We start from the raw sequence: 55,343 nt of genomic DNA on the forward strand, positions 1-55,343 counted from the left end.
GGTCGGGCAGGATGCCGGTATAGACCACCGGCAGGCGGGCATCGCCGTCGTCCACCGCGAAGTGCGCTTCCATCGAACCGGGCGCGCGCTGGAACGAGCCGGCCGCCACCATCCCGCCGAGCCGGAAGGTGGCGCGGCCGTCGCGCACCTCGCGCCCGGCGCTGCCGTCCAGCACTTCGTGCGGGGTGTAGAGGTAGGCGACGTTGCGCTGCAGGGCCAGCGCGATCAGGGTGGTGGCGAGGCCGGCGGCGGCGACCAGTGCCAGCACCAGCCACAGGCGGCGTTTGCGGGTGGGGTTCATCGTTGCAGCTCGGTAGGGGCGGGGCGCGCGTCTTGGCGTGCCAGCCGCCGGCGCACGGCGCGCAGCGCGGCGCGCACCTGCAGGGCCGGGGCCAGCGCGTCCCACAGCAGGAACACGGCGAACACCGCGTAGGCGGCGATGACGTACTCGCGGTAGCTCATCCGGCCCGTCCCGTGGTGGCGAGCCTGGCCACCCAGTCCTTGCCGGCCTCGCGGCGCAGGTTATCGGCGCGCGCCCGCGCCAGCAGCGAACCCAGGAACCACAATTTGGTGCCGACGAGCATCCACACCAGCGGCGGCAGCATGCTCGCATCCATGCTGGAGGGGCCGAACAGGCGGATGGTCTGGCCCTGGTGCAGCGAGTTCCACCACACCACCGACCAGCGGATGACCGGCAGCAGGGCGACGCCGACGATGGCCAGCAGCCCGGCGGCGCGCGCGGCGTTGCGGCGGTCGTCGATCGCGGCGTACAGGCCGATCACGCCCAGGTACAGGAACAGCAGGATCAGCTCAGTGGTCAGGCGCGGGTCCCAGTCCCACCAGGTGCCCCACATCGGCTTGCCCCAGATCGCGCCGGTGAGCAGGGTCACTGCAGTGAAGCCGGCGCCGGCCGGTGCGCAGGCCATCGCCAGGATCTCGCACAGCTTGATCCGCCAGATGAGCGCGATCGCGGAATAGAGGGCCATCAGCGCGAACACCGCCATGCTCATCCAGGCCGCCGGCACGTGGATGTAGAGGATGCGGAAGCTGTCGCCCTGCTGGTAGTCGGCCGGCACCTGGTACAGCGCGCCGTAGGCGCCGACCAGGATGGCCAGCAGCCCCAGCCCGTAGCCCCACGGCGCCCAGCGCGCGGCGAAGCGGTCGAAGTAGGGGGGCGAGCCGAGGAGGTGGAACCAGCGGATCAGCGGGTGCATCGTGGCCTGTGCGGAAGCGGCGCGCATCGGGCCGCGGACGATCCGGGCAAGGATACCAGTCCGCGGCAAGACGGGCCGGAGAGGGAGTGGGGTCTGGCCGGCATGCGCATATTGTCCGCCCAGCGCCTGCGGGCCTGCCTTGATCCAGCGCAAGCCCGGCCGCGAGTTCAGGAATGCGCGATGCGCAGCGCGGCGGCCGCGGTCGCGGGCGCCAGCGCCAGCGCCAGCACCAGCCCGGCGCCCAGCAGCAGCAGCGCGCCCACCGCATCCAGCCCCTGCGCCTGCGCCGCCACCGCGCCGGCCCCGAATACCAGCACCGGCACGTACAGCGGCAGCGCCAGCAGCGCCAGCAGGATGCCGGCGCGGCGCATGCCCACGGTCAGCGCCGCGACCACCGCGCCCAGCAGGCTGAGGATGGGCGTGCCCAGCAGCAGCGAGGCCAGCAGCACCGGCAGCTGCGCGTGCGGCAGGTGCAGCAGCTCGCCCAGCAGCGGCACCGCCACGATCACCGGCAGCGCGGTGGTGGCCCAGTGCATCAGGGTGCGTACCAGCACCAGCCACCACAGCGGCACCGGCGCCAGCATCCACTGTTCCAGCGAGCCGTCCTCGGCATCGCCGCGGAACAGGGTGTCCAGCGCCAGCAGCCCGGCCAGCAGCACCGCCAGCCACAGTACCGCCGCGGCCACCGGCGCCAGCGCGCGCGCCTCGCCGCCGAGGCCGAGCGCGAACAGCACCACCGTCAGCAGCGCGAACAGCGCCGGCTGCAGGGCGTCGCCGCGGCGCGCCCACAAAAGGCGCAGGTCGCGCAGCATCAGCGCGCGCGCGGCCTGCCACATCATGCCGGCACTCCCGCCGGCAGCGGCTTGCCCAGCTCGAGCAGGCGCGTGCGCACCGGGGGCGCGGCATAGGCGCCGTGGGTGGTGATCAGCGCCGCGCCGCCTGCGCGCAGATGGGCTTCCACCATGCGGTTCACCAGCTGGATGCCTTCCAGATCGAGATTGGCATACGGCTCATCCAGCAGCCACAGCGGCGCCGGCGACAGCCACAGCCGCGCCAGGCCCAGGCGCTTCTTCTGCCCGGCCGACAGTGTGCGTAGCGGGGCGTCCTCGAAACCGGCCAGGCCGACGATCGCCAGCGCCTGCTCCAGTCCGAGACCGGGACGCTGCCCGTGCAGGCCGCACAGGGAGTCGAGGTTGTGCAGGGCCGACAGATCGGCCTTCAGGCCGGGCAGGTGGCCGAGGTAGGCCATGTGCCGCGCGCGCGCCCGCGGCTGCGCCGGGATGCCCGCGATCTCCACCGCGCCGGAGTCCGCGCGCAGCAGCCCGGCCAGCACCCGCAGCAGGGTGGTCTTGCCGACGCCATTGCCACCCTGCACCAGCAGCGCTTCGCCGGCGTCCACCGCGAAATCCAGTGGCCCGAACACCGGCAGCTCGTCGCGCGAGAACGCCAGCGCGCGCACGGCAAGCAGGGGGCTGGCGGGAAGGGCGGCGGGCATGGGCCGCCAATTCTACGGGAGAAGCTTGCGGGGCACGCCCGGCCTGGGTGGCCCGCGCATCCGGCCGCGGGCGGATTCCGTACACTGGAATGCCCGCTTGAATGGCTTTACGCATGCATCTCGACAGCAAACTGCCGCAGGTCGGCACCACCATCTTCACCGTGATGTCGCAGCTGGCGGCCGAGCACGGTGCGGTCAACCTCGGCCAGGGCTTCCCCGATTTCCCGGTGCCGTCGCGCCTGGTGGACGCGCTCAGCCATGCCATGCAGGCCGGCCACAACCAGTACGCGCCGATGACCGGCATCCCCGCGCTGCGCCAGGCCATCGCCGCCAAGACCGAACGCTGCTACGGCTGGCGCCCTGATGCCGATGCCGAGATCACCGTGACCAGCGGCGCCACCGAGGCGATCTTCAACGCCATCCACGCGGTGGTGCGCGCCGGCGAGGAAGTGATCGTCCTCGACCCCTGCTACGACTGCTACGAGCCGGCCATCGACCTCGCCGGCGCCAGGGCCGTGCACGTGCCGCTGGACCCGGCCAGCTTTGCCCCCGACTGGGACGCGGTGCGCGCCGCCATCACCCCACGCACGCGCCTGCTGATCATCAACAGCCCGCACAACCCGTCGGGCGCGATGTTCACCGCCGCCGACATGCAGGCCCTGCAGGACCTTCTGCATGGCACCGACATCCTGCTGCTCAGCGACGAGGTATACGAGCACATCGTGTTCGACGGCGCCCGCCACGAATCCGTGCTGCGGTATCCGCAGCTGCGCGCGCGCGCGTTCGTCATCTCCAGCTTCGGCAAGACCTACCACTGCACCGGCTGGAAGCTGGGCTACTGCATCGCGCCGCCGGCGCTGTCCGCGGAGTTCCGCAAGGTGCACCAGTACAACGTGTTCTGCAGCTTCAACCCGGCGCAGCACGCGTTTGCCGAGATGATCGCGGCCGAGCCGGAGCACTACGAAACGCTGGGCGCGTTCTACCAGGCCAAGCGCGACCGCTTCCGCGCGCAGCTGGCGAGCACCCGGCTCAAGCCGCTGCCGGTGCCGGGCGGCTATTTCCAGCTGGTGGATTACTCGGCAGTCAGCGACCTGCCGGACGTGGAGTTCGCGCGCTGGCTGACGCTGGAGCACGGCGTCACCGGTATCCCGCTGTCGCCCTTCTACGCCGCGCCGCCCGCAGGCCAACGCCTGCTGCGGCTGTGCTTCGCCAAGAACGACGACACCATGAACCTTGCGATGCAGCGCTTGTCCAAGCTGTGAAGACCGGGCGAGCCGCAGCTGCGGCGGCCTGCCCATTCCCATGCCGGAGGTTGCCATGACGATCGAAAAGACCATCGCGATGCTGCTGGCCCTGATGCTGGGCGGCGCGCTGGCGGCATTCGGTTGGCGGGCGCTGCAGGCGCGCCCGGCGACTTCCCCGGCATCCACGGCACCCACGATCGGAGGCACCCCGATGGACGGTACGCATCTGCAAGACATCTATTTCGGCATGGGCTGCTTCTGGGGCGCGGAGAAGCGCCTGCGCGCCGTGCCCGGCGTGGTCGCGGTGGAGGTGGGCTATGCCGGCGGCGATGCCCAGAAAGTCGGCTACGAGGACGTGCTGCGCGAGGAACGCCTGATCCGCATGGGGCGCAGCCATGCCCGCAACCATGCCGAGGTGGTGCGGGTGCGCTACGACCCGCGCCGGCTCGACCTGATGAAGCTGCTCGCCGCGTTCTGGGAGAACCACGACCCCACCCAGGTGGGCGGGCAGGGCAACGACATCGGCAGCAACTACCGCAGCGCGATCTATTACACCAGCGAGGCGCAGAAGGTGGTGGCCGAGCAGAGCCGCGACATCTACCAGAAGAACCTGGCCCGCGCCGGCTTCGGGCCGATCACCACCGAGATCCTGCCGGTGCGCCACTACAACCGTGCCGAGGACTACCATCAGGACTACCTGGTCAAGAATCCGGATGGCTACTGCGGGCTGGGCGGCACCGGGGTGAAGTTCGGGCTGGATGCCGAGGTGGGCGCCACTCCGCCGCCGGACGGCGCGGCCCTGCACGCCGACCGCCAGCTGGTGGTGTACGAGGCCGAGGACTGTCCGTACTGCGAGAAATTCGAGGCCGACGTGCTCTCCACCTGGAAGGCCGACGTGCCGTTCGTGCGTACCCGCGCGCAGAAGGCCCCGACCGGCTGGACCCTGGCTGGCCCGCTGCTGGGCACGCCCACCATCGTATTGTTTACGCACGGCAAGGAGACCGCGCGCTTCACTGGCTACGCCGGCGACCCGAAGAAGTTCTGGCAGTGGCTGGGGTTCTACCTGCTGAGCCCGGAGCAGCAGCGGATCGCGTTCGAGAACGGCACCGAGCGGCCCGGCACCGGCGCACATCTGTACGAGTCGCGCCCCGGCACGTATTACGACCCGGTGAGCGGGGCGGCGCTGTTCCGCAGCGATGCCAAGTTCGACAGCAGCTGCGGTTGGCCAAGCTTCTTCGAGCCGATGCCGGGCGCACTGCAGTTCCTGGCCGACGACAGCCACGGCATGCACCGCATCGAGGTCCGTAGCGCCAGCTCCGGCATCCACCTCGGGCACGTGTTCGACGACGGCCCGCCGCCCACCGGCAAGCGCTACTGCATCAATGGCAACGTGCTGAGGTTCGTACCGGATCCACCCAAGGCCTGAGCGCGGATTCCCTCCCGATTTCCTTCCGCGCGCGCAGGTGGAACAATCCTGCGCTGAGGATTTTCCCGGAGCGCATCCTGATGCCTGCCACACTGCCCGACCTGCGCGTCTCCCTCGTTCAGGGCGATACCCGCTGGCACGACCCGCAGGGCAACCGCGACTATTACGGGGAATTGATCGCCCCGCTGCACGGGCTGACCGACCTGGTGGTGCTGCCGGAGACCTTCACCAGCGGTTTCTCGAACGAGGCGATCGCGCGCGCCGAAGGCATGGACGGCCCGACCGTGGCCTGGCTGCGCCAGCAGGCGCAGGCGCTGGGCGCGGCCATTGCTGGCAGCGTGCAGATCCGCACCGAGGCAGGCGTCTTCAACCGCATGCTCTTCGCCACCCCGGACGGCGCGCTGGTGCATTACGACAAGCGCCACCTGTTCACCTTCGCCCGCGAACACGAGCGCTACGCGCCCGGGCGCGAACGCGTGGTGGTGGAGTGGAAGGGCTGGCGGATCCTGCTGCAGGTCTGCTACGACCTACGCTTCCCGGTGTTCTCGCGCAACCGCTTCGACCCGACGCGCGCCGGCCAGGCCGACTACGACCTGGCGCTGTACGTCGCCAACTGGCCGTCGGCGCGCGCCTATCCGTGGAAGACCCTGCTGCGCGCGCGTGCAATCGAGAACCTGTGCTTTGTCGTCGGCGTGAACCGGGTCGGCAGCGACGGCAACGGCCTGCACTACAGCGGCGACAGCGCGGTGATCGACTTCCTCGGGCATCCGGTCAGCGAATGCATGGACGAGCCGGTGGTGGTCACCACCACCTTGCAGGCCGCCGAACTGCTGGCCCATCGCCAGCGCTTCCCGGCGCTGCAGGACGCCGACGGGTTCGAGCTGCGCGATTGAGTTGCTCGCGCTGCATCCGCGCGGGCATCCCTGCACGTAGCGGAAACCCGGATGCCGTCAGCATGCCGCTGCCGTTTCCGAGCCTTGCCTCCGCGGCTGTGCGCGCGGAAGCGTCCTTTCCATTCCTCCCCAACCCCCAGGAGTCCCGCATGTCCAGCGTCACCCTCAAAGGCAACCCGGTCCGCGTCGGCGGCCAGCTCCCGGCCGTCGGCAGCAAGGCCCCGGCGTTCTCGCTGGTCGGCACCGACCTGGCCGATCGCTCGCTGGCGGACTTCGCCGGCAAGCGCAAGCTGCTCAACATCTTCCCCAGCGTCGATACCGGCGTGTGTGCCGCGTCGGTGCGGCATTTCAACCAGGACGCCGCCAAGCTGGCCGATACCGTGGTGCTGTGCATCTCCGCCGACCTGCCGTTCGCGCAGGCGCGCTTCTGCGGCGCGGAGGGCATCGACAACGTGGTGATGCTGTCCACCCTGCGCGGTAGCGCGTTCCTGCGCGACTACGGCGTGGCGCTGGAGGATGGGCCGCTGGCCGGGCTGGCGGCACGCGCGGTCATCGTGCTGGATGCCGACGACACGGTCCGCCACGTGCAGCTGGTGCCGGAAATCACCCAGGAACCGGACTACGCCGCCGCGTTGGCCGCGCTGGGCTGACGCCGGGGCGGGGCTTCCCCGTTTGCGGTGGGCCGATCCATTCGTCGTTTGCCTGCGATGCCTGGTCCACCCTGAGGCCCCTCGCCTGCGATGGCCCGTCCACCCGTTCGTCCTGAGCCTGTCGAAGGATGAGCGGGGCGGCGGGCCCAACCGCGGTTCGACAGGCTCACCGCGAACGGGCTTGGGCACCAGCACCAACGGGAGCCGCAACCCGCGCGGCCGTGGAGCGTCAGGAGGCGAGGATGCCGAAGCGGCCGCTGTTGAAGTCGGCGATGGCCTGCAGGATTTCCTGCTGGCTGTTCATCACGAACGGGCCGTAGCCGACCACCGGCTCGTCGATCGGCTCGCCGGCGAGCAGCAGCAGCTTGGCCTCGCTGTGGGTCTCGATCGTGACGCCGGTGCCCGCGGTGGACAGCGTGGCCATCTGCGCCGGGCGCAGCACCTGCGCGCCGTTCAGCTGGATGGTGCCGTCCAGCACCACCAGCAGCGTGGTCCAGCCCTCTGGCTGCGGCAGTTCCACCGTCTTGCCGGCGGCCAGGCGCAAGTCCCACACGTTCATCGGGGTAAAGGTGCGCGCGGGGCCGCGCTGGCCTGCGTATTCGCCGGCGATGATGCGCGCGGTGCCGGCGCCATCCGCCAGTGCGACCGCCGGGATCTGCGCGGCGAGGATGCCCTGGTAGCCGGCCGGGCCGAGCTTGTCCTTGGCCGGCAGGTTCACCCACAGCTGCACCATCTCGAACGGCCCGCCCTTCGCGGCGTACGCGGTGGAGTGGAACTCCTCGTGCAGGATGCCGCCGGCGGCGGTCATCCACTGCACGTCGCCCGGGCCGATCACGCCGCCGTTGCCGGCGGAGTCGCGGTGCTCCACTTCGCCCGCGTACACGATGGTCACGGTCTCGAACCCGCGGTGCGGGTGCTGGCCGACGCCGCGGCGCTCGCGGGTGGGCGAAAAATGGGTGGGGGCCGCGTAGTCCAGCATCAGGAACGGACTGCGCTGGGCCACGCCGGGGCCGCTGTAGCCGAACATCCCGTGCACGGGGAACCCGTTGCCGACCCAGTGGCGGCCGGGGGCGCTGGTGATGTCGAGGATCTGCTTGCGCATGGCGAGGCTCCTGTTGCGGCGCGGGGCCGACGGGTAGGCCATGCAGGATGGGGCGGGCGGCGCAGGCGTTCAATTCCATCGCGCGGCGACGGATCGTTGCATCCGTGGCGCCATGCCCGCGCGGGGCGCCCCGGCGCTATTTGGTGAAGCTGATGTCCAGCGCGGTGTGGAACGGCGCCTTCGGCGGCACGAATACGGTCTTGTCGCGCACGTAGCGCTGCAGGCAGATCGCCAGCGGCGAACTGCCTTGGCGCCAGGTCTGCTGCACCCGGCCCTCGGCATCCAGGCGCATGACGATGGTGAACGCGCTGAAGTCGGTCTGCGGCCGGCCCAGCGCACATTCGAGCACGCCGGCATCCAGCAGCCGCTTCTGCGCTTCCAGCATCGCCGCATGCGCCGTGCCGGTCACGCTGGCCTCGTTGGTATCGGCGAGGCGCTTGGCGTCGATGTAGTCGAGATCGGCCGGGGCCGCCGCTTGCGCGGCAGCCAGCCACAGCCCGAGCAGGACCGCAGGCATGGCCTCAGCGGTTCCCGCCGCGCGGGCCACGGTGGCCGCCGCCGGGCTTGCCACCGGCCGGACGCGGGCCGCCCGGCCGGCCGCCGCCGGGCTTGCCGCCGCGGGGCCGCTGCGACGTGGCCCCGTAGGGGTTGAAGCCGCCGTGGGCGTGGTCGGACGGGAAATGCGGGGCGTTGCCCGGATGGCCGTAGGGCTTGGGCGCGCGCTGCGGACGCGCTTCGCCCGCGCCGCCGAAGCCGCTGCCTTGCGCCCGCGGCTTGCCGCCGAACTTCTTCGGGCCGCGCTGGCCGGGGTTGCGGTGGCCGGCCGGGCCGGTGTCCACGCCGTCCGGCACGTACCAGGTGCGCATCGCCGCCGGGTTCTCGCCGCGCTGTTCGCCGGGCTTCATGCGCTGGCCGGGCTGGCGCGGGCCCTTCACCTTCAGGCGCTTGTCGCGCTGCTGCGCGGCCATCTCGCCGGTGACGGTCAGGCCGCCGGCCTTGCGCGGCGCACCGCGGCGGCCGCGCTCCTCGCGGAAGGCGTCGAAGCGGCGCAGTTCGCGGCCTTCATCGGCGGTGGTGTGGCCGCCCACGTAGCCGTGGCCGCGCGCGTTGCCCGCGACCACGGTCTTGCCCGCCTTGCGCTGGCCCAGCACCGGCATCAGGGTGAGCGCGGAGGGCGCGCCGTCCTCCAGCCCCACCGCCTTGCGCAGCGCCTCGACCTCGGCCTGCGGCAGCTCCTGCGATTGCCCGCGCAGCAGCGGCTGCGGCAGGCGCACCTGGCCGTAGCGGATGCGCTTGAGGCGGCTGACCTGGCAGCCCTGCGATTCCCACAGCCGGCGCACCTCGCGGTTGCGGCCTTCCTTCAGCAGCACCCGGAACCAGTCGTGGCTGCTTTCGCCGGCGCCCTGGCCGCTGATGCGCTCGATCTCGTCGAACTTGGCCGGGCCATCCTCCAGCGCCACGCCGCGGGCCAGGCGGTCCGCGATCTTGTCGGATACGGTCTCTTCGCCCTCCGGCGCGCGCACGCGGCAGACGTATTCGCGCTCGATTTCGTGCGAGGGGTGCATCATCGCGTTGGCCAGCTCGCCGTCGGTGGTGAGCAGCAGCAGGCCGGTGGTATTGATGTCGAGGCGGCCGATCGCGATCCAGCGCGCGCCCTTGAGCGCAGGCAGGGAGTCGAAGATGGTCGGGCGGCCTTCGGGATCCTCGCGGGTGGTGACCTCGCCTTCCGGCTTGTTGTACATCAGCACCCGCGGCGGGTCGGTCAGCGCGGTGGCCACGAAGGTGCGGCCGTCGATCTCGATCTTGTCGCCGCCGGTGATGCTCATGCCGGTCTGCGCGACCTCGCCGTTGACCTTGACCAGGCCGTCGGCGATGCGCTGCTCCAGCGCGCGGCGCGAGCCGAGGCCGGCCTGCGCCAGTACCTTGTGCAGGCGCTCGCTGATGCGCGGCGCCTCGGCGTCGGGAGTGGCGCTGCGCTTGAGGCTCAGCGGGCGGCGTGCGTGTTCCTTATTGCTCATCTTGGTGCTCCGACGATGCCGTCTCGGCGTCGTCTCTATGGGGATCGTGGGTGGGGATGGAGTCGGACGGCATCGCCTCTCCATTCGTGTCTTGGGGGGCATGGCGTTCGGCGGAAACAGGCTCCGATCCCGGATCCGTTTCCGCTTCCGCGTCCGCCTGCGGCATGTGTGAGCCTGCCTCTGCCGCGCTGGCCGGGATCGCCGGCGCGAACGGCAGCTGCGGTTCGAGTTCGCCGATGTCGCGCAGTTCCGACAGTGGCGGCAGTTCATCCAGCCGCTTCAGGCCGAAGTAGTCGAGGAAGGTCTTGGTGGTGGCCAGCAGTTCGGGTTTTCCGGGCACGTCGCGGTGGCCGACCACGCGGATCCAGTCGCGCTCCTCGAGCGCCTTGATGATGCTGCTGTTGACGGCGACGCCGCGGATCTGCTCGATCTCGCCGCGGGTGATCGGCTGGCGGTAGGCGATCAGCGCCAGTGTCTCCAGGGTGGCGCGGGTGTACTTGGTCTGGCGCTCGGTCCACAGCCGCGCCACCCACGGGTGGACGTCGGCCTTGACCTGGAAGCGCCAGCCGCTGGCCACTTCCACCAGTTCCACCCCGCGTCCTTCGCAGTCGGCGCGCAGCTGCTCCAGCGCGGCTTCCACGCTGCCCTCCGGTGCCGGTTCGTCGAGCGGGAACAGGCCCTTGAGCTGGACCAGCGTCAGCGGCTGGCTGGAGGCCAGCAGCGCGGCTTCGACGATGCGGTTGACGAGGGTCTGGTCGATCTCGGTCATGCGTTCGGCTCGGTTGCGTCCTCGAATTCATCCGGCAGCTCGGAGACCGCCGGCGCGCCTTCGCCGGTGGCGAGCGACTTCACGTAGATCGGCGCCAGCGGCCCTTCCTGCACGATGTCCAACAGCTGCTCCTTGGCCAGGGTCAGCAGGCCGAGGAAGGTCACCACCACGCCCAGCCGCCCTTCCTCCGGCGAGAACAGGGCCTCGAAGCGGTGGAACGCGCCGTCGGCCAGCCGCTCCAGCAGCTCGCCCATGCGCTGGCGCACGCTCAGGGTCTCGCGCCTGATCGCGTGCTTGCCCTGCAGTTCGGCGCGCTTGAGCACGTCGTGCAGGGCCAGCAGCAGCTCGCGCAGGTCCACCGGCGGCGGCAGGCGCACGGCCGTGCGCTCGGGCACGTGGGCGCAGGCCACGCTGGTGTCGCGCTCCAGCCGCGGCAGGGCGTCCAGGTCCTCGGCCGCCTTCTTGTAGCGCTCGTATTCCTGCAGCCGGCGCACCAGGTCCGCGCGCGGGTCTTCCTCCACGCCCTCCTCGCTGGGCGGGCGCGGCAGCAGCATGCGCGACTTGATCTCGGCCAGGATCGCGGCCATGACCAGGTACTCGGCGGCCAGTTCGAAGCGCATCTCGTGCATGGCCTGGATGTAGTCCACGTACTGCCGGGTGATCTCGGCGACCGGGATGTCCAGGATGTCCAGGTTCTGGCGGCGGATCAGGTACAGCAGCAGGTCCAGCGGGCCTTCGAAGGCGTCGAGGATGACCTCCAGCGCGTCCGGCGGGATGTACAGATCCTTGGGGATCTCCAGCACCGGCTGGCCGAGCACCGTCGCCAGCGGCATTTCCTGCTGCTGGGGGTGCGGGCTCGGGTTTTGCGCGGGGGCGCCGGCCACGGTGGCGACGCGGGATTCGGCTGTCATCGGGTTTGCGGCCCCCTCCGGGCCACAGCATGGATCTTCAGGATCGGACCATCGGAAGCTTCACAGCCCGGGGTGCGGGCGGGAATGTCGCGCTTGCTGCAATCCGCCATGCCTGCACGCCTGCGGCCCGCGGAGGGCGGCATCGGAGCGGGTGGCGGGAAGGCCGGATCGGCGGGCGCGGGGCGGCGTGGGGAGCCGGCTGGCCGCGCGGGCCGCAGGATCGGGCCGAACACGATGCACGAAGGGTACGGGCTGCCGGCGCGGCTGTCCACTGGCCACCACTACAATGCCGGTTCCGGTTCATGGAGGCAGCGGCATGTGGTACGTGATCGAGGGCTACGACGGGCAGGACGTGCTGGCGCAGCGGCTGGCCGCGCGCCCGGCGCATCTGGCGCGGCTGCACGCGCTGCGCGACGCCGGCCGGCTGCTGCTGGCCGGTCCGTGCCCGGCGATCGATGCCGAGGACCCCGGCCCGGCCGGGTTCTCCGGCAGCCTGGTGGTGGCGGAGTTCCCCTCGCTGGAGGACGCCCGCACCTGGGCCGACGCCGATCCCTACGTCGCCGCCGGTGTGTACGCGCGGGTCGAGGTGCGGCCGTTCCGCAAGGTGCTGCCGTGAGCACGGGCTGGAGCGAGGCCGACATCCCGCGGCTCAACCCGGCGCGGGTGGAGCGCATCCGCGCGCTGCTCACCGAGGCGCTGGCGCCGCTGGTGCTGGAGGTGCACGACGACAGCCACCGCCACGCCGGGCATGCCGGGGCGCGCGGCGGGCAGGGGCACTTCCGGGTCGAGATCGTCAGCGCGGCGTTCGCCGGCAAGCCGCCGCTGGCCCGCCACCGCCTGGTGTATGCCGCGCTGGGCACGATGATGCAGACCGACATCCATGCCCTGGCGATCCACGCGCGCGCGCCCGACGAAGCGCGCTAGCCCCGCTATACTCGCCGTTCGGCACCCGCGTGCCGCACGGTTTCCCCTAGATAAAACAAGCGTTTAGGGGGTCGATCCAGTCCAATTTCTGCAAGCGGCGCGCTAACGGCGCCGCCGGGGTTCGTCGACGCGCATGCGCCTGTCCACCATCAAGCTGTCCGGCTTCAAGTCCTTCGTCGATCCGACCACGCTGCACCTGCCGACCAACCTCACGGGCATCGTCGGGCCGAACGGGTGCGGCAAGTCCAACATCATCGACGCCATCCGCTGGGTGATGGGCGAGAACGCGGCCAGTCGCCTGCGCGGCGACTCCCTGGCGGACGTGATCTTCTCCGGCAGCGCGGGCCGCAAGCCGGTGTCGCAGGCCAGCGTCGAGCTGATCTTCGACAACAGCGACCACACCATCGCCGGCGAATACGCCGCGTTCAATGAGATCTCGGTCAAGCGCACGGTGAGCCGCGACGGCCAGAGCGCCTATTACCTCAACGGCGCCAAGTGCCGCCGGCGCGACATCACCGACCTGTTCCTCGGCACCGGCCTGGGGCCGCGCAGCTACTCGATCATCGAGCAGGGCATGATCACCCAGGTGATCGACGCCAAGCCGGAGGAGCTGCGCGTCTATCTCGAGGAAGCGGCCGGCATCTCCAAGTACAAGGAGCGCCGCAAGGAAACCGAGACCCGCATCCGCCACACCCGCGAGAACCTCGACCGCCTCAACGACCTGCGCGAGGAAGTCGGCAAGCAATTGCAGCATCTGGGACGGCAGGCGCGGCAGGCCGAGCAGTACACCGCGATCCAGGCCGAGCGCAAGGTCAAGGACGCGCAGTGGCGGGCGCTGGAGTTCCGCGCGCTGGACGGCCAACTGCAGGCCCTGCGCGAGCAGCTGGCGCGCGAGGAGACCCGGCTGGAGCAGCTGGTCGCCGAGCAGCGGCACGCCGAAAGCGAGCTGGAAGCGGGGCGCGAGCGGCGTGAATCCGCCAGCGAGGCGCTGAACGCGGCGCAGGCCGAGGTCTACAAGGTCGGCGGCGTGCTGGCCCGGGTCGAGCAGCAGATCGCCCACCAGCGCGAGCTGGGGTTGCGCCTGCAGCGCGCGCGCGACGAGGCGCAGGCGGCGCTGGCGGAGCTGGGCGGCCACATCCGTGGCGATGAGCAGAAGCTGGAAGCCCTGCGCGCCGCGGTGGACGAGGCACAGCCGCGGCTGGAAGCCCTGCAGGAGGAGGACATCCAGCGCCAGGACGCGCTGCGCGAGGTGGAGGCGCGGCTGGCCGAGTGGCAGCAGCGCTGGGATGCCTACAGCCGCGACCAGGCCGACGCGGCGCGCGCCAGCGAGGTCGAGCGCATCCGCATCGAGCAGCTCGACCGCCAGATCCTGGACGCCGACCGCCGCCGCCAGCAGCTGCGCGAGGAACGCGCCGGTCTCGACCTCGACGCACTGGCGGATACCTTCGAGCAGCTGCAGCTGCAGCACGAGACCCAGAAGGAATCGCTGGAGACGCTGACCGCCGAAGTCGAAACGCGCAAGCAGGCCAGCGCCGACGTGCAGGAGCGCCAGCGCCAGGTCCAGGCCGAGCTGGCCGAACTGCGCAAGCAGGCGCAGGCCGCGCGCGGGCGGCTGGCGTCGCTGGAGACCCTGCAGGCGGCCGCGCTGGGGCAGGAACAGGGCGCCGCGCGCCAATGGCTGCAGGCCCACGGCCTGCTGGATGCCGCGCGCGTGGGCGAGCGCCTGCAGGTGGAGGCGGGCTGGGAGAACGCGGTCGAGGCCGCGCTGGGCCAGCTGATCGAAGCCGTTCTGGTAGACGCGCCGGAGCAACTGGTCGAGGCGCTGGGCGAGCTGGGCGAAGGCCGGTTGGCGCTGGTGGCGGACGAAGACGATGCCGGTGTTTATCCGGCGACTTCGCTGGCCGCCAAGGTGCAGGGCCCGCGCGCGATCCGGCGCCTGCTGGCGCGCCTGCACGCGGCCGAGGATCTGGCTGCTGCGCGTGCGCTGCAGGCCACGTTGGGCGAGGGCGAATCGGTCATCACCCGTGGCGGCGAGCGCCTCGGCGCCGGCTGGGTGCGGATCGCCCGCTCCGGCGCGGCCACCCAGGGCGCACTGCTGCGCGAGAAGGAACTGCAGGCGCTGCGCGCGCTGATCGCCCAGCACCAGCAGCGCGAGCAGGCGCTGGAGGCGCAGTCGGCCGAATTGCGCCAGGCCCACCTCGTCGCCGAGCAGCAGCGCGAGGATGCGCAGCGCCAGCTCTACATGGCCCACCGCGGCGTCTCCGAACTGGCCGGCCAGTTGCAAGGCCAGCAGGGCAGGCTGGAGGGGGCGCGCACCCGGATCGCCCGGATCGACGCCGAACTGGCGCAGATCGAGGAGGCGCTGGAGGCGAACAAGGCGCAGGCAGCGGAAGCGCGCATCCGCATCGAGGATGCGTTGGGGCGCATGGGCAACCTCGAGTCCACCCGCCAGACCCTCGAGAACGAACGCCGCTACCTCACCGACAAGCGCGAGGCTGCGCGCATCGCTGCCCGCGAGGCGCGCGAGGCTGCGCATGCGCTGGCCCTGGCGCTGGAATCGCAGCGGGTGCAGATGGTGGCGCTGGCGCAGGCGCTGGAGCGCATGGGCGGCCAGCGCGGCCAGCTGGATGCCCGCCTGGGCGAGCTTGCCGCGCAGCTTGCGGAGGGCGATGCCCCGGTGCAGGCGCTGGAGGCCGAACGCCAGTCCGCGCTGGACGAGCGCGTGCGCGCCGAGCGCGCGCTGGCGCAGGCGCGCTCGCAGCTGGAAAGCATCGACGCCGAGCTGCGCCAGCACGAGCAGGTGCGCCAGCAGCGCGACGCGCAGGCGCTGGCGCAGCGCGAGGCGATCGCCCAGCGCCGGTTGGAGCAGCAGGCCCTGCTGTTGAAAGCGGAACAGTTCACCGCCGCGATCGCCGACGCCGGCTTCGACCTGCAGGAGTTGCTGAATGCGCTGCCGGACGGTGCCGTCGCGGCACAGTGGGAGCGCGAGGTGGCCGAACTGGACGCGCGCCTGCGCCGGCTGGAGCCGGTCAACCTCGCCGCGATCGCCGAGCACGCCGAGGCCGCGCAGCGCAAGGAATACCTGGATGCGCAGGACGCCGACCTCAGGGCCGCGCTGGAGACGCTGGAGGAGGCGATCCGCAAGATCGACCGCGAGACCCGTGGTCGCTTCAAGGACACCTACGATCGCGTCAACAGCAATTTCCAGGAGCTCTATCCGCGCCTGTTCGGCGGCGGCCACGCCTACCTGGAGCTGACCGGCGAGGACCTGCTGGATGCCGGCGTCACCATCATGGCGCGCCCGCCCGGCAAGCGGGTATCCAGCATCTCGCTGCTGTCCGGCGGCGAGAAGGCGATGACCGCGGTGGCGCTGGTGTTCGCGATCTTCCGCCTGAACCCGGCGCCGTTCTGCCTGCTGGACGAGGTGGACGCGCCGCTGGACGAGGCCAACGTCGGCCGCTATACCGCGCTGGTCACCGAAATGAGCGAGCAGGTACAGTTCCTGGTGGTGACCCACAACAAGGTGACGATGGAGGCGGCCCGCCAGCTCTCGGGCGTCACCATGCGCGAGCCGGGCGTGTCGCGCCTGGTCTCGGTGGACCTGGCCGAGGCCGCCCGCCTGGCGGGTGCCGAATGATGTCGGCGGCGGCCGGCGCGTGACCCTGGCTCTGGAGGACGTGGAATGTCGGACATGACCCTGCTGCGGATCGGCATCGCGGTGGCGATGTCGCTGCTGCTCGGCGCGATCATCTACTTCGGCCGCAGCCGCAACGGCGGGCAGGGCCGGCGCCTGCCGCGCCCGGCGCGCGAAGGCGGCCGCGGCGAGCCGGTGGCGAGCGCCGACGAGGCCGAAAGCAATCGCGGCTGGAGCGATGCCGCGGTGGCGCAGGAGGAGTTGCCGCTGCCCGCGCCCGAGCGGCAGCTGCCGGGCAAGCGCACCAGCGACCAGTTCGACCGCATCCTCACCCTGTACGTGGCGGCCAAGGCCGACTGCAAGCTGCGCGGCCCCGACATCGTGGTGGCGGCGGAGAAGGCCGGCCTCACCTTCGGCTACATGGACGTGTTCCACCGCCTGGTGGACGGCCGCCCGGAGCTGGGGCCGATCTTCAGCGTGGCCAACATCATCAAGCCCGGCAGCTTCGACATGGCCGCCATCGCCGAGCTGGAGACCCCGGCTATCGCGTTTTTCCTCACCCTGCCGGCGCCAGTGCCGGCACTGGATGCGTGGGAAACCATGGAGCCGGCGGCGCAGCGCATGGCCGACCTGCTGGACGGAGTGGTGCTGGACGAGGAGCGCAACGCGCTTGGCCGCCAGCGCATCCAGCACATCCGTGAGGAGCTGCGCGCCTACGACCGCCAGAACGCCGCGCCGCCGCTGGGCAAGTCCACGCGCTGGTGACGTTTGTTCCTTCTCCCTCCGGGAGAAGGTGGCGCGGAGCGCCGGATGAGGGTTCGGAGCCACCGCGCAAATCCTTTTCCGGCCTAACCCTCACCCCAACCCCTTTCCCGAGGGGAGAGGGGCATGACGAGCATGACGATGTCGACTACCCCCGCCGCCCGCATCGCCGAACTCCGCCAGCGCATCGAGGACGCCAACCGGCGCTACCACGAGCTGGACGATCCCGACATCTCCGACGCCGAATACGACGCGCTGGTGCGCGAGCTCGAAGCGCTGGAGCGCATGCACCCCGAGCTGGCCGCGCCGGATTCCCCCACCCGCCGGGTCGGTGCGGCGCCCTCGGGGCGGTTCGCGCCGGTGGTGCACGCGGTGCCGATGCTGTCGCTGGGCAATGCCTTCAGCGACGAGGAGGTGGCCGATTTCGTGCGCCGCATCCGCGAGCGCCTGGAGCGCGAGGACCTGGTGTTCTCGGCCGAGCCCAAGCTGGACGGGCTGGCGATCAGCCTGCGCTACGAGGACGGGGTGTTCGTGCAGGGCGCCACCCGCGGCGATGGCACTACCGGCGAGGACGTCACCGCCAACCTGCGCACGATTTCCGTCATCCCGCAGCGGCTGCGCGGCGAGGGTTGGCCGAAGGTGCTGGAGGTGCGCGGCGAGGTGTACATGGCGCGCGCCGACTTCGAACGCTGGAACGAACACGCGCGCCTGCATGGCGGCAAGGTGCTGGCCAACCCGCGCAACGGCGCGGCCGGCTCGCTGCGGCAGCAGGACCCGGCGGTGACCGCGCAGCGCCCGCTGAGCTTCTACGCCTACGGCATCGGCCTGGTCGAGCAGGGCACGCTGCCGGAGACCCATTCGGCCACCCTGGCGCGGCTGCGCGACTGGGGGTTGCCGGTCAGCGACCTCGCCACCGTCGTGCACGGCGTCGACGGACTGCTGGGCTACTACCGTCGCATCGGCGCGGCCCGCGATGGCCTGCCGTTCGACATCGACGGCGTGGTGTACAAGCTGGACGACTACGCCGGCCAGCGCGAGATGGGCTTCGTCGCGCGCGCGCCGCGCTGGGCGATCGCGCACAAGTTCCCGGCGCAGGAGCAGCCCACGGTGGTGGAGGCGATCGAAGTGAATGTCGGCCGCACCGGCGCGGTGACCCCGTGGGCACTGATGCGGCCGGTGCAGGTGGGCGGTGTCACCGTCACCCGCGCCACGTTGCATAACGCCGACCACGTCGCGCGGCTGGACGTGCGCGTGGGCGACACCGTGATCGTGCGGCGTGCCGGCGACGTGATCCCGGAAGTGGTGCAGGTGGAGCTGGCGAAGCGCCCGCCCGGCACCGTCCGCTGGCAGATGCCGCGCACCTGCCCGGTCTGCGGTGCCGAGCTGGTGCGCGAGGAGGGCGCCGCGGTATGGCGCTGCTCCGGCGAGCTGAGCTGCCCGGCGCAGCGGGTGCAGGCGGTGTTCCACTTCGCCTCGCGGCGGGCGATGGACATCGACGGACTGGGCGAACGCCATATCGAATCGCTGGTCGAGTTCGGCTACCTGCAGGATGTTTCTGATCTCTATCGGCTGACCCTGGACGATCTGCTGGAGATGAAGCGCCGCGCCGATGAGCGCGACGGTTCGGTGCCGGAGACGGTGAAGGCCGGCAAGGTCGCCACCAAATGGGCCGACAACCTGGTCGCGGCGATCGACCGCAGCCGCGATACCACGCTGGCGCGGTTCCTGTACGCACTCGGCATCCCGCACGTGGGCGAGAGCACGGCCAAGGCGCTGGCGCAGTGGTTCGGCGACCTGGGCCTGGTGCGCCGCCTGCCGTGGCCACTGTTCAAGCGGGTGCCGGATGTCGGCGGGGAGGTGGCGCGTGCGATCGGGCATTTCCTCGACCAGCCCGGCAACCAGCAGGTGATCGACCGCCTGCTCGCGCGCGGCGTGCGCATCACCGACGCGCATGCGCCGGTGCCCGCGTTGCGCGAGGGACTGGACCTGGCGACGCTGCTGGTGGATCTGGAGATCCCGAAGGTCACCGCGATCCGCGCCGCCCAGCTGGGCGTGGCGTTCGCCGATGCACAGGCGCTGCTGGACGCCCCGGTGCACGCGTTCGTCACCGCTGGCCTGCCGGCCGATACCGCCGAGGCGCTGGCCGCGTGGCTGGAGGTGGAGGCCAATGCTGCGTTGCTACTGCGCAGCGCGCAGGCGCAGGCGGAGCTGCGTGCGCGCCTGCCGGAGCGCGGCGTACAGGCCGCGGGGCCGCTGGAAGGCAAGACCGTGGTGCTGACCGGTACCCTGGCGTCGATGGGGCGTGACGAGGCGAAGGACAGGCTCGAAGCGCTGGGCGCCAAGGTCGCCGGCAGCGTGTCGAAGAAGACCAGCTTCGTGGTGGCCGGGACAGAGGCCGGTTCCAAGCTGGCGAAGGCCGAGGAACTGGGTATCGAGGTCTGGGACGAGGATCGGCTGCTGGCCTTTCTGGCAGAGCATGCATGACTGACTGGCGCCCCACTGCGACGGCCGATGCACTACGCCTGCGCGCCGCCTTCAACCGGCTGGCGCGCGAGTTCTTCCACGCCCGTGGCGTGCTGGAGGTGGAGACGCCGGTGCTCTCGCGCGCCGGCAACACCGAACCCAACATCGCCTCGTTCACCCTGGAGTTCTCCGGGCGCACCGACGGCGCACCGCGCACGCGCTGGCTGCGCACCTCGCCCGAGTTCGCGCTCAAGCGCCTGCTGGCGGCCGGCATCGGCGACTGCTATGAGCTTGGGCGCGTATTCCGCGATGGCGAGGCCGGCGGCCGCCACAATCCTGAATTCACCATGCTCGAGTGGTACCGCCTCGGCTGGGACCATATGCGTCTGCTGGAGGAGACGGTGGCGCTGGTGCGTGAGGCGCTGGCGCTGGTGGGGCGCCGTGCGACATTGCAGGTGACGACGTTCCGCGACCTGTACCGCGACCGTCTGGGGATCGACCCGTTGCTGGACGACATCGAGGTGTTGCGCAATGCGCTGGGCGACGTGGCCCTCGATCCCGAGGGCCTGACCCGCGACGACTGGCTGGACCTGCTGATGACCCATCGCCTGCAGCCGGCGTTCGCTGCCCACACCCTGCTGGCGGTGCACGACTGGCCGGCCTCGCAGGCGGCGTTGGCGCGCATCCGCGCGGGCGATCCGCCGCTGGCCGAGCGCTTCGAGCTGTACCTGGGGCCGCTGGAGCTGGCCAACGGCTACCACGAGCTGATCGATGCCGACGAGCAGCGCGCGCGTTTCGAGCGTGACGGTCGCGTGCGCGCGGCGCGCGGACTGCCGGCGGTGCCGCTGGACGCGGCGCTGGTCGAGGCGCTGGCGCACGGCCTGCCGGCCTGCGCCGGGGTGGCGCTGGGCGTGGACCGGCTGCTGATGGCGCTACTCGGAACCGACCGCATCGCCGACGTACTGGCCTTCGATTTCGCCCGGGCATGAGCAACGGTCCCGGCGTGGCGGCATCGCTGAATGGCGTGTATCCGCGTCGGCGGGCCGCGCAGGATTTTCGGGAAGGGTTAATTCCGCGCCACTAGAGTGAAGCGCGAGGATCGTGCCCGTCCCGGGCCGAGGGAGAGGAGAGTCGAACCATGCGCAGCACCCTGATCGCATCCGGCCTGGCCCTGCTGGGCAGCGTCGCCGCCGCGCCCGCGGCGGCCCAGTACTACGGTGAGGGCTATCGTGACGGCTACGGCGGCGACTACCGCGGCGGCGAGATCGTGCGCTGTGAGTCGAATGACGGGCGCACTCGCGAATGCCCCACCAGCGGCGGGCGCGTGGTGGTGGAGCGCCAGCTCTCGCGCGGGGCCTGCATCGAGGGCGTGAACTGGGGCTACGGCCGCAACGGGATCTGGGTATCACAGGGCTGCCGCGCCGATTTCCGGGTGCTGGACTGGGGCCGGCCGGGCGGTCCCGGCTACGGCGGGATCGTCCGCTGCGAGTCGGACGACGGCCGCTACCAGCGCTGCGCGCTGCCCGACCGCGGCCGCGCCCAGCTGGTGCGCCAGCTGTCGCGCTCGGCCTGCATCGAGGGCCGCACCTGGGGGTCGGACTACGGCAGCGTGTGGGTGGCGCAGGGCTGCCGCGCGGAGTTCACCACCACCCGCGGCCCCGCGCGCGGCTGGGGCGACTACGGCGAGGGCATCGGCGGGCGGGTGTTCCGATGCGAGTCGGACGATGGCCGCTACACCGAATGCGCGGCCAATACCCGTGCCGGCGTGCAGCTGGTGCGCCAGCTGTCGCGCTCGGCCTGCATCGAGGGCCGCACCTGGGGCTACGGCCGCAGCGGCATCTGGGTGGCGCAGGGCTGCCGCGCGGAGTTCCGCAGCTACTGAGCGGGGCGGCGGGGCGGGACGGCGTGGTTAAATGCGCGGATGACCGACACCGCCCTCGCCCTCGCCGATCTCGACTTCGACCGTTACGACCACGTTCGCCCGATCCGCTGGACCGGCGAGGCGCTGGAGCTGCTGGACCAGCGCGTGCTGCCGTTCACGGTGGTGCACGAGTCCTGCCGCAGCAGCGACGAGGTGGCCGCCGCGATCCGCGCGCTGGTGGTGCGCGGTGCTCCTGCGATCGGGATCGCCGCGGCCTGGGGCGTGGTGCTGGCGGCACGCGCGTTGCCCGCCGACCACGCGACGGACGCGGCCGCCGCGAGCGCGCTGCTGGAGCCGGCGCTGCAGCACCTGAACGCGGCGCGCCCGACCGCGGTCAACCTGATGTGGGCGCTGGCGCGCATGCGCCGGGTGCTCGCCACGGCTGGCGCCGACTGGCGCGCGGCGCTGGAGCGCGAGGCGCAGGCGATCGAACGCGAGGACCTGGCCGCCAACCGCCGCATGGGTGCGCTCGGCGCCGCCCTGATTGCGCCCGGCAGCGGGGTGCTGACCCACTGCAATACCGGCTCGCTGGCCACGGCCGGGTTCGGCACCGCGCTTGGGGTGATCCGCGCCGGCGTCGCCGCCGGCCGCGTCGCGCGCGTGTTCGCCACCGAGACCCGGCCCTGGAACCAGGGCGCGCGCCTGACCGTGTGGGAACTCGGCCAGGACGGGATCGACGCCACCCTGATCGCCGATTCCGCGGCGGCGCACCTGATGAAAACCGGGCAGGTGCAGTGGGTGGTGGTGGGCGCCGACCGCATCTGCGCCAATGGCGATACCGCCAACAAGATCGGCACCTACCCGCTGGCCATCGCCGCCCGCCACCACGGGCTGAAGGTGATGGTGGTGGCGCCGTCCTCGACCGTGGACATGGCCACGGCCAGCGGCGATCGCATCGAGATCGAGGAGCGCGACCCGGCCGAGCTGCTGAGCTTCCGCGGCAAGCGCGTGGTGGCCGAGGGCGTGCGCGCCTGGAACCCGGTGTTCGACGTCACCCCGCATGCCCTGATCGACGCCATCGTCACCGAGCGCGGCGTGGTCGAGCGTCCCGACGCCGGGCGCATGCGCGCGCTGTTCGGCTGAGCCGGCGCCCGCGTCCGCGGTCGCGCCGGGAGGCGCGCCGCAAGGCCCCGGGCGGCCCCGTCCCTGCCGCGCAAGCGATTGATTTTTCCGGCGAAATCCGGGTGCTTTGGGTGCCTTCGGATGGTACAATTCGATGTTCGCCCGATCCCCGCCTGATGCCCGTGTGGACGCCGCTTCCGCGGGCCTCGCGCGGGCCCGCAATCCCGCCCCAGAACCGCGACAGGACACACACGCACGATGGCCGATCTCGCCAAGGAAATCATCCCCGTCAAGCTGGAAGACGAGATGCGGCGCAGCTACCTCGATTACGCCATGAGCGTGATCGTGGGGCGCGCGCTGCCGGACGTGCGGGATGGCCTGAAGCCGGTGCACCGGCGCGTGCTGTACGCGATGAACGAGCTGGGCGCGCACAGCAACAAGCCCTACTACAAGTCGGCGCGCATCGTCGGCGACGTCATCGGTAAGTACCACCCGCACGGCGACAGCGCGGTGTACGACACCCTGGTGCGCATGGCGCAGCCGTTCTCGCTGCGTTACCTGCTGGTGGACGGGCAGGGCAACTTCGGCTCGATCGACGGCGACTCCGCCGCGGCGATGCGCTACACCGAGGCGCGCATGTCGCGCCTGTCGCACGAATTGATGGCCGACATCGACAAGGACACCGTCGATTTCCAGCCGAACTACGACGAGAAGGAGCTCGAGCCCACGGTCATGCCGACCCGGGTGCCGAACCTGCTGGTCAACGGCTCCGCCGGTATCGCGGTCGGCATGGCGACCAACATCCCGCCGCACAACCTCGGCGAGGTGGTGGATGCCACCATCGCGCTGATCGACGACCCGCAGATCGACATCGACGGCCTGATGGAATACATCCCAGGCCCGGACTTCCCCACCGCCGGCATCATCAACGGCGTCGGCGGCATCCACGTCGCCTACCGCACCGGCAAAGGCCGCGTGCGCATGCGCGCCAAGGCCGAGATCGAGGTGGCCGACAACGGCCGCGAGTCGATCATCGTCACCGAGATCCCGTACCAGGTGAACAAGGCGCGGCTGATCGAGAAGATCGCCGAGCTGGTGAAGGAGAAAAAGCTCGAGGGCATCAGCGAGCTGCGCGACGAGTCCGACAAGGACGGCATGCGCATCTACATCGAGGTCAAGCGCGGCGAGTCGGCCGAGGTCGTGCTCAACAACCTGTACGCGCAGACCCAGATGGAGTCGGTGTTCGGCATCAACATGGTGGCGCTGGTCGATGGCCGCCCGCAGCTGCTGAACCTCAAGCAGATCCTCGAGGCCTTCGTGCGCCACCGCCGCGAGGTGGTGACCCGCCGCACCATCTTCGAGCTGCGCAAGGCCCGTGCCCGCGCCCACATCCTCGAGGGCCTGACCGTCGCGCTGGCCAACATCGACGCGATGATCGAGCTGATCAAGACCTCGGAGAATCCGCAGGTCGCCAAGGAGCGCATGCTCGCCCGCACCTGGGAGCCGGGCCTGGTGGGCAGCCTGCTGGCCGCCGCCGGCGCCGAGGCCTCGCGCCCGGAGGACCTGCCGGCCGGCGTGGGCCTGCTGGCGGAGGGCTACCAGCTCACCGACACCCAGGCCCAGCAGATCCTGGAGATGCGCCTGCACCGCCTGACCGGGCTGGAGCAGGAGAAGCTCACCGACGAATACCGCCAGCTGCTGGAGGAGATCGCCTCCCTGATCCGCATCCTCGAGAACCCGGACGTGCTGCTGGAGGTGATCCGCGAGGAGCTGCGCGCGCTCAAGGCCGAGTTCAACGACCCGCGCCGCAGCGAGATCCGCGCCTCCGAGGAGGACCTCGACATCCTCGACCTGATCGCGCCGGAAGACGTGGTCGTCACCCTCTCGCACGCCGGCTACGCCAAGCGCCAGCCGGCCACCGCCTACCGCGCGCAGAAGCGCGGCGGCAAGGGCCGCAACGCGGCGGCGACCAAGGACGAGGACTTCATCGACCAGCTGTGGCTGGTGAACACCCACGACACCCTGCTCACCTTCACTAGCCAGGGCCGGGTGTTCTGGCTGCCGGTGTACCAGCTGCCGGAGGCCGGCCCGAACGCGCGTGGTCGACCGATCATCAACTGGATCCCGTTGGAGGACGGCGAGAAGGTGCAGGCCGTGCTGCCGGTGCGCGAATACGAAGACGGCAAATACGTGTTCTTCGCCACCGCGGGCGGCACCGTGAAGAAGACGGCGCTGACCGAGTTCGCCTTCCGGCTGGCGCGCGGCAAGATCGCCATCAACCTGGATGAGGGTGATGCGCTGGTGGGAGCGGCGCTGACGGATGGCGAGCGCGACATCATGCTGTTCGCCAGCAACGGCAAGGCGGTGCGCTTCGACGAAGGCAGCGTGCGCGCGATGGGTCGCACCGCCACCGGCGTGCGCGGCATGAAGTTGGCCGAGGGCGAGCGCGTGGTCAGCCTGATCGTGGTGGACGGCGAGGGCGACATCCTCACCGCCAGCCAGAACGGCTACGGCAAGCGCACCGCGCTGGACGAGTTCCCGAAGAAGGGCCGCGGCACCCAGGGCGTGATCGCGATGAAGACCAACGAGCGCAACGGCGCGCTGGTCGGCGCGATCCAGCTCTCGGACCACCACGACGTGCTGCTGATCTCCGACGGCGGCACCCTGGTGCGCACGCGCGCGGCCGAGATCTCGCAGGTGGGCCGCAATACCCAGGGGGTCACCCTGATGCGCCTGGCCGACGGCGAGACCCTGCAGGCGATCGAACGCCTGGATGCCAGCCTCGACGAGGATGCCGACGCGGAGACCAGCGGTGAGGCGGCTGCCGACTGATCCGGTCGATGTGCGACCGGCCCGCGCGGGTGCCGTGCGGCCGGTCTTCGGATAGCCTGTCGCGGGGATGATCGGCGGGGAGGCCGGGGCCGGATGGACGCAGCGGGATGGGGGGTGGCGGTGGGAGTCGCGGTGGTCGTGGCCGCGCTGGGCGCATGGCGCCTGCAGCGCGGCGCCTCAGTGGCGCCGGCGCGCCGCGCGCATACGTCGGAAACCACGGCTGATGCGCAGGGGCCTGCCACCGCGGATGGTGACGCAGGTGGCGGCGATGCGCCCGGCCAGGATGCGATCCCGAGCGGGCGCGCCCTGACCCGCGAGCTGTTCGCGGCCGCGGTGGAGGTCGCCCCGACGGGTGGCGCGACGCCCCGGGCCGACGAGGCCGCTTATGCCGCGATCGCCGCGGCCTGCGCCCACCTGCTGTCGCGCCCGCAGTTCCAGTCGCGCCATCTGCCGCGTCGCCCGCATCTGCTGCCGCGGCTGATGCGCGCGCTCAACGATCCGGAGGTCGGGCTCGACCAGATCGCCCAGATCGTGGGCGAGGACCCGGCGCTGTCGGCGAACCTGCTGCGGATCGCCAACAGCCCGTACTACCGGGTGCAGCGCAGCCCGGTGGAGAGCCTGCCGCGCGCCGCCGCGTTGCTGGGCCTGGACGGGATGCGCCCGGTGCTGGTCGCCGCGCTGCTGCAGCCGGTGCTGTCCTCTGGCAGCGGTCCGTTCGGGCGCCTGCCGGACGTGATCTGGGAGCACACCCGGATGGCCGCCGATGTCGCTTCCCGGCTGGTGCGCGGGCAGCGCGGCGCGGACGAGGCGCTGGTCGCGCAGATGGCCGCCCTCCTGCATGGCCTCGGCGCGATCGTGGTGGTGCAGCTGCTGCGCGAGAATGCGCATCTCGCGCCCGACCCGGCGACCGTCGCGCGCGTGCTGGAAGAGCAGGCCGCGCCGATGGCGCACCGGATCGCCCAGGCCTGGGAGCTGCCGGCGAGGATCGAGGCCGCGCTGGACGCCCAGCGCGGGGAGGCGATGGGCGACGACCCGCTGGCGGGCGCCCTGCGCGCCGGGCGCATGGCCGCGGCGGTGGCACTGTTCTGTCGCGCGGGCCGCTGGACGCCGGAGCAGGGGCTGGCCCTGCTGCAGGCGTGGGCCGACCGGCGCGGGGTGGACGGCGATATCGAAGCGGCATGGGCGCGCCTGCACGCCGACGAGTGAGGCCCTGCGAAGCGTGGCGGAGCGCGGACCGCTGCGCGGCCAGCGCGGGTGCCGCGGCGCTCAGGCCGGCAGCTGGGCCAGCACGTGTTCGGCCGAGGACACCCGGTATTCGCCCGGGGCTTCCACCCATAGGCCCTTGACGATGCCGTTCTCGGCGTACAACGCGAAGCGCTTGCTGCGCACGCCCATGCCATAGCCGCTGGCGTCCATTTCCAGCCCCAGCGCGCGGGTGAAGTCGGCATTGCCATCCGCCAGCAGCTGGATCTCGGCCGGCACGTGGTAGGCATTGCCCCAGGCCTGCATCACGAAGGCATCGTTCACCGCCATGCAGGCCAGGCTGATCCCGCGCGCGCGGAACGCGTCGGCATGCGCGATGAAGCTGGGCAGGTGGCGTTCGGAGCAGGTGGGGGTGAAGGCACCGGGTACCGAGAACAGCACCAGCTTGCGATGGTCGAACAGGGTCGGGGTGTCGATTTTGTGCACCCCGCTGGCGTCGATGAACTGCAGCACCGCTTCCGGGATGCGGTCGCCGATCTGGATGGCCATGGTGCGATCTCCTGCGGCTGAAAAAATCCTGACTGCCCGCGCCTGCCGGCGCGGTGACCTCTTGACGGATGGAAGCGGCATTCCCATCTACCGGCACGCGGCGATGGTGCGCCGCAACCAGCAGGAGGACGACATGAACCCGATCACTCATACCCACGATCCGCGTTTTGTGCAAGCCTCGCGTCGCCTGGGCCAGGCATCACCGGCCGACGACCTGCGCCAGCTGTTCGAGCGTTTCTTCCAGATGGGCGACCTGTCCGATGGTTCGTCGGTGGTCACCAGCCAGTGGACGCCGCGGGTGGACATCCGCGAGGAGGACGGCCGCTTCGTGATCCTGGCCGACCTGCCGGGGATCGACCCGGACGAGGTCGAGATCATGATGGACAAGGGCATCCTGTCGATCAAAGGCGAGCGCAAGAGCGAGATCGAGGAGCATGCCGAGCGCTACAGCCGGATCGAGCGCCGCTACGGCATGTTCCACCGCCGCTTCGCGCTGCCCGACAGCGCCGACCCGGAGGGGATCACCGCGCGCGGCTACAACGGCGTGCTGGAGATCAGCATTCCCAAGCGCCCGGAGACCACCCCGCGCCGGATCCATGTCGGCAAGGGTGATGGCCGCGTATCCTGAGTCGCGGCCGGCGCGGGCCCATCCTGCCGCGCCAACGTCTAGACTACGGCCCGTGATGTTCGCGGGCCGTAGCTTTTACGGGGCCAGGTGCCCGCGCGGGCGCGCAGCGGCCTCATCCGACCGAACGGGAAGCAGCCAGGCATGGAATTCAAGGACTACTACGCCATCCTCGGGGTGGAACCCAGCGCCGGCGAGGCGGAGATCAAGACCGCCTACCGCCGGCTGGCGCGCAAGTACCACCCGGACGTGAGCAAGGAAAAGGGCGCCGAGGAGAAGTTCAAGGCGGTCAACGAAGCCTACGAGGCGCTGCGCGACCCGCAGAAGCGCGCCGCCTACGACCAGCTGCGCGCCGGCGGCTACCGTCCCGGCGATGAGATCAGGCCGCCGCCGGGCGGCTTCCACCGCGGCCCCGGCGGGCAGCCGGACTTCGATTTCGAGGAGATCTTCGCCGGCGGTGGCGCCGGCGGCGGGTTCTCCGACTTCTTCGAGAACCTGTTCGGTCGCGCCGGCCCCGGCGGTCGCGGCGCGCGGGCCGGCGCGGCCCCCGCCGGTGACACCCGCGCCAAGCTGGCGGTGCCGCTGAAGGCGGTGTACGAGGGCAGCAGCGTGCGGGTCACCGTCAATGGCAAGACCCTGGACGTGCGTATCCCCAAGGGCGTGCGCCCGGGCCAGGTGATCCGCCTCGGCAAGCAGGGCCGTGGCGGGCGCGACCTGCTGCTGGAAATCGAATACGCCGCCGACCCGCAGTTCGAGGTCGATGGCCGCAACATCCTCTACACCCTGCCGGTGGCGCCATGGGAAGCCGCGCTGGGCGCCACGCTCAACGTGCCGACGCTCGGTGGGCCGGTGGAGGTGAAGATCCCGCCGGATTCCGAGAGTGGGCGCAAGCTGCGCCTGCGCGGGCGCGGACTGCCGGGCAGCGGCAATGCGCCGGCCGGCGACCAGATCGTGGAACTGGAGATCCTGGCGCCGAAGGCGCATACCGAGGCCCAGCGCAAGGCCTACGCCAAGATGCGCGATGCCTTCGGGGACGACTGGCGGCGCAGCTAAGGCCTGCGCCCGGCGCGGTGCCCGCGGGCGTCAGGCGCCGCGGGCGGAGGATGAGCCGAGTAGGCTCAGGCGGCCGCGCCGCCCAGGTACTGGCCGATCATCGCGGCCAGCTCGGATTCGCTGAACGGCTTGGTGATGTAGGCCTTGGCGCCTTGGCGCATGCCCCACACGCGGTCGGTGTCCTGGTCCTTGGTGGTCACCAGGATCACCGGGATGTGCTTGGTGGTGGGCTCGCGGGTGATCGAGCGGGTGGCCTGGAACCCGTTGAGGTTGGGCATCACCACGTCCATCAGGATCAGGTCGGGCAGCTCGCGCTTGGCGGCCTCCACCCCGGCCGCGCCATCTTCGGCGGTCAGCGCCTCGTGGCCGAGCTTCTCCACGATGCGGCGGATGCTCATCAGCTGGGAGGGCGAATCATCGACGATCAGGATGCGAGCCATGGAGTGTCCCCGGGTGTTCCGTCCGATTGTAGCGGCCGTCCGGCCGCCTGCAAGCCGCCTAGGACTGGCCTGCGACGCGCACCACGGTGCGCCCCAGCGAGCCGCCGGCCAGCATGCCGGCGAACACCTCCGGCAGGGCGTCCAAGCCGATTTCGCGGGTGCAGATCGCGTCCAGCGCGTTCGGCTTCCAGTCGCTGGCCAGCCGCCGCCAGACCTCGTCGCGGATGGCGCGCGCGGTGCCGGCCGAGGCGATGCCCAGCAGCGACACCCCGCGGATGATGAAGGGCATCACCGTGGCGTGCAGCTCCGGCGACGCCGCCAGCCCGCAGCTGGCGACGTTGCCGTAGGGCGCGGTCTGCGCCAGCAGGCTGGCCAGCATCGGCCCGCCCACGTTGTCGAGGCCGCCGCCGAAGCGGGCGCTGTCCATCGGCCGGGTGGTGGACAGCGCGTCGCGGCCGAGCACGGCGCTGGCGCCCAGGGCTTTGAGGTAATCGGCATGCTCCGGCTTGCCGCTGATCGCGTGCACCTCGAAGCCGGCCTTGCGGAAGATGGCGATCGCCAGCGAGCCCACGCCGCCGGTGGCGCCGGTCACGGCCAGCGGCCCCAGGTCGGGCGTCTGCCGGTTCTCGACCATGCGCAGCAGCCCCAGCGCGGCGGTGAAGCCGGCGGTACCGAGGATCATCGCCTCGCGCAGGGTGAGCCCGGCGGGCAGGGCGACCACCCATTTCGACTCCAGCCGCGCGTATTCCGCATAGCCGCCGTCGCGGGTTTCCGACAGCCCGCTGCCGGTCACCAGCACCGCATCGCCCTCCTTGAAGGCGGGATCGGTGGAGGCGACCACGTGGCCGGCGATGTCGATCCCGCCGACCAGCGGGAAGCTGCGCAGGATCTTGCCTTTGCCCGTACCGGCCAGCGCGTCCTTGTAGTTCACCGAGGAATAGGCGGTCTTGACCACGACCTCGCCGGGATTGAGGTCCTCCAGCGCAATGGATTCGATGCCGCTGCGGTAGCCACCGTGGCCATCGTCGCCGTGGATGCGGAAGGCGCGGAAACGGGGCGGGATGCTCATACGTCCTCCGGGGTGAGCTTCAGCTGCGAGCGGCGCTTCTCGTCCAGCCACTTGTCGGCGCGGGCCGGCACGTAGCCTTGCATCCATGCCAGCAGGGCATCGATGTCGCCGCCGTGCCACATGTCGGTGCGCTGCTCGGGGTGCAGGAAGCGCTCGCGCACCATGGTGTCCAGCATCGCCATCAGCGGCTGCCAGAAGCCGTTCACGTCGAGGAAGGCGCAGGGCTTCTTGCCCAGGCCCAGCTGGCGCCACGTCAGCATCTCGAACATCTCGTCCAGGGTGCCGAAGCCGCCGGGCAGGGCGACGAAGCCGTCGGACAGTTCGAACATCCGCGCCTTGCGGGTGTGCATGGAGTCCACCACTTCCAGCCGGGTGACGCCGGTGTGCGCCACTTCCCAGTCCACCAGCTGCTGCGGGATCACCCCGACCACCTCGCCGCCGCCGGCCAGTACCGCATCGGCCACCGTGCCCATCAGGCCGACGTTGCCGCCGCCGTACACCAGCGCGATGCCGTCGCGCGCCAGGCGCGCGCCGAGGGCGCGGGCCAGCCCGGCATAGGCCGGGTCAGCGCCGGCGTTGGAACCGCAATAGACGCACAGGGTCTTCATCCGTGGACCTTGGTATGGGTGAGCAGGAATTGCACCGCGCTCATGCCGGCGAACCCGGCCAGCGCGGCGAGCAGGAAGCAGAGCCAGATCGGCCAGCCGGCCTTCAGCGACAGGCTCAGCGCCGGGAAGAACAGCAACCCGCCGAGCACGAACCAGAAAATCTCCATCGAGAGATTCGCCACGCGCTGGGGATCGCCGGTCTCCACGTACAGCCAGCCCAGCACCAAGAGCGAAGTGACCGGCAGCGCCGCCACCAGCGCGCCGAGCAGGCCGGGGCGCTTCGCCAGGGCGGAGGCGATGAGCACCAGCGCCACCGTGATCGTCGTCTTGAGCAGGAACTGCAGTGTCATCGGCGCATCGGGCCTCGAAATGCGAACGGCGCCGCGAAGGCGCCGTCCGGGGATGCGGGCGGCCTTCAGTTGGCCTTGTGGATCGCCCGCTTGTGCACCGCCATCGCGGCATCGTGCACGGCTTCGCTCAGCGACGGGTGGGCGTGGCAGATGCGCGCCAGGTCATCGGCGCTGCCCTTGAACTCCATCGCCAGCACGCCTTCGTGGACCAGTTCGGAGACGTTGGCGCCGACCAGGTGCATGCCGAGGATGGTGTCGGTCTCGGCATGCGCCAGCACCTTCACGAAGCCGGCCGGCTCGGCCATCGCCACCGCGCGGCCGACCGCCGCGAACGGGAAGCTGCCGGCCTTGTACGGGATGCCCTCGGCCTTGAGCTGCTCCTCGGTCTTGCCGACCCAGGCGATTTCCGGCTCGGTGTAGATCACCCACGGGATGGTGTCGAAGTTGACGTGGCCGGGCAGGCCGGCGATCAGCTCGGCCACCGCGATGCCTTCCTCGAAGCCCTTGTGCGCCAGCATCGGGCCGCGCACGCAGTCGCCGACCGCCCACACGCCGTCGACGCCGGTGTGGCAGTGCGCATCCACCACGATCTGGCCGCGCTCGTTGAGCTGCACGCCGGTGCCCTCGGCCAGCAGGCCCTTGGTCGCGGCGCGGCGGCCCACGGCCACCAGCAGCTTGTCCACCACCAGCTCCTGCGCGGCGCCCTTGTCGTCGGTGTAGTGGACATGCACGCCGTCCTTCTTCACTTCGGTGTTGCTGACCTTGCAGCCCAGGCGGATGTCCAGGCCCTGCTTCTTGAACTCGCGCGCGGCGACCTTGCTGACCTCGGCGTCGGCGGCGGCGAGGAAGGTGGGCATGCCTTCGAGGATGGTGACCTCGGCGCCCAGGCGGTTCCATACGCTGCCCAGCTCCAGGCCGATCACGCCGGCGCCGATCACGCCCAGGCGCTTGGGCACCTCGGTGAAGTCCAGCGCGCCGACGTTGTCCACGATGTGCTCGCCGAACTTGGCGAACGGCAGTTCGATCGAATCCGAGCCGGCGGCCAGGATCACGTTGGTGCCCTTGAGCTCGACTTCGCTGCCGTCGTGCTGCTTCACCTTCACCACGTTGCCCGGCTGCAGCTGGCCGAAGCCATGGAACGCGGTGATCTTGTTGGCCTTGAACAGCGCCGCGATGCCGCCGGTGAACTGCTTCACGATGCCGTCCTTGCGGGCGACCATCTTGGCCACGTCGATCTTCGGCTTGTCGAAGCTGATGCCGTGCTGGTCGAAGATGTGGCCCATGTTCCAGAACTGGCGGCTGGAATCCAGCAGCGCCTTGGACGGGATGCAGCCCACGCGCAGGCAGGTGCCGCCCAGCGCCGGCTTGCCGTCCTTGCCCAGCGCGGCGTCGATGCAGGCGGTCTTCAGGCCCAGCTGCGCGGCGCGGATGGCGGCGTGGTAGCCGGCGGGACCGGCACCGATGACGACGACGTCGAATTGCTGTTGTTCGCTCATTGCGGAGTTCCTGCTTTTTCCTTCTCCCCTCGGGAGAAGGTGCCCGAAGGGCGGATGAGGGTTCGGCGAAGCGTGGATGTTCAAACCGATCAAGCGTTTCGGGGTTTGCGGGTCGTCGCTTCGCCGTACCCTCACCCCAGCCCCTCTCCCGGCGGGAGAGGGGCTCCAAGCAATCACATGCCCAGCAGCATGCGGTGCGGGTTCTCGAGCTGGTTCTTGATGTCGACCAGGAACAGCACCGCGTCCTTGCCGTCGATGATGCGGTGGTCGTAGCTCAGCGCGATGTACATCATCGGCGCGGCGATCACCTGGCCGTTCTCGACAATGGCGCGCTCCTTGATCGCGTGCATGCCGAGGATGGCGCTCTGCGGCGGGTTCACGATCGGGGTGGACATCAGCGAACCGAAGGTGCCGCCGTTGGTGATGGTGAAGGTGCCGCCCTGCAGGTCCTCCAACCCGAGCTTGCCGTCGCGCGCCTTCTTGGCGAAGGTGGCGATGCCCTGTTCGATGTCGGCGAAGCTCATGCGCTCGACGTTGCGCAGCACCGGCGTCACCAGGCCCTTGTCGGTCGCCACCGCGATCGAAATGTCGGCATAGCCGTGGTAGATGATGTCGTTGCCGTCCACCGAGGCGTTGATGATCGGGTGCTTCTGCAGCGCGTTGGCGGCGGCCTTGGCGAAGAAGCTCATGAAGCCCAGCTTGATGCCGTTGGCCTTCTCGAACTGCTCGCCCAACTCCTTGCGCATCTGCATGACCTTGGACAGGTTCACCTCGTTGAACGAGGTCAGCATGGCGATGGAGTTCTTCGACTGCATCAGGCGCTCGGCGATGCGGGCGCGCATGCGGGTCATCGGCACGCGCTCCTCCGGGCGGGCGCCGCCGGCCACGCCGGCGGTCTTGCCGCTGGCGTAGTTGACGATGTCTTCCTTGGTGACCATGCCGCGGCGGCCGGTGCCGGCGACCTCGGCCGGGTCAACGCCGGAAGTGGCGGCGGCGAAGCGCGCGCCCGGTGGCAGGTCCGCGGCGGCGGGAGCCGCAGCCGGGGCCGGCTTGGCCGGGGCGGCGGCGGCAGGTGCCGGCGCGGCGGCCTTCGGGGCTTCCGCGGCCGGGGCGGCCGGCGTGGCGGCGGCCACGGCACCTTCCTCGATCACCGCGATCACCTGCTGGCTGGTGACGGTATCGCCTTCCTTGAACTTGATCTCCTTCAGCACGCCGTCCACCGGCGCGGGCACTTCCAGCACGACCTTGTCGGTTTCCAGGTCGAGCAGGTTTTCGTCGCGCTTCACCGCGTCGCCGGCTTTCTTGTGCCAGCTGGCGATGGTGGCGTCGGAGACGGATTCGGGGAGAACCGGGACTTTGACTTCGATGGCCATGAGGGCGTCCTGTCGGAAAGCGGGAATGGGGATCAGTCGGCGGCGGTGTCGCCGGCGGCGGGGTTGGTGAGGGCGTCGGCCAGCAGCTTCGCCAGTTCGGCCATGTGCTCGGCCATGTGGCCCGCGGCGGGCGAGGGCGAGCGCGGCCGGCCGGCGTAGCTGAGGCCCTGCTTCGGCTGCAGGCAGGCGCGCAGGTGGTGCTGGATCTGGTACCACGCGCCCTGGTTCTGCGGCTCTTCCTGGCACCACACGACCTCGGTGGCGGAGGCGAAGCGCTTGAGCTCGGCGGCCAGCTCCGGGCGCGGGAACGGGTACAACTGCTCCACGCGCACCAGCGCCACGTCCTTGATGCCCTGCTTCTGCGCCTCTTCCAGCAGGTCGTAATAGACCTTGCCGGCGCACACCACCACGCGGCGCACCTTCTTGGCGGTCGCGGTGGTGTCTGGGATCAGGCGCTGGAACTCGCCGTTGGCCAGCTCGTCCAGCGTGGACACCGCCAGCTTGTGGCGCAGCAGCGACTTCGGCGTCATCACCACCAGCGGCTTGCGCGTGCTCTGGCGCATCTGGCGCCGGATCATGTGGAAGTCCTGGGCCGGCGTGGTGGGCGTGCACACCACCATGTTGTCCAGCGCGCACAGCTGCAGGAAGCGCTCCAGGCGCGCCGAGCTGTGCTCGGGGCCCTGGCCCTCGTAGCCGTGCGGCAGGTACAGGGCCAGGCCGCACAAGCGGTCCCACTTGGCCTCGCCGGCGGCGAGGAACTGGTCGATCACCACCTGCGCGCCGTTGGCGAAGTCGCCGAACTGCGCTTCCCAGATGTCCAGGGTCTGCGGATCGGCGGTGGCATAGCCGTATTCGAACGCCATCACCGCCTCCTCGCTGAGCAGCGAGTCGATGATGGTCACGTCCTCCGGGTTCTGCACCAGCTCGCGCAGCGGCAGGTAGTAGGCGTCGGTGTTCTGGTCGTGCAGGATCGCGTGGCGGTGGAAGAAGGTGCCGCGTCCGCAGTCCTGGCCGACCAGGCGCAGGCGGTAGCCTTCGTCGAGCAGGGTGGCGTAGGCCAGGTTCTCGGCGAAGCCCCAGTCGGCCGGCAGCTCGCCGGCCGCCATCTTGCGGCGGTCTTCGTAGATCTTGGCCACGCGCGGATGCAGCTTGACCGTCTCGGGCACCGCGTTGATGCGCGCGGCCAGCGCGTCCAGGGTCTTGCGCGGAACCTGGGTCTGCACCGGGTCGGACAGCTTGCCGGCCAGATAGGGCGTCCAGTCCACCGCCAGCGCGTCCGGCTGGCTGGGGGCGACCTCGGTGGTCAGCTCGCCCGCGTCCAGCTTGTCGCGCAGCGCATCCATCAGCGCCTGCGCGTCCGCCGCGGGCACGCTGCCCTCGGCCGCCAGCTTCTCGGCGTAGAGCTCGCGCGTGGTCTTCATCGCGCGGATCTTCTTGTACATCACCGGCTGGGTGGCGGCCGGCTCATCGGCTTCGTTGTGGCCGTGGCGGCGGTAGCAGACGAGGTCGATCACCACGTCCTTGCCGAAGGCCTGGCGGAAATCGAACGCCAGCTCGGCCACGAACGCCACCGCTTCCGGGTCGTCGCCGTTCACGTGCAGCACCGGCGCGCCGACCATCTTGGCCACGTCGGTGCAGTACAGGGTGGAGCGGGCGTCCTCGGCGGCGCTGGTGGTGAAGCCGACCTGGTTGTTGATCACCACGTGCAGGGTGCCGCCAACCCGGAAGCCGCGCGCCTGCGACATCTGGAACAGCTCCATCACCACGCCCTGGCCGGCGAACGCGGCGTCGCCGTGGATCAGCACCGGCATCACCTGCTTGCGCTCGGCGTCGCCGCGGCGGTGCTGGCGCGAGCGCACGCTGCCGGCCACCACCGGGTCCACGATCTCCAGGTGCGAGGGGTTGAACGCCAGCGCCAGGTGCACCGGGCCGCCGGGGGTGGCGATGTTGCTGGAGAAGCCCATGTGGTACTTCACGTCGCCGGTGTGCGCGTGGTCGCCGTCGCGGGCGTGCTCGAACTTGCCCTCGAACTCGTCGAACAGCTTGCGCGGCGGCTTGCCCAGGGTGTTGACCAGCACGTTCAGGCGGCCGCGGTGGGCCATGCCGATCACGATGTCCTTGACGCCATTCTGGCCGGCGCGGCGGATGGTGACGTCCAGCATCGGGATCAGCGATTCGCCGCCTTCCAGCGAGAACCGCTTCTGGCCCACGTACTTGGTGTGCAGGTAGCGCTCCAGCCCTTCCGCGGCGGTCAGCCGCTCGAGGATGCGCTGCTTGTCGTCCTTGCTGCGGCCGTAGTTGCCGGCGGCGGCTTCCAGGCGCTCGTACAGCCAGCGGCGCTGGTCGGCGTCGGTGATGTGCATGAACTCGGCGCCGATGCTGCCGGTGTAGGTCGCGCGCAGGCGCGCCAGCAGGTCGCGCAGCTTCATCCGGGCCTGGCCGCCGACGCCGCCGGTGCTGAACTCGGCATCCAGGTCGCGCTCGGACAGATTGTGGAAGGCCAGCTCGAGGTCCGGCGGGTTCAGCGGCGGGGTCAGGCCCAGCGGATCGAGCTTGGCGCCGAGGTGGCCGCGCGAGCGGTAGGCGGTGATCAGGCGGCCGACGTGGCGCTCGCGCTCGTCGCCGGAACCGGTGGCGGCGCAGGTCAGCCCGCGCGCGGCCTGGCGGCCGGCTTCGGCGATCTGGGCGAGCACCGCCGAGTGCGGGATGTCGCCGGCTTCGCGGCCCTTCAGGCCGTCGAAGTACTGCTTCCATTTCGGGTCGACGCTGTCCGGCGCGACCAGATATTGCTCGTAGAGGTCTTCGATGTACGCGCCGTTGGCGCCGAGCTGCGAGGATTGGGCGAACTGCTTGAGGAGACTGTCCACGGCGTGGCTAGCAACCTGATCGGGTGGGGAAGGGGGCGTGCGGGCCGTGGCAGGTGCCGGGGAACCGCGCGAAAACACTGAATGCGCACAGCAAAGAGTGGGAATTATAGCCCCAGGGGCGTGCCGGGGCACCCGCCGCGAGGGCGGGAACGGCGGCGAACGTGCCTGCGTCAGAGTCCCAGCGCCCGGTATTCAGCCACCGGTCGGGATCGTTCCCAGATTTCCTCGAAGCGCTGCTGCAGCTGGCGGGCACGGGCGCGGCCGTCGAGGCAGGCGCTGCCGGCCACCGCGTCGCCCTGGGCGCGGGCGTAGTAGCCGCCGGCGTCGTTGGCGATCATCGCGCTGCGGTCCTCGCGGTACACCGGGTCGTCCACCTCGCGGAACTGGAACACGCTGGGCAGGCGTTGCGCCAGCTCCAGCAGCTTGGCATGGGCGGCCTGCGGGGCGGCGGCATCGTGCAGCAGCACCCGCACCTGCACGTCGCGGCCGGAGGTGGCCAGGCCGCGCAGGGCCTCCAGCAGGTCGGGGTGGTCGAACAGCCAGGCTTCCAGGTCGAGGCTGCGGATCCATAGCGCGCGCCGGGCCTCGGCCACGATCCGGGTGGCCACCGCGATCGCCGCCGGATGGTCGTCGATGCGGAGCAGGGCGGTGCGCGCGGGGGCGTCGTCGGGACGGTGGTCGCTCATTCGGCATCCTCCCGTTCCAGCTGGTAATGGCCGGCGCCGACCAGGGCCAGCAGCACCGCGCGACCGGATGCGGACAGCCCGGCGTAGGTCTCGGCGTCGATCCGCTCGGCCGCGGCCAGGCGGCGCGCGTCGCCGGCGTCCAGCAGGTGCCTGCCGCCGCCGGCGTACAGCCGGGCGTGGCCGTCCGCGCCCTGCCGCCAGGCCATCCGTGACCAGGGATGACGCAGCAGGCAGCCGCCTGCGGCCAGCGCGGCCTCCAGCGCCTCTGCCGGCGGCGCGGCCTCGGCGGGTGCCGGCAGCACCGCGCTGCGGTAGGTGGTGATGAAGCCGCCGAACCAGTCGCCCAGGCGGTCGGGATCGTCCATCCGCAGCTGGCGCAGGGCGGCCTCGACCCGCCCCAGCGCGGCGGCGTCGATTTCGTTGGGGTCGGCCACCGGGGTGATGTCCGGGTCGGCGTAGCGCAGCGCATCCGGGGCCTCGGCGGCCAGGCTGTCGGCGTAGTCGGCCAGCAGCTCGCCGGCCCCGGGGGCGCGCATCCCGACCGAGAACGTCAGGCACGGGTCCTCGGCGATGCCGTGGTGCGGCACGCCCGGGGGCAGGTAGAGCATGTCGCCCGGCGCCAGCACCCAGTCGTGGGTGGGGGTGAAGCGTTGCAGCAGCTTCAGCTCGACGTCCGGGCGGAAGTCCAGCGGCGGGTTGGGGCCGGCGTCGATCAGCCAGCGCCGGTGGCCCTGGGCCTGCAGCAGGAACACGTCGTACTGGTCCACATGCGCGCCGACCGAGCCGCCGGTGGCGGCAAAGCTCACCATGATGTCGTCGATGCGCCAGCGCGGCAGGAATGCAAAGTGGTCGAGCAGGGCGCGCAGATCGGCGTCCCACTTGTCCATGTCCTGCACCAGCAGGGTCCAGTCGTGGTCGGGCAGGCCGGGGAAGTCGTCCTCGGCGAACGGCCCGTGGCGGACGCTCCAGCCATCGCGCGCGCGGTCGTGCTGGATCAGGCGCGCCAGCACGCCCTCCTCGCAGGCCAGCCCGGCCAGATCCTCCGGCGCCAGCGGCGAGGCATAGCCGGGAAAGGCGTTGCGGATCAGCAGCGGGCGCTTCTGCCAGTACTCGCGCAGGAAGCGCTCGGGCGGCATGCCCAGCGGGAAGGGGCCGGCGGCGGCGTCGATTTCGATTTCGATGGGGATCATGGGCGGGTGTCTGCCTGTTCCTGGGCCAGGCGTGCCTCCAGCCCGGCGCGCGCGCGCGCGGCGTAGGCGCGGCCGGCGCCGGCCTCCAGCAGCGGGGCTTGCCCGCGCAGGCGTGCCCACTGCCCGCTGGCGCCCGGATGCGGGGTCAGCAGCAGGTCGCAGGGCAGGGCGGCCAGGGTGTCGAGGCTGTGGCGGAAGCGGGCCACGGCGGCCGGATGGTCGTGGTAGCGGTAATGGTCGTCGCTGATCGCGCTGAGGCTGTCGGCGTACACCGCCTGCACGCAGCGCTCCCCGGCACAGCTGTTCCAGGTCCAGGTGGTGCCGCCGGGGGTGTGGCCGGGGGTGGCGTGCGCGACGAGCTGCACTTGGCCGAGCGGGAGGACGTCGCCATCCCGGATTTCGTGCACGTCGGCCACCGGCGCGAACGGCTCCAGCACGCCGGCCTGCGGATCGTCGCTGCCGGCGCGGCCGCTGCGCAGGACCGGGGCGGCGGCCGGTAGCGCTAGCACCGGTGCGCCGGTGGCGGCCTGCAGCGCGGCCATGCCGCCGACGTGGTCGGCATGCGCGTGGCTGGCCAGCAGGTAGCGCACCGCATGCGGATCGACCCCGAGCGTGCGCAGGTTGGCCAGCACCTGCGCGGCCACCGGCGCCGGGCCGCTGTCGATCAGCGCCATCCCGGCCGGGGTGGCGATCAGCAGCACGCTGATCCCGCAGCTGCCGACGTACCAAGTCTCGCCGTGGATGCGGCGCGGCGGCGTCGACTCGGTCCAGTCGTCCTCGTTCTTGCACGGTGCCGACGCGGCGGGCGCGGCGGCCAGCGCCGGGGTGGCCGATGCGGGGGCGGCCGGCGGTGCCGGGCGCGCGGCGCAGGCGGCGAGGCCCAGCGCCAGCAGCAGCGGAGGCAGCCGGCGCGCGGCCATGCTCAGATCTCCCGCGCCAGCCGCTCGGCCAGGCCGGTGTAGCGGGCTGGGGTCATGTCCAGCAGGCGCTGCTTGTCGGCCGCCGGCAGGTCCAACGTCTCGACGAAGGCGCGCATCGACTCTGCGCTGATGCCGTGGCCGCGGGTCAACGCCTTCAGCTGCTCGTAGGGGTTCGGCAGGCCGTGGCGGCGCATCACCGTCTGCACGGCCTCGGCCAGCACTTCCCAGCTGGCGTCGAGGTCGGCGGCCAGCCGCTCCGGGTTGGCGCTGAGCTTGCCCAGCCCGCGCTGCAGGGCGTCGAAGCCGATCAGCATGTGGCCGAAGGCGGTACCCAGCGCGCGCAGTACGGTGGAGTCGGTGAGGTCGCGCTGCCAGCGGCTGATCGGCAGCTTGGCGGCGAAATGCTCGAACAGGGCGCTGGCGATGCCGAAGTTGCCTTCCGCGTTCTCGAAGTCGATCGGGTTGACCTTGTGCGGCATGGTGCTGCTGCCCACTTCGCCGGCCTTCACTGCCTGCTTGAAGTAGCCCTGCGAGATGTAGCCCCAGATGTCGCGGCAAAGATCGATCGCGATGGTGTCGATGCGCTTGCAGGCGTCGCACAGCTCGGCCAGGCCGTCGTGCGGCTCGATCTGGGTGGTGTAGGGCTGCCAGTCGAGGTCCAGCGACTCCACGAAGCGGCGCGAGAAGGTCGGCCAGTCCACGTCCGGATAGGCCGCCACGTGGGCGTTGTAGTTGCCCACCGCGCCGTTGATCTTGCCCGGCATCGGTAAGGAGGCCAGCACTTCGCCCTGGCGCTGCAGGCGCGCCACCACGTTGGCCAGCTCCTTGCCCACGGTGGTAGGCGAGGCGGTCTGGCCATGGGTGCGCGAGAGCATCGGCAGCGCGGCGTGCTCATGCGCCAGTGCGCGCAGTTTCTGGATCAGCGCATCGAGCTTCGGCAGCAGCACCTCCTGCCGCGCCTGGCTCAGCATCAGCGCGTAGGACAGGTTGTTGATGTCCTCGCTGGTGCAGGCGAAGTGCACGAATTCCAGCGCCGGCCCCAGCTCGGCATCGTCCTTGAGGCGTTCCTTGATGAAGTATTCGACCGCCTTCACGTCGTGGTTGGTGGTGGCTTCGATCGCCTTCACCCGCGCCGCGTCCTCGACAGAGAAGCCATCGGCCAGCGCGCGCAGGCGCGCGGCGGCAGCCGCGGAGAACGGTGCCAGCTCGGGGATGCCCGGTTCGGCGGCCAGCGCCAGCAGCCATTCCACTTCCACGCGCACGCGCGCCCGGATCAGCCCATATTCGGAGAAGATCGGCCGCAGCGGGTCCACCTTGCCGGCGTAGCGGCCATCCAGCGGGGACAGGGCGGTGAGGGCGTGCGACATGGGCGGCGGACAGCGTGCAAAGGGAATGCACATTCTAAACCGTTGCCGGACTATGCTCCGGCCATCCTCCACCGGAGCATGGGCATGGCTACCCGCACTTCCAGCCGCAAGCCAGGCAGCGGATTCCGCACCGAACACGACAGCATGGGAGCGCTGCAGGTGCCCGCCGCGGCGCTGTGGGGCGCGCAGACCCAGCGCGCGATCGACAACTTCCACATCTCCGGGCGGCCGCTGCCGCCGGCGTTCTTGCGCGCGCTGGCGCTGGTCAAGGCCGCCGCGGCGGTGGTCAACGGCCACCTCGGGCTGCTGGACGCGCCGCGCGCGGAGGCCATCGTGCAGGCGGCCACCGCGATCGCCGCCGGCGCGCATCTGGAGCAGTTCCCGATCGACCGCTACCAGACCGGCTCGGGCACCTCCAGCAACATGAACGCCAACGAGGTGATCGCCCATCTCGCGGCGGCGGCCAGCGGGTTGCCGGTGCATCCCAATGACCACGTCAACCTCGGCCAGAGCAGCAACGACGTGGTGCCCACCAGCCTGCGGGTGATGGCGGTGGTGGAGGCGCGGCAGGCGCTGCTGCCGGCGCTGGCGCACCTGCGCAAGACCATCGACCGCCGCGGCAAGGCGTTGGCCGGCACCGTCAAGACCGGGCGCACCCATCTGATGGATGCGATGCCGCTGACCTTCGCGCAGGAGTTCTCGGCCTGGTCGGCGCAGTTGTCCTCCGCGCAGGCGCGGATCGAGGACAGCCTAAAGCGCGTGCGCCGGCTGCCGATCGGCGGCACCGCCATCGGCACCGGCATCAATGCGCATCCGAAGTTCGGCAAGCGCGTGGCCAAGGCGCTGGCGGCCGCCACCGGCGCCAAGTTCGAGCAGGCCGGCAACACCTTCGAAGGGCTGGCCGCGCAGGATGACCTGGTGGAGCTGTCCGGCCAGCTGGCCGCGTTGGCGGTGGCGCTGATGAAGATCGGCAACGACCTGCGCTGGATGAACTCCGGCCCGCTGGCGGGCCTGGGCGAAATCGAGCTGCCAGCGTTGCAGCCGGGCAGTTCGATCATGCCGGGCAAGGTCAACCCGGTGATCCCGGAGGCGCTGTGCATGGCCTGCGCGCAGGTGATCGGCCTGAACCAGGCGGTCACCGTCGCCGGCCAGAGCGGCAACTTCCAGCTCAACGTGATGCTGCCGTTGATCGCCAGCAACCTCGACGAGCAGCTGACCCTGCTGGCCAACGCCATGCACGCGCTGGCCGACAAGGCGATCGCCGGGCTGAAGGTGCGTGGTGAGGCCGTGGCCGCGGCGCTGGAGCGCAACCCGATCCTGGTGACCGCACTCAACCCGGTGATCGGCTACGAGAAGGCCGCGGCGATCGCCAAGCGCGCGTACGCCGAGGGTCGGCCCATCCTGGAGGTGGCACGGGAAGACAGCGGGCTGGATGAAGCCACCTTGCGCCGCCTGCTGGACCCGGTGGCGCTGACCCAAGGCGGCATCGGTAGCGGCAGCGGCGGGGGTTAGCCGCCGGCATCCTCCTTGAAGGCGCGCATGCTGCTGGCGCTTTCCACCACCCGGATGCGGTCGCCGACGGCCAGCGGGTGGTCGGTGTCCTTGGCCTGCACCAGCACGTATTCCTGATCGGTGCCGTCCTCGCGCCAGGTGATCTCCAGCCCGACCTGCTTGGCCAGGGCCTGTTCGGCTTTCTCGCCGATCGCCTGCCCGATGCCGGCGCCGAGTACGCCGCCGACCAGCTGGCCGCGGCCCTTGCCGGTTTCGCTGCCGGCGATGCCGCCCAGGCTGCCGCCCAGGACCTGGCCGGTGCCGGTGGATGGGTTCTGCAGCGTGACCTCCCGCAGCGCGGTGATCACGCCGTGATGCACGATCATCTTCTGCATCACCTCCATCGGGCCATAGACACTGGGCTTTTGCACGCTGGCGCAGGCGGTCAGGGTGAAGGCCAGGGCCAGCGGCAACAGGCGCAGCGCGCGGCGGCCAGTGGGTTGCACGACACGGGAAGAGCGCGTGGGCATGGAAAATCTCCGGCGTTGGCACAAGGGCATGGCTCGATCCAGTGGAGTGGATCGGGCGAGTTGCCCGTATATCGGTATGTGCCGGGGATTTTTTTTGATCGTGGCGGCAGGCGTCGCTGGCGCGGCGTCCGGGCCGCGCCGGGGCGGCTTAAGTCTGGCTGGTCACGGCGATCCCGCTGCCTTTGCCGTGCGACTTGCCGCAGTCGTCGATGTCGGCCTGGGTCATGGTGGCATAGGGCTTGAACGCCGGCAGCGAGGCCGCCAGCGACTGCTGCAGCGCCAGCAGCGGCGGCAGTTGCACGCACAGCTTGCGGGCCTCGGCTTCGATCGCATCGCTCTTGGCCTGCATCCGGCGTTCGAAATCCTGGCGCGCCTGCTCGCCGCCGAAGGCCGCGCCCAGCGCGCCGCCCAGGGCCTCGCCGGCGATGTCCACGCCACGGCCGCCGATCGCGATGCCGGCCTCGGCCAGCGCGATCACGTGCTGGCGGTAGTCCAGCAGCTGCCGGCGCTGGGCGGCGTCGATCGCCACCGGCTTGCCGTCCACCAGCAGGTCGCCCTGCGGGGTGATCTCGGCCTTCGGCAGGCGGGAGGTGTCGTGCCGCACCTTTTTGCCGTTGATGTCGAGGCTGATGTTGCCATTGAGGCTCAGGTTCTTCTCGTGCAGTTCCTTGCGCGCCTCGGCCAGGGCCTTGTCCACCTGCTGCCCGATGAAGCCGAGCGGGGCGTCGGCGGCGGCCGGCGGCGCGGGCGGGGCCGGCGGTGCCGGAGGCTTGCTGCAGGCGGCCAGCGGGAGGGCGGCGGCGAGCGCGAGGGCAAGGGCGAGCTGGGGGCGGTGCGTGCGGTGCATGGTCGGATCCTCGGAAGCGTGTGGCCGTGGCGGGCGATCAGTTGTCGTCGCGCCAGCGGCGCAGGCGGATGCTGGCGGCGATCATCACGACCCCGGCGGCGGCGCCGATCCAGAGCTGCGGGGTGGCCAGCGTGGTGTACATCGTCCTGAGCGCGGCCATGTGCCCGAAGTGGCCGTCCTTGAGTGCGCCGAGGTCGATCACGCTGAACCAGGAGCCGGGGAACACGCCGCCCAGCAGGTGCGCCACTACGTGCTTCCAGAACCAGCTGCTCTGGAGGTCGAACAGGTGCAGCAGGTCGAACCAGCTGATGAACACCCCGGCGAACACCGGCAGCATGATCGCCCACAGGAATGGCTTGTTGCGGGCCCAGGCCGAGCACAGCATCAGCCAGCCGGCGCTGGGCAGCGCCCACAGCGCGTACACCGGGATCGCCGCGATCGCCAGGCCCGCGTTGGCCAGCAGGTTGCCGGGGCTCCATAGCAGGGTGAACGGGTTGCCGTGGTGGATCAGCACGAACACGCTGAGCACCAGCAGGAACGCGACCATGCAGGCGATCCCGACCGCCACCGCGAGGGCCGGCGCCACCAGCAGCGCGCTGGCCGCCTTCGACAGCACGGTGTCGCGGTCGGAGACCGGCAGCGACTTCCAGAACAGCACGCTGCGGTTTTTACGCTCGTCGTACAGGCTGCCCAGGCAGTAGAAGAACACCACGAAGCCAAGTGCCAGCAGAGGCCAGATCATCGCCGTGGCGGTGCTCATGCTGACGCCGTCGGCCAGCTTCTGCAGGTCCTCGGGCGACATCTTGTCGGTCAGCAGGCTGAGGTCGAGGCCGTTGACCACCACCTGGCCGTCGACCTGGATGCCGCCGTGCGCGGTCGCTGTCCGGCGCAGCCCCACTTCGGCCATCACCAGCGCCATCAGGGTGAGCACCAGGGAAATGCCGCCGGCCCAGACCGGCGCCCAGAAGAAGCCACCCTTGTGCTCCCAGAACTCACGCTTGAGCAGCAGCTTCAGCTTGTGGGTGGCATGCGGCGGAGTGCGCGCGGGCGCGCGCGGGGCGGCTTCGAAACCGTCCATGTCGGTGCGGGCGTTCATGCGTAGGTTCCTTTCATGGTGGCGACGAACAGGTCGGCCAGGCCGGGGGTGCGGGTTTCGCCCAGCTGCGCCAGCTGCGCCGGGTCGACGCCGTCGAACAGCATCACGGTCTTGCCGAAGGGCAGGCTGCGCTCGTCGATGGGTTTCAGCGCGCGCGCGGCCTCCAGCCGGTCGGCATTCACCAGCACTTCGGTGTAGCGCTCGCCGAGGCTGTCCATCTGCGCTTCAAGCACGATCTTGCCGTCGCGGATGAACATCAGGTCGGTGAGGATGTGCTCGATCTCCTCGACCTGGTGGGTGGTGATCAGGATGGTCTTGTTCTCGTCGAAGTAGTCCTCCAGCAGGCGCTGGTAGAACTGCTTGCGGTAGAGGATGTCCAGGCCGAGGGTGGGCTCGTCCAGCACCAGCAGGCGGGCGTCGATGGCCATCACCAGCGCCAGGTGCAGCTGCACGATCATGCCCTTGGACATCTCGCGCACCTTCATCCCCGGCTTGAGCTGGGTGCCTTCCAGGAAGCGCTGGCAGCGCGCGGCATCGAAGCGCGGGTGCACCCCGGCGACGAACTCGATCGCCTGCGCCACCGTGATCCAGCGCGGCAGCACGGCCACGTCGGCGATGAAGCAGACATCGTTCATCAGAGCGTCGCGCTGGGTGCGCGGGTCCTTGCCCAGCACCTCCAGCCGGCCCTCGAACGGGATCAGGCCGAGGATCGCCTTGAGCGCGGTGGTCTTGCCGGCGCCGTTGGGGCCGATCAGGCCCACGATCCGGCCGACTGGGATCTCGAAGCGGGCGCCGTCCAGCGCCAGCTTGTTCTTGTAGGCCTTGCGCAGGCCGCTGGCGGAGACGATGGGAGCGGTCATGGTGGCGTTCACTTGGTCCCCCGGGTCTGCTTCGGATCCAGCAGTTCATCGATGCTCAGGCCCAGGCGCTGGATGCGTTCCAGCACCAGCGGCCATTCCTCGCGCAAGAAGCGCTCGCGCTCGCTCTGCAGCAGGCGCGCGGCGGCGCCTTCGGTGACGTACATGCCAAGTCCCCTGCGTTTTTCGACGAGTTGGTCGTCCGCGAGCTCCTGGTAGGCGCGCGAGACGGTGATCGGGTTCAGCTGGTATTCGGCGGCCACCTGCCGCACCGAAGGCAGGGCATCGCCCGGCTTCAGCACGCCGTCCAGCATCATCGCGATCACGCGCTCCTTCAGCTGGCGGTAGATGGGAGCGCCATCGCTCCATTCGACGGCGGCCATGGCTCAGCTCCGCGGCGAGAAGGAGAAGAACGGCATCCGCACCGACTGCCGCGGCGTGCGCGCAGCGGCGCGGGCGGGCGGTGCGTCCAGCGCGGGCGCCAGGCCGGCCAGGGCGGTGTCCTGCAGCGGCGCGTCCTGCGCCAGCGATGCCGGGGCGGAGGGGGTGGCCGGGGTGCTGGCCAGCAGCGCGATGACGAACAGCGCGCTGGAGGCCAGGGCGGCCATCAGGGAGTTGTGGAGCTTGCGGTTCATGGTGAACGTCCTGCTCTGGGTGTTCGGTGTTGTAGGCAACTATAACACTAGGATTTCGACTGTCAAGCACCGTTCGACCCAACCAAAGACAGGGGTGGGGGAAGGGCCGGCACGCGCGAAGGATTGCCGCTGCCGGGCCGGGGAACGACAATGGCGCGTTGCCCGGCCGGCCTGCGCGCCCGCGGCGGGCGCTTCCGGAGAGCGACACGATGCGGTTTTCATTGCGGCGGCCCTGGGCCGTATTGCTGGCCCTGGCCCTGGTGGTGGGTACGCTGCAGGCACAGGAAGCAACGCCTTCCAGCGAGCGTGAGCAGATCGGTTACATGCTGGGCCTGGACGCCAGCCGCAGCGTTGGCCCGGGTCTGCCGGACGTGGATATGGCCGCGTTCCAGCGCGGGGTGGAGAATGCGATGGCCGGCGGCAAGCCGCCGCTGGCACCGGACGAGGCGCGCGTCACCTGGCAGGGCCTGATGGCGAATATCGCCGCGCGCAAGGCCGGCAAGCCGGCGGAGGCCCTGGACCGCGCCAAGGTGGGCCTGCTGCTGGGCACCACCGTCGGCCTGACGATGCAGGACGCGCGCGGCGAGTTCGACATGCCGATGTTCCTGCGCGGGGTGAAGGACGGCGCCGACCCGGCCGCCAAGCCGCTGCTGGACGCGGCGCAGCTCGCCCAGGTGCGCAGCCGGTTCTCGGCGCGGCTGGAGGAGAAGCGCGCCGAGGAGCGCAAGCGCGCGGGCGAGTCCGCGCTCGAGAAGGAGCAGGCGTTCCTGGCCAAGAATCGTCAAGTGAAAGGCGTGTTCGTCACCCCCAGCGGCCTGCAGTACCAGATCCTGCGCCAGGGCAACGGCGTGCGCCCGAAGCCGGGCCAGCGGGTCAAAGTGGATTACGTCGGCACCCTGCTGGACGGCACCAAGTTCGACAGTTCCTACGACCGCGGCGAGCCCGCCGAATTCGGCCTCGACCAGGTCATCAAGGGCTGGAGCGAGGGCGTGGCGATGATGCCGGTCGGCGCCAAGTACCGGTTCTGGATCCCGGCTGCGCTCGGCTATGGTGAAAAGGGCGCCGGCCGCGACATCCCGCCCAATGCCACCCTGGTGTTCGACGTGGAACTGTTGGGCGTCGAATGAGTCCAACCGCAGCGTTCTATCCGTAATCGTGTTCCTGCCGGTGCCCATGCCGGCCCACTCTTTCGCCATTTCCCCGGAGTTTCCCGCAGATGAAGCCGATCGTCCGTCCCGCCCTGCTCGCCCTGGCCACCGTGCTGGCCGTGTCCGCCTGCAATACCCAAAAGAAGCCGGTGGAAGTCTCCGACGCCGCTGCCCAGGCCGGTAAGGCGGCCGACGAGAAGACCGGCTACCCCGGCCTTCCCACCGAGAAAGAGCAGGTGAGCTATGCCATCGGCATGGCGATGGGCAAGCAGCTGTCCGAGATCAAGGACGAGGTCAATACCGACACCGTGGTGAAGGCGCTGCGCACCCAGATGACCGGCGGCAAGGCGCTGATCACCGAGGCCCAGGCGCAGCAGATCATGCAGGGCTTCGGCCAGCGCATGCAGGCCAAGCAGATCGCCAAGATGATGGAAGAAGCCAAGGCCAATCTGGAGAAGGGCGAGAAGTTCCTGGCCGAGAACGCCAAGAAGCCGGGCGTGGTCACCACCGCCTCCGGCCTGCAGTACCAGGTCATCACCCAGGGCAAGGGCCCGAAGCCGGCCGCCAGCGACGGCGTGAAGGTGAACTACAAGGGCACCCTGCTGGACGGCACCGAGTTCGACAGCTCCTACAAGCGCGGCGAGCCGGCGGTGCTGCCGCTGCAGGGCGTGATCCCGGGCTGGGCCGAGGGCCTGCAGCTGATGCCGGTTGGCTCCAAGTACAAGTTCTGGATCCCGGCCAAGCTGGCCTACGGCGAGCAGGCGCCGCCGATGATCGGCCCCAACCAGGTGCTGGAGTTCGAGGTCGAACTGCTGGAGATCGTGAAGCCGCCGCGCGACGCGCAGTAAGGCCGGCGCGGTAAACTCCGCGCTGTCGTTCGAGGCCCGGCGCGCTGCGAGCGCGCCCGGGCTTTTTCTTTCCGGAGGCAAGGGAAATGCGCATCTGTATTTTTGGGACCGGCTACGTGGGCCTGGTCACGGGCACCTGCCTGGCCGAGGTGGGCCACGAGGTGGTGTGCGTGGACATCGACGCGGCCAAGGTCGCGGGCCTGAACCGCGGCGAGGTGCCGATCTACGAGCCGGGCCTGACGCCGATGGTCAAGGCCAACCACGCCGCCGGGCGGCTGCGTTTCACCACCGATGCGGCGGAGGGGATCGCCCATGGCGACGTGCTGTTCATCGCGGTGGGGACCCCACCGGACGAGGATGGCAGCGCCGACCTGCAATACGTGCTGGCGGTGGCGCGTACCATCGGCCGGCATCTGCAGCGGCCGGCCATCGTGGTGGACAAGTCCACCGTGCCGGTGGGCACCGCCGACCGCGTGCGCGCGGCGATCGCAGAAGAACTGGCCGCGCGCGGCGTGGATCTCCATTTCGACGTGGTGTCCAACCCCGAGTTCCTGAAGGAGGGCGCGGCGGTGGAGGACTGCATGCGCCCGGACCGCATCGTGATCGGCACCGACAGCCCGGCGGCGCTGGAGACGTTGCGCCGGCTGTACGCGCCGTTCAACCGCAACCACGAGCGGATCGTGGCGATGGACGTGCGCTCCGCCGAGCTGACCAAGTACGCCGCCAACGCGATGCTGGCGACCAAGATCAGCTTCATGAACGAAATCGCCAACATCGCCGAGCAGGTGGGCGCGGACGTGGAGATGGTGCGCAAGGGCATCGGCTCCGATCCGCGCATCGGCTGGCATTTCATCTATCCCGGCGCCGGCTACGGCGGCTCGTGCTTCCCCAAAGACGTGCAGGCGCTGGCGCGCACCGCGCAGCAGCACGGGGTGGAGCCGCGCCTACTGGACGCGGTGGAGGCGGTGAATGCCGCGCAGAAGCAGCATCTGTTCGCGCTGATGGCGCGTCACTACGGCGGCAGCGCGCAGCTGCGCGGCAAGACCGTCGCGGTGTGGGGGCTGGCGTTCAAACCCAACACCGACGACATGCGCGAGGCGTCGAGCCGTACTTTGCTCGCGCAGCTGTGGGACGCCGGTGCGCGGGTGCAGGCGTTCGATCCGGAGGCGATGGACGAGGCAAGGCGGATCTTCGGGGCGCGCGATGACCTGCGGCTGTGCGACAGCGCGCAGGCGGCGCTGGAGGGCGCGGATGCGCTGGTGGTGGTGACCGAGTGGAAGCAGTTCCGCAGCCCGGATTTCGCGCGGCTGAAGGCGGCGCTGGCCGATGCGGTGGTGTTCGATGGGCGCAACCTGTACGCGCCCGACGAGGTCGAGGCCGCCGGGCTGGCCTATTACGGCATCGGTCGCGGGCGCTCGCTGCGGCGGGAGGCGCTGGCATGAGCGAGCTCGAACGGCGCCTGGTGGACCTGGAGACCCGGCTGGCGTTCCAGGAGCATGCGCTGCAGGAGCTCAGCGACGCGCTGGCGGCCGCGCGCGCCGAGGAATCCGCCAATGCGCTGCGCCTGCATCGCGCGCTGGAAGAATTGCGCCAGCTGCGCAGCGCGCTGGCCAACAGCCCGGCGGTGGGCGATGCCGCCAGCGAACCCCCGCCCCCGCATTACTGACGGTGCCGGGCGTCCGCCATCCGCAGGCGGGCGGCCCCGGCCGGGCAGAACCAAGCGAGCAGAACCAAGCGAGCAGAACCAAGCGAGTACCACCATGAGCAATTCCCTCCGCGACCAGTTGCTGGGCCTGGGCTTCAAGGACGCCCCGAAGCCCGCCGCGCGCCCGAAGCAGGAGCCGCGCCGCCAGGACGCGCGCAAGCCGCAGCCGGGGCAGGGCGGCAAGCCCGCGCGTCCGTCGCGCCCGCACGCGCCGCGCACGCGCGAGGACATCGACCTCGCCAAGGCCTACGCGATCCGCGCGCAGAAGGAAAAGGAGGAGCGCATCGAGGCCGAGCGCCTGAAGCAGGAGGAGGCGCGCCAGCGCCGAGAGGCCAAGGCGAAGCTGGAGGCATTCCTGCAAGGCAAGGCACTGAACGCTGCGGATGCCGAGTACGTGCGCCACTTCGAGTACGGCGGCAAGATCAAGCGTGTGCACGTCACCGCCGAGCAGCTCAAGGCGCTCAATGCCGGCCAGCTCGGCGTGGTCCAGCTCAACGGCCGCTACCTGCTGGTGGATGCCGCGGTGCTGGCCGAGGCCGAGGCCATCTTCGCCCCGGCGGTGGCATTGAAGGTGGATCCGAATGCGCCCGCCGCCGACGACCCGTACTCCGATCCGAAATACCAGGTGCCGGACGATCTGGTGTGGTGAGGGGCGCGCCTCAGTCCGGATCGTAGTCCAGGTTGGACGACAGCCAGCGCTCCGCCTGCGCCAGCGGCACGCCTTTGCGGCGGGCGTAGTCCGCGACCTGTTCCTTCGACACCCGGCCGACCACGAAGTAGCGGCTGTCGGGGTGGCTGAAGTAATAGCCGGACACGCTGGCCGCCGGACTCATGGCGAAGTGCTCGGTCAGGGTGATGCCGGCACGTGCGGGCGCGCCCAGCAGGTCGAACAGCACCTGCTTCTCGCTGTGCTCCGGGCAGGCCGGGTAGCCGGGGGCCGGGCGGATGCCGCGGTAGCGCTCGGCGATCAGGGCGGCGTTGTCCAGCGCCTCGTCGGGCGCGTAGCCCCAGAACTCGGTGCGCACGCGCTGGTGCAGGCGTTCGGCGAAGGCTTCGGCCAGCCGGTCCGCCAGCGCCTTGAGCAGGATCGCGCTGTAGTCGTCGTGGGCCGCCTCGAAGCGCGCCACGTGCGGCTCGATCCCGATGCCGGCGGTGACGGCGAAGCCGCCGATCCAGTCCTGGCGGCCGCTGTCGCGCGGGGCGATGAAGTCGGCCAGGCAGAGGTCGGGCCGGTCGGCGGGCTTGTCGGCCTGCTGGCGCAGGAAGCGCAGCCAGCGCTCGCCGCCATCGGCCTGCAGTACCACGTCGTCGCCCACGCTGTTGGCCGGCCATAGGCCGAACACGCCCTTCGCGGTCAGCCATTTGCCGGCGACGATGCGGTCGAGCATGGCGCGTGCATCGCGGTACAGCTCGCTGGCCTGCGCGCCCACCACCGGGTCGGTGAGGATGGCGGGGAAGCTGCCGGCCAGTTCCCAGGCATTGAAGAAGGGCGACCAGTCGATCCACTCGACCAGCTCCGCCAGCGGGTAGTCGTCCAGCACGTGCACGCCGGGCTGGCGCGGGGCGGGCGGGGCGTAGCTGGCCCAGTCGGGCCGGAACGCCTGCGCACGCGCCTGCTCCAGCGATACCAGCCGCTTGCCGTCGCCGCGCTGGCGGTGGCGCTGGCGCACGTCGGCGTAGTCGTTGGCCGCGGCCTGCACGAAGTCGCCGCGCAGCTCGGGTGACATCAGCGACTGCGCCACGTTCACCGCGCGCGAGGCGTCCTTCACCCAGATTGTCGGCGCCTCGTAGTGCGGATCGATCTTCAGCGCGGTGTGCGCGCGCGAGGTGGTGGCGCCACCGATCAGCAGCGGGATGGAGAAGCCCTGCCGCTGCATCTCCTTTGCCACGTGGCTCATCTCTTCCAGCGAGGGGGTGATCAGCCCGGACAGCCCGATCATGTCCGCGCCGGCCTCGCGCGCGGTGTCCAGGATCTTCTGCGCCGGCACCATCACCCCGAGGTCGATCACCTCGAAGTTGTTGCAGGCCAGCACCACGCCGACGATGTTCTTGCCGATGTCGTGCACGTCGCCCTTGACCGTCGCCAGCACGATGCGGCCGTTGCTGCGGCCGGTATCGCCGCTGCGCAGCTTCTCGGCCTCGATGTAGGGCAGCAGGTGGGCGACCGCTTTCTTCATCACCCGCGCCGATTTCACCACTTGCGGCAGGAACATCTTGCCGGCGCCGAACAGGTCGCCGACCACGTTCATGCCGGCCATCAGCGGGCCTTCGATCACGTCCAGCGGGCGCGCCGCGGCCTGGCGGGCCTCCTCGGTGTCGGCCTCGACGTACTGGTCGATTCCGTGCACCAGCGCGTGTGACAGGCGCGCGGCGACCGGCTGCTGGCGCCACGCCAGGTCCTCGGCCTTCTTTTCGCCTTTTTTCTTCCGGTAGTTGTCGGCGATCTCCAGCAGGCGCTCGGTGGCGTCCGGGCGGCGGTTCAGCACCACGTCCTCCACCCGCTCGCGCAGCAGCGGGTCGAGGTCGTCGTACAGCGGCAGCGCACCGGCGTTGACGATGCCCATGTCCATGCCGGCGCGGATGGCGTGGTACAGGAACACCACGTGGATCGCCTGCCGCACCGGCTCGTTGCCGCGGAACGAGAACGAGACGTTGGACACGCCGCCGGAGACGTGGCAATGCGGGAAGCGGCGGCGCAGCTCGCGGGTGGCCTCGATGAAGTCCACCGCGTAGTTGTCGTGCTCCTCGATGCCGGTGGCGATCGCGAACACGTTGGGGTCGAAGATGATGTCCTCGGGCGGGAAGCCCACGTCCGTGGTCAGCAGGTGGTAGGCGCGCGCGCAGATCCCGACCTTGCGCGCCGCGCTGTCGGCTTGGCCTTCCTCGTCGAAGGCCATCACCACCACCGCCGCGCCGTAGCGCCGCACCAGGCGGGCCTGGCGCAGGAATTCCGTCTCGCCTTCCTTGAGCGAGATCGAGTTGACGATGCCCTTGCCCTGCAGGCACTTCAGGCCGGCTTCGATCACCTCCCACTTGGAGGAATCCACCATCACCGGCACCCGGGCGATGTCCGGCTCGGCGGCGATCAGGTTGAGGAACTCCACCATCGCCCGCTTCGAATCCAGCAGGCCTTCGTCCATGTTGACGTCGATGACCTGCGCGCCGCTTTCCACCTGCTGGCGCGCCACCGCGACCGCCTCGTCGTAACGGCCCTCGAGGATGAGCTTCTTGAACTGCGCGCTGCCGGTGACGTTGGTGCGCTCACCGACGTTGATGAAGTTGGACTCGGCCGTGATGACCAGCGGCTCCAGCCCGGCCAGCCGGGTGTGGCGGGGCAGGGTGCTCATGCCGCGGCCTCCGCGGGCACGGCATCCAGCACCGGCACCGCGCGCGGCGGCAAGTCGCGGACCGCGGCGGCGATCGCGCGGATGTGGTCGGGCGTGGTGCCACAGCAGCCGCCGACCAGGTTCAGCAGGCCGGATTCGGCAAAGCCGCGCAGCACCGCGGCCATGTCCTCCGGGGTCTCGTCGTAGCCGCCGAACGCATTCGGCAGCCCGGCATTGGGATGGGTGCTGACGTGGGTATCGGCCACCCGTGCCAGCACGTCGATGTGCTGGCGCAGGTCGCGCGCGCCGAGCGCGCAGTTCAGGCCGATCGCCAGCGGGCGCGCATGCCGCAGCGAATACCAGAACGCCTCGGCGGTCTGCCCGGACAGGGTGCGCCCGGAGGCATCGGTGATGGTGCCGGACACCATCACCGGCAGCCGCGCGCCGACCTCCGCGAACACGTCATCGATCGCGAACAGCGCGGCCTTGGCGTTGAGGGTGTCGAACACGGTTTCGACCATCAGGATGTCGGCGCCGCCTTCGACCAGGCCGCGTGCGGCCTCGCGGTAGGCCTCGGCGAGTTCGTCGAAGGTGATGGCGCGGAAGCCGGGGCGGTTAACGTCCGGCGAGAGCGAGGCGGTGCGGCTGGTGGGGCCCAGCACGCCGATCACGAAGCGCGGCCTCGACGGGTCCTGCGCTTCGATGGCGTCGCATTCGGCGCGGGCCAAGCGCGCGCCCTCGCGGTTGAGTTCGCGCACCAGGTGCTGCAGGCGGTAGTCGGCCAGCGAGACGCGGGTGGAGTTGAAGGTGTTGGTCTCGACCAGGTCGGCGCCGGCCTTGAGGTAGGCACGGTGGATGCCGCGGATGATGTCCGGGCGGGTCAGCGACAGCAGGTCGTTGTTGCCGCGCTGGTCGTGCCCTTCGCAGCCGCAGCCGGGGCCATGGGCGTGGCCGGCGGGCGCATACAGGGCATCGAAGCCGGCGGCGAAGCGCTCGCCGCGGTAGTCGGCCTCGGTCAGGTCGTGGCGCTGGATCATGGTGCCCATCGCGCCGTCGATCACGAGGATGCGGCGTGCGAGCGCGTCCTGCAGCGCGGCGGCACGGACGGGGTTGAGCCAGGGCAGGGGCATGCTGGGGCGTCCTCCGCTCACGGCTTGATGCCGGTGAGCGCGATCACTTCGAAATGGGGAGGGCGGCGCTCGCGGGTGACGGTCTCGCAATTGGCGATGGCCAGCCCGGCCTTTTCCGCGAACTTGCGCAGTTCCTTCTGGGTGAAGCCCAGGTTCACGTGGCCGTAGGCCTCCACCACGCTGCGGTGCTCGTGGCGGGCCAGGCTGGACAGCAGCAGGCGCCCGCCCGGGCGCAGCACGCGCGCGGCCTCCGCCACCGCCTGCGCGGGCTTGGTTGCATAGGTCAGGGCATGCATCAGCACCACCAGGTCGAAGCTGGCGTCCGGAAATGGCAGCGCGTGCATGTCGCCCTCGCGCACCTCGACGTTGCTGAAGCGGCGCAGGCGCTCGCTGGCCGCCGCGACCACGCGCGGGCTGGAATCCACGCACACGTAGCGGTTGGCGTGCGGGGACAGCAGTTCCGCCAGCACGCCGTCACCGGAAGCGATGTCCAGCACGTCGCCCGGCCACAGCAGCGGCAGCGCGGTGCGGGCCAGCGCCTCCCAGGTGCGACCCGGCGAGTAATGGCGTTCCATGTCGCCGGCCACGCTGTCGGCCCAGTTCTGGTCGGCCGC

52 protein-coding genes and 1 pseudogene (2 of these 53 running past the window's edge) are annotated in these 55,343 nt (G+C 70.6%); 22 read left to right on the plus strand and 31 right to left on the minus strand.

The genetic code is table 11. The features are described 5' to 3' along the window. The 5 genes from ccmE to ccmA form a co-directional block, all read right to left on the minus strand. Positions 1 to 301, minus strand: partial view of a cytochrome c maturation protein CcmE gene (gene ccmE, locus EDC34_RS07065; RefSeq protein ID WP_114960903.1) — the 5' portion only. Its footprint begins 188 nt before the window's first position; 301 of the gene's 489 nt are visible here — the first part of the coding sequence; its start codon is at positions 299 to 301; its stop codon lies off the left edge, out of view. Further along, positions 298 to 462, minus strand: a complete 165-nt coding sequence (ccmD, locus tag EDC34_RS12530) for a heme exporter protein CcmD (protein ID WP_114960904.1) — start codon at positions 460 to 462, stop codon at positions 298 to 300. The genes ccmE and ccmD overlap by 4 nt, the downstream gene beginning before the upstream one ends. Next, positions 459 to 1,214, minus strand: coding sequence for a heme ABC transporter permease (locus EDC34_RS07075; RefSeq protein ID WP_114960961.1), 756 nt, complete (start codon positions 1,212 to 1,214; stop codon positions 459 to 461). Before EDC34_RS07075 ends, ccmD begins: the two co-directional genes overlap by 4 nt. A gap of 167 nt (positions 1,215 to 1,381) precedes the next feature. Continuing rightward, positions 1,382 to 2,053 (minus strand): heme exporter protein CcmB, encoded by a 672-nt coding sequence (gene ccmB, locus EDC34_RS07080; protein WP_114960905.1) that lies wholly within the window; start codon positions 2,051 to 2,053, stop codon positions 1,382 to 1,384. Continuing rightward, on the minus strand, positions 2,050 to 2,709 hold the full coding sequence (gene ccmA, locus EDC34_RS07085) for a heme ABC exporter ATP-binding protein CcmA (RefSeq protein WP_114960906.1): 660 nt from the start codon (positions 2,707 to 2,709) through the stop codon (positions 2,050 to 2,052). The genes ccmB and ccmA overlap by 4 nt, the downstream gene beginning before the upstream one ends. A gap of 113 nt (positions 2,710 to 2,822) precedes the next feature. Here ccmA and EDC34_RS07090 point away from each other — a divergent pair, with 113 nt between their 5' ends. From EDC34_RS07090 to tpx, 4 genes are all read left to right on the plus strand, one after another. Continuing rightward, on the plus strand, positions 2,823 to 3,971 hold the full coding sequence (locus EDC34_RS07090; RefSeq protein ID WP_114960907.1) for a pyridoxal phosphate-dependent aminotransferase: 1,149 nt from the start codon (positions 2,823 to 2,825) through the stop codon (positions 3,969 to 3,971). Positions 3,972 to 4,026: 55 nt separating this feature from the next. After that, positions 4,027 to 5,379 (plus strand): peptide-methionine (S)-S-oxide reductase MsrA, encoded by a 1,353-nt coding sequence (msrA, locus tag EDC34_RS07095; RefSeq protein ID WP_205388079.1) that lies wholly within the window; start codon positions 4,027 to 4,029, stop codon positions 5,377 to 5,379. Positions 5,380 to 5,471: 92 nt separating this feature from the next. Beyond that, the gene (locus EDC34_RS07100; protein WP_114960963.1) at positions 5,472 to 6,272 is read left to right on the plus strand and encodes an amidohydrolase; all 801 of its coding nucleotides are present in this window, start codon (positions 5,472 to 5,474) and stop codon (positions 6,270 to 6,272) included. Between the two features lie 149 nt (positions 6,273 to 6,421). Then, the gene (gene tpx / locus EDC34_RS07105) at positions 6,422 to 6,922 is read left to right on the plus strand and encodes a thiol peroxidase (RefSeq protein ID WP_114960908.1); all 501 of its coding nucleotides are present in this window, start codon (positions 6,422 to 6,424) and stop codon (positions 6,920 to 6,922) included. A gap of 229 nt (positions 6,923 to 7,151) precedes the next feature. On the opposite strand, the gene EDC34_RS07110 is transcribed toward tpx, so the two are convergent. From EDC34_RS07110 to EDC34_RS07130, 5 genes and pseudogenes are all read right to left on the minus strand, one after another. Continuing rightward, on the minus strand, positions 7,152 to 8,024 hold the full coding sequence (locus tag EDC34_RS07110) for a pirin family protein (protein WP_114960964.1): 873 nt from the start codon (positions 8,022 to 8,024) through the stop codon (positions 7,152 to 7,154). A 136-nt stretch (positions 8,025 to 8,160) separates the two neighbouring features. Beyond that, the gene (locus EDC34_RS07115) at positions 8,161 to 8,541 is read right to left on the minus strand and encodes a hypothetical protein (RefSeq protein WP_132982864.1); all 381 of its coding nucleotides are present in this window, start codon (positions 8,539 to 8,541) and stop codon (positions 8,161 to 8,163) included. Positions 8,542 to 8,545: 4 nt separating this feature from the next. Next, positions 8,546 to 10,042 (minus strand): pseudouridine synthase, encoded by a 1,497-nt coding sequence (locus tag EDC34_RS07120; protein WP_114960910.1) that lies wholly within the window; start codon positions 10,040 to 10,042, stop codon positions 8,546 to 8,548. Positions 10,043 to 10,253: 211 nt separating this feature from the next. Next, positions 10,254 to 10,802, minus strand: a pseudogene (gene scpB, locus EDC34_RS07125) (SMC-Scp complex subunit ScpB); the annotation flags it as partial. A gap of 5 nt (positions 10,803 to 10,807) precedes the next feature. Next, complete coding sequence (locus EDC34_RS07130; RefSeq protein WP_114960911.1) at positions 10,808 to 11,722, minus strand: segregation and condensation protein A; 915 nt, start codon at positions 11,720 to 11,722, stop codon at positions 10,808 to 10,810. A 316-nt stretch (positions 11,723 to 12,038) separates the two neighbouring features. On the opposite strand from EDC34_RS07130, the gene EDC34_RS07135 reads away from it, so the two are divergent. From EDC34_RS07135 to EDC34_RS07180, 10 genes are all read left to right on the plus strand, one after another. Further along, on the plus strand, positions 12,039 to 12,338 hold the full coding sequence (locus EDC34_RS07135) for a YciI family protein (RefSeq protein ID WP_114960912.1): 300 nt from the start codon (positions 12,039 to 12,041) through the stop codon (positions 12,336 to 12,338). Positions 12,339 to 12,361: 23 nt separating this feature from the next. Continuing rightward, the gene (locus EDC34_RS07140) at positions 12,362 to 12,646 is read left to right on the plus strand and encodes a BolA family protein (RefSeq protein ID WP_114960966.1); all 285 of its coding nucleotides are present in this window, start codon (positions 12,362 to 12,364) and stop codon (positions 12,644 to 12,646) included. Positions 12,647 to 12,779: 133 nt separating this feature from the next. Beyond that, positions 12,780 to 16,283, plus strand: coding sequence for a chromosome segregation protein SMC (gene smc, locus EDC34_RS07145; protein WP_114960913.1), 3,504 nt, complete (start codon positions 12,780 to 12,782; stop codon positions 16,281 to 16,283). 45 nt (positions 16,284 to 16,328) lie between these two features. Further along, entirely contained in the window at positions 16,329 to 17,045 is a 717-nt protein-coding gene (gene zipA / locus EDC34_RS07150) for a cell division protein ZipA (RefSeq protein ID WP_114960914.1), read from the plus strand. Between the two features lie 132 nt (positions 17,046 to 17,177). Further along, on the plus strand, positions 17,178 to 19,526 hold the full coding sequence (gene ligA / locus EDC34_RS07155; RefSeq protein WP_114960915.1) for an NAD-dependent DNA ligase LigA: 2,349 nt from the start codon (positions 17,178 to 17,180) through the stop codon (positions 19,524 to 19,526). Then, positions 19,523 to 20,494, plus strand: a complete 972-nt coding sequence (gene epmA, locus EDC34_RS07160) for an EF-P lysine aminoacylase EpmA (RefSeq protein WP_114960916.1) — start codon at positions 19,523 to 19,525, stop codon at positions 20,492 to 20,494. The genes ligA and epmA overlap by 4 nt, the downstream gene beginning before the upstream one ends. Before the next feature lie 149 nt (positions 20,495 to 20,643). After that, positions 20,644 to 21,387: a DUF3011 domain-containing protein gene (locus EDC34_RS07165; RefSeq protein WP_114960917.1), complete on the plus strand. Its 744-nt coding sequence runs from the start codon at positions 20,644 to 20,646 to the stop codon at positions 21,385 to 21,387. A gap of 39 nt (positions 21,388 to 21,426) precedes the next feature. Further along, positions 21,427 to 22,509 (plus strand): S-methyl-5-thioribose-1-phosphate isomerase, encoded by a 1,083-nt coding sequence (gene mtnA / locus EDC34_RS07170; protein WP_114960918.1) that lies wholly within the window; start codon positions 21,427 to 21,429, stop codon positions 22,507 to 22,509. A 237-nt stretch (positions 22,510 to 22,746) separates the two neighbouring features. After that, positions 22,747 to 25,320 (plus strand): DNA gyrase subunit A, encoded by a 2,574-nt coding sequence (gene gyrA / locus EDC34_RS07175; protein ID WP_114960919.1) that lies wholly within the window; start codon positions 22,747 to 22,749, stop codon positions 25,318 to 25,320. Between the two features lie 93 nt (positions 25,321 to 25,413). Next, positions 25,414 to 26,526, plus strand: coding sequence for an HDOD domain-containing protein (locus EDC34_RS07180; RefSeq protein WP_132982865.1), 1,113 nt, complete (start codon positions 25,414 to 25,416; stop codon positions 26,524 to 26,526). 60 nt (positions 26,527 to 26,586) lie between these two features. Here the strand turns inward: EDC34_RS07180 and EDC34_RS07185 are convergent, their stop codons facing one another. Next, the gene (locus EDC34_RS07185) at positions 26,587 to 27,072 is read right to left on the minus strand and encodes a peroxiredoxin (RefSeq protein ID WP_114960921.1); all 486 of its coding nucleotides are present in this window, start codon (positions 27,070 to 27,072) and stop codon (positions 26,587 to 26,589) included. 133 nt (positions 27,073 to 27,205) lie between these two features. Between EDC34_RS07185 and EDC34_RS07190 the strand changes: the two genes are divergently transcribed. Both EDC34_RS07190 and EDC34_RS07195 read left to right on the plus strand, forming a co-directional pair. Next, positions 27,206 to 27,700, plus strand: coding sequence for an Hsp20/alpha crystallin family protein (locus EDC34_RS07190; protein WP_114960967.1), 495 nt, complete (start codon positions 27,206 to 27,208; stop codon positions 27,698 to 27,700). A 141-nt stretch (positions 27,701 to 27,841) separates the two neighbouring features. Beyond that, positions 27,842 to 28,750, plus strand: coding sequence for a DnaJ C-terminal domain-containing protein (locus tag EDC34_RS07195; RefSeq protein WP_114960922.1), 909 nt, complete (start codon positions 27,842 to 27,844; stop codon positions 28,748 to 28,750). A 65-nt stretch (positions 28,751 to 28,815) separates the two neighbouring features. Here EDC34_RS07195 and EDC34_RS07200 read toward each other — a convergent pair whose 3' ends face one another. The 11 genes from EDC34_RS07200 to purB form a co-directional block, all read right to left on the minus strand. Beyond that, positions 28,816 to 29,190, minus strand: coding sequence for a response regulator (locus EDC34_RS07200; RefSeq protein ID WP_114960923.1), 375 nt, complete (start codon positions 29,188 to 29,190; stop codon positions 28,816 to 28,818). Between the two features lie 58 nt (positions 29,191 to 29,248). Continuing rightward, positions 29,249 to 30,259, minus strand: coding sequence for a YhdH/YhfP family quinone oxidoreductase (locus tag EDC34_RS07205; protein WP_114960924.1), 1,011 nt, complete (start codon positions 30,257 to 30,259; stop codon positions 29,249 to 29,251). After that, on the minus strand, positions 30,256 to 30,867 hold the full coding sequence (locus EDC34_RS07210) for an LOG family protein (RefSeq protein ID WP_114960925.1): 612 nt from the start codon (positions 30,865 to 30,867) through the stop codon (positions 30,256 to 30,258). Before EDC34_RS07210 ends, EDC34_RS07205 begins: the two co-directional genes overlap by 4 nt. After that, positions 30,864 to 31,217, minus strand: a complete 354-nt coding sequence (locus EDC34_RS07215; RefSeq protein WP_114960926.1) for a DUF3147 family protein — start codon at positions 31,215 to 31,217, stop codon at positions 30,864 to 30,866. The genes EDC34_RS07210 and EDC34_RS07215 overlap by 4 nt, the downstream gene beginning before the upstream one ends. A gap of 65 nt (positions 31,218 to 31,282) precedes the next feature. Then, the gene (lpdA, locus tag EDC34_RS07220; protein ID WP_114960927.1) at positions 31,283 to 32,713 is read right to left on the minus strand and encodes a dihydrolipoyl dehydrogenase; all 1,431 of its coding nucleotides are present in this window, start codon (positions 32,711 to 32,713) and stop codon (positions 31,283 to 31,285) included. A 173-nt stretch (positions 32,714 to 32,886) separates the two neighbouring features. Beyond that, the gene (sucB, locus tag EDC34_RS07225) at positions 32,887 to 34,086 is read right to left on the minus strand and encodes a dihydrolipoyllysine-residue succinyltransferase (RefSeq protein ID WP_114960928.1); all 1,200 of its coding nucleotides are present in this window, start codon (positions 34,084 to 34,086) and stop codon (positions 32,887 to 32,889) included. Between the two features lie 32 nt (positions 34,087 to 34,118). Further along, positions 34,119 to 36,953, minus strand: coding sequence for a 2-oxoglutarate dehydrogenase E1 component (locus tag EDC34_RS07230; protein WP_114960929.1), 2,835 nt, complete (start codon positions 36,951 to 36,953; stop codon positions 34,119 to 34,121). A gap of 170 nt (positions 36,954 to 37,123) precedes the next feature. Then, positions 37,124 to 37,639 carry a DUF7931 domain-containing protein gene (locus EDC34_RS07235; RefSeq protein WP_114960930.1) on the minus strand — a complete coding sequence of 172 codons (516 nt, stop codon included), beginning with the start codon at positions 37,637 to 37,639 and terminating at the stop codon, positions 37,124 to 37,126. After that, complete coding sequence (locus tag EDC34_RS07240; RefSeq protein WP_114960931.1) at positions 37,636 to 38,829, minus strand: cupin domain-containing protein; 1,194 nt, start codon at positions 38,827 to 38,829, stop codon at positions 37,636 to 37,638. The genes EDC34_RS07235 and EDC34_RS07240 overlap by 4 nt, the downstream gene beginning before the upstream one ends. Next, the gene (gene bla, locus EDC34_RS07245) at positions 38,826 to 39,749 is read right to left on the minus strand and encodes a subclass B3 metallo-beta-lactamase (protein WP_205388080.1); all 924 of its coding nucleotides are present in this window, start codon (positions 39,747 to 39,749) and stop codon (positions 38,826 to 38,828) included. The genes EDC34_RS07240 and bla overlap by 4 nt, the downstream gene beginning before the upstream one ends. A gap of 2 nt (positions 39,750 to 39,751) precedes the next feature. After that, entirely contained in the window at positions 39,752 to 41,116 is a 1,365-nt protein-coding gene (gene purB, locus EDC34_RS07250; RefSeq protein ID WP_114960932.1) for an adenylosuccinate lyase, read from the minus strand. A gap of 84 nt (positions 41,117 to 41,200) precedes the next feature. On the opposite strand from purB, the gene EDC34_RS07255 reads away from it, so the two are divergent. After that, positions 41,201 to 42,628: a class II fumarate hydratase gene (locus EDC34_RS07255; protein ID WP_114960969.1), complete on the plus strand. Its 1,428-nt coding sequence runs from the start codon at positions 41,201 to 41,203 to the stop codon at positions 42,626 to 42,628. Here the strand turns inward: EDC34_RS07255 and EDC34_RS07260 are convergent. From EDC34_RS07260 to EDC34_RS07285, 6 genes are all read right to left on the minus strand, one after another. Then, positions 42,625 to 43,137: an outer membrane lipoprotein gene (locus EDC34_RS07260; protein WP_132982866.1), complete on the minus strand. Its 513-nt coding sequence runs from the start codon at positions 43,135 to 43,137 to the stop codon at positions 42,625 to 42,627. The genes EDC34_RS07255 and EDC34_RS07260 overlap by 4 nt on opposite strands. Positions 43,138 to 43,285: 148 nt before the next feature. Beyond that, on the minus strand, positions 43,286 to 43,984 hold the full coding sequence (locus EDC34_RS07265; protein WP_114960934.1) for a DUF2884 family protein: 699 nt from the start codon (positions 43,982 to 43,984) through the stop codon (positions 43,286 to 43,288). A 37-nt stretch (positions 43,985 to 44,021) separates the two neighbouring features. Continuing rightward, entirely contained in the window at positions 44,022 to 45,080 is a 1,059-nt protein-coding gene (locus tag EDC34_RS07270) for an ABC-2 transporter permease (RefSeq protein WP_240311129.1), read from the minus strand. Beyond that, positions 45,077 to 45,940, minus strand: a complete 864-nt coding sequence (locus tag EDC34_RS07275) for an ABC transporter ATP-binding protein (RefSeq protein ID WP_114960971.1) — start codon at positions 45,938 to 45,940, stop codon at positions 45,077 to 45,079. The genes EDC34_RS07270 and EDC34_RS07275 overlap by 4 nt, the downstream gene beginning before the upstream one ends. An 8-nt stretch (positions 45,941 to 45,948) precedes the next feature. Next, positions 45,949 to 46,320 carry a GntR family transcriptional regulator gene (locus EDC34_RS07280; protein ID WP_114960935.1) on the minus strand — a complete coding sequence of 124 codons (372 nt, stop codon included), beginning with the start codon at positions 46,318 to 46,320 and terminating at the stop codon, positions 45,949 to 45,951. 3 nt (positions 46,321 to 46,323) lie between these two features. Next, on the minus strand, positions 46,324 to 46,572 hold the full coding sequence (locus EDC34_RS07285; RefSeq protein WP_114960936.1) for a hypothetical protein: 249 nt from the start codon (positions 46,570 to 46,572) through the stop codon (positions 46,324 to 46,326). A gap of 209 nt (positions 46,573 to 46,781) precedes the next feature. On the opposite strand from EDC34_RS07285, the gene EDC34_RS12310 reads away from it, so the two are divergent. The 5 genes from EDC34_RS12310 to EDC34_RS07310 all read left to right on the plus strand — a co-directional run bounded on the left by EDC34_RS12310 (position 46,782) and on the right by EDC34_RS07310 (position 50,922). Further along, a complete protein-coding gene (locus EDC34_RS12310) occupies positions 46,782 to 47,699 on the plus strand; it encodes an FKBP-type peptidyl-prolyl cis-trans isomerase (RefSeq protein WP_114960937.1) in 918 nt (305 codons plus the stop codon). An 89-nt stretch (positions 47,700 to 47,788) separates the two neighbouring features. Then, positions 47,789 to 48,568, plus strand: coding sequence for an FKBP-type peptidyl-prolyl cis-trans isomerase N-terminal domain-containing protein (locus EDC34_RS07295; RefSeq protein ID WP_114960938.1), 780 nt, complete (start codon positions 47,789 to 47,791; stop codon positions 48,566 to 48,568). Between the two features lie 86 nt (positions 48,569 to 48,654). Then, the gene (locus EDC34_RS07300; protein WP_114960939.1) at positions 48,655 to 50,010 is read left to right on the plus strand and encodes a UDP-glucose dehydrogenase family protein; all 1,356 of its coding nucleotides are present in this window, start codon (positions 48,655 to 48,657) and stop codon (positions 50,008 to 50,010) included. Beyond that, a complete protein-coding gene (locus EDC34_RS07305) occupies positions 50,007 to 50,234 on the plus strand; it encodes a SlyX family protein (RefSeq protein ID WP_114960940.1) in 228 nt (75 codons plus the stop codon). The genes EDC34_RS07300 and EDC34_RS07305 overlap by 4 nt, the downstream gene beginning before the upstream one ends. Positions 50,235 to 50,328: 94 nt before the next feature. Then, positions 50,329 to 50,922 carry a DUF2058 domain-containing protein gene (locus EDC34_RS07310; RefSeq protein ID WP_114960941.1) on the plus strand — a complete coding sequence of 198 codons (594 nt, stop codon included), beginning with the start codon at positions 50,329 to 50,331 and terminating at the stop codon, positions 50,920 to 50,922. Between the two features lie 10 nt (positions 50,923 to 50,932). Here the strand turns inward: EDC34_RS07310 and metH are convergent, their stop codons facing one another. The 3 genes in view from metH to EDC34_RS07325 are tightly spaced (at most 17 nt apart) and all read right to left on the minus strand, a layout consistent with a single transcriptional unit that may run on beyond the window. Next, positions 50,933 to 53,620 (minus strand): methionine synthase, encoded by a 2,688-nt coding sequence (gene metH, locus EDC34_RS07315; RefSeq protein WP_114960942.1) that lies wholly within the window; start codon positions 53,618 to 53,620, stop codon positions 50,933 to 50,935. Beyond that, positions 53,617 to 54,729 carry a homocysteine S-methyltransferase family protein gene (locus EDC34_RS07320; RefSeq protein ID WP_114960943.1) on the minus strand — a complete coding sequence of 371 codons (1,113 nt, stop codon included), beginning with the start codon at positions 54,727 to 54,729 and terminating at the stop codon, positions 53,617 to 53,619. Before EDC34_RS07320 ends, metH begins: the two co-directional genes overlap by 4 nt. Positions 54,730 to 54,746: 17 nt before the next feature. Further along, positions 54,747 to 55,343, minus strand: the 3' portion of a protein-coding gene (locus EDC34_RS07325; RefSeq protein ID WP_114960944.1) for an ArsR/SmtB family transcription factor. The gene runs 333 nt beyond the window's last position; only the last 597 of its 930 coding nucleotides appear in the window; its start codon lies off the right edge, out of view; its stop codon occupies positions 54,747 to 54,749.

The sequence above is a fragment of the Thermomonas haemolytica genome, assembly GCF_004346265.1.
Classification (GTDB): Bacteria; Pseudomonadota; Gammaproteobacteria; order Xanthomonadales; family Xanthomonadaceae; genus Thermomonas; species Thermomonas haemolytica.

Excerpts from the sequence above, each read along its gene's own strand:
- EDC34_RS07135 (WP_114960912.1), top strand. The coding sequence starts at position 12,039 with ATGTGGTACGTGATCGAGGGCTACGACGGGCAGGACGTGCTGGCGCAG.
- EDC34_RS07240 (WP_114960931.1), bottom strand. The coding sequence starts at position 38,829 with ATGATCCCCATCGAAATCGAAATCGACGCCGCCGCCGGCCCCTTCCCG.
- smc (WP_114960913.1), top strand. The coding sequence starts at position 12,780 with ATGCGCCTGTCCACCATCAAGCTGTCCGGCTTCAAGTCCTTCGTCGAT.
- EDC34_RS07110 (WP_114960964.1), bottom strand. The coding sequence starts at position 8,024 with ATGCGCAAGCAGATCCTCGACATCACCAGCGCCCCCGGCCGCCACTGG.
- EDC34_RS07295 (WP_114960938.1), top strand. The coding sequence starts at position 47,789 with ATGAAGCCGATCGTCCGTCCCGCCCTGCTCGCCCTGGCCACCGTGCTG.
- EDC34_RS07255 (WP_114960969.1), top strand. The coding sequence starts at position 41,201 with ATGGCTACCCGCACTTCCAGCCGCAAGCCAGGCAGCGGATTCCGCACC.
- EDC34_RS07195 (WP_114960922.1), top strand. The coding sequence starts at position 27,842 with ATGGAATTCAAGGACTACTACGCCATCCTCGGGGTGGAACCCAGCGCC.
- EDC34_RS07205 (WP_114960924.1), bottom strand. The coding sequence starts at position 30,259 with ATGAGCATCCCGCCCCGTTTCCGCGCCTTCCGCATCCACGGCGACGAT.
- EDC34_RS07270 (WP_240311129.1), bottom strand. The coding sequence starts at position 45,080 with ATGAACGCCCGCACCGACATGGACGGTTTCGAAGCCGCCCCGCGCGCG.
- EDC34_RS07090 (WP_114960907.1), top strand. The coding sequence starts at position 2,823 with ATGCATCTCGACAGCAAACTGCCGCAGGTCGGCACCACCATCTTCACC.
- EDC34_RS07310 (WP_114960941.1), top strand. The coding sequence starts at position 50,329 with ATGAGCAATTCCCTCCGCGACCAGTTGCTGGGCCTGGGCTTCAAGGAC.
- msrA (WP_205388079.1), top strand. The coding sequence starts at position 4,027 with ATGACGATCGAAAAGACCATCGCGATGCTGCTGGCCCTGATGCTGGGC.
- EDC34_RS07075 (WP_114960961.1), bottom strand. The coding sequence starts at position 1,214 with ATGCACCCGCTGATCCGCTGGTTCCACCTCCTCGGCTCGCCCCCCTAC.
- EDC34_RS07300 (WP_114960939.1), top strand. The coding sequence starts at position 48,655 with ATGCGCATCTGTATTTTTGGGACCGGCTACGTGGGCCTGGTCACGGGC.
- EDC34_RS07180 (WP_132982865.1), top strand. The coding sequence starts at position 25,414 with ATGGACGCAGCGGGATGGGGGGTGGCGGTGGGAGTCGCGGTGGTCGTG.
- EDC34_RS07120 (WP_114960910.1), bottom strand. The coding sequence starts at position 10,042 with ATGAGCAATAAGGAACACGCACGCCGCCCGCTGAGCCTCAAGCGCAGC.
- ccmD (WP_114960904.1), bottom strand. The coding sequence starts at position 462 with ATGAGCTACCGCGAGTACGTCATCGCCGCCTACGCGGTGTTCGCCGTG.
- lpdA (WP_114960927.1), bottom strand. The coding sequence starts at position 32,713 with ATGAGCGAACAACAGCAATTCGACGTCGTCGTCATCGGTGCCGGTCCC.
- metH (WP_114960942.1), bottom strand. The coding sequence starts at position 53,620 with ATGAGCACCCTGCCCCGCCACACCCGGCTGGCCGGGCTGGAGCCGCTG.
- zipA (WP_114960914.1), top strand. The coding sequence starts at position 16,329 with ATGTCGGACATGACCCTGCTGCGGATCGGCATCGCGGTGGCGATGTCG.
- purB (WP_114960932.1), bottom strand. The coding sequence starts at position 41,116 with ATGTCGCACGCCCTCACCGCCCTGTCCCCGCTGGATGGCCGCTACGCC.
- EDC34_RS07285 (WP_114960936.1), bottom strand. The coding sequence starts at position 46,572 with ATGAACCGCAAGCTCCACAACTCCCTGATGGCCGCCCTGGCCTCCAGC.
- EDC34_RS07265 (WP_114960934.1), bottom strand. The coding sequence starts at position 43,984 with ATGCACCGCACGCACCGCCCCCAGCTCGCCCTTGCCCTCGCGCTCGCC.
- EDC34_RS12310 (WP_114960937.1), top strand. The coding sequence starts at position 46,782 with ATGCGGTTTTCATTGCGGCGGCCCTGGGCCGTATTGCTGGCCCTGGCC.
- EDC34_RS07305 (WP_114960940.1), top strand. The coding sequence starts at position 50,007 with ATGAGCGAGCTCGAACGGCGCCTGGTGGACCTGGAGACCCGGCTGGCG.
- EDC34_RS07190 (WP_114960967.1), top strand. The coding sequence starts at position 27,206 with ATGAACCCGATCACTCATACCCACGATCCGCGTTTTGTGCAAGCCTCG.
- ccmB (WP_114960905.1), bottom strand. The coding sequence starts at position 2,053 with ATGATGTGGCAGGCCGCGCGCGCGCTGATGCTGCGCGACCTGCGCCTT.
- EDC34_RS07165 (WP_114960917.1), top strand. The coding sequence starts at position 20,644 with ATGCGCAGCACCCTGATCGCATCCGGCCTGGCCCTGCTGGGCAGCGTC.
- EDC34_RS07130 (WP_114960911.1), bottom strand. The coding sequence starts at position 11,722 with ATGACAGCCGAATCCCGCGTCGCCACCGTGGCCGGCGCCCCCGCGCAA.
- gyrA (WP_114960919.1), top strand. The coding sequence starts at position 22,747 with ATGGCCGATCTCGCCAAGGAAATCATCCCCGTCAAGCTGGAAGACGAG.
- bla (WP_205388080.1), bottom strand. The coding sequence starts at position 39,749 with ATGGCCGCGCGCCGGCTGCCTCCGCTGCTGCTGGCGCTGGGCCTCGCC.
- EDC34_RS07320 (WP_114960943.1), bottom strand. The coding sequence starts at position 54,729 with ATGCCCCTGCCCTGGCTCAACCCCGTCCGTGCCGCCGCGCTGCAGGAC.
- ccmA (WP_114960906.1), bottom strand. The coding sequence starts at position 2,709 with ATGCCCGCCGCCCTTCCCGCCAGCCCCCTGCTTGCCGTGCGCGCGCTG.
- EDC34_RS07235 (WP_114960930.1), bottom strand. The coding sequence starts at position 37,639 with ATGAGCGACCACCGTCCCGACGACGCCCCCGCGCGCACCGCCCTGCTC.
- EDC34_RS07280 (WP_114960935.1), bottom strand. The coding sequence starts at position 46,320 with ATGGCCGCCGTCGAATGGAGCGATGGCGCTCCCATCTACCGCCAGCTG.
- epmA (WP_114960916.1), top strand. The coding sequence starts at position 19,523 with ATGACTGACTGGCGCCCCACTGCGACGGCCGATGCACTACGCCTGCGC.
- EDC34_RS07215 (WP_114960926.1), bottom strand. The coding sequence starts at position 31,217 with ATGACACTGCAGTTCCTGCTCAAGACGACGATCACGGTGGCGCTGGTG.
- mtnA (WP_114960918.1), top strand. The coding sequence starts at position 21,427 with ATGACCGACACCGCCCTCGCCCTCGCCGATCTCGACTTCGACCGTTAC.
- EDC34_RS07200 (WP_114960923.1), bottom strand. The coding sequence starts at position 29,190 with ATGGCTCGCATCCTGATCGTCGATGATTCGCCCTCCCAGCTGATGAGC.
- EDC34_RS07260 (WP_132982866.1), bottom strand. The coding sequence starts at position 43,137 with ATGCCCACGCGCTCTTCCCGTGTCGTGCAACCCACTGGCCGCCGCGCG.
- EDC34_RS07185 (WP_114960921.1), bottom strand. The coding sequence starts at position 27,072 with ATGGCCATCCAGATCGGCGACCGCATCCCGGAAGCGGTGCTGCAGTTC.
- tpx (WP_114960908.1), top strand. The coding sequence starts at position 6,422 with ATGTCCAGCGTCACCCTCAAAGGCAACCCGGTCCGCGTCGGCGGCCAG.
- sucB (WP_114960928.1), bottom strand. The coding sequence starts at position 34,086 with ATGGCCATCGAAGTCAAAGTCCCGGTTCTCCCCGAATCCGTCTCCGAC.
- EDC34_RS07275 (WP_114960971.1), bottom strand. The coding sequence starts at position 45,940 with ATGACCGCTCCCATCGTCTCCGCCAGCGGCCTGCGCAAGGCCTACAAG.
- EDC34_RS07115 (WP_132982864.1), bottom strand. The coding sequence starts at position 8,541 with ATGCCTGCGGTCCTGCTCGGGCTGTGGCTGGCTGCCGCGCAAGCGGCG.
- EDC34_RS07210 (WP_114960925.1), bottom strand. The coding sequence starts at position 30,867 with ATGAAGACCCTGTGCGTCTATTGCGGTTCCAACGCCGGCGCTGACCCG.
- ligA (WP_114960915.1), top strand. The coding sequence starts at position 17,178 with ATGACGATGTCGACTACCCCCGCCGCCCGCATCGCCGAACTCCGCCAG.